At 67.3% G+C, this 48,026-nt stretch carries 59 protein-coding genes (1 of these 59 cut by a window edge); 50 read left to right on the forward strand and 9 right to left on the reverse strand.

The window, feature by feature from the left end; genetic code table 11:
• The 24 genes from ACIOU8_RS06960 to map all read left to right on the forward strand — a co-directional run.
• A protein-coding gene (locus ACIOU8_RS06960; protein ID WP_042538748.1) for a hypothetical protein crosses the window boundary here: on the forward strand, nucleotides 1–94 show its final stretch. It extends 119 nt beyond the left edge of the window; 94 of the gene's 213 nt are visible here — the last part of the coding sequence; its start codon lies off the left edge, out of view; its stop codon occupies nucleotides 92–94.
• Nucleotides 95–979: 885 nt separating this feature from the next.
• On the forward strand, nucleotides 980–1,288 hold the full coding sequence (gene rpsJ / locus ACIOU8_RS06965; RefSeq protein ID WP_005050520.1) for a 30S ribosomal protein S10: 309 nt from the start codon (nucleotides 980–982) through the stop codon (nucleotides 1,286–1,288).
• An 8-nt stretch (nucleotides 1,289–1,296) separates the two neighbouring features.
• Nucleotides 1,297–1,956, forward strand: coding sequence for a 50S ribosomal protein L3 (gene rplC, locus ACIOU8_RS06970; RefSeq protein WP_029260921.1), 660 nt, complete (start codon nucleotides 1,297–1,299; stop codon nucleotides 1,954–1,956).
• A gap of 2 nt (nucleotides 1,957–1,958) precedes the next feature.
• The gene (gene rplD, locus ACIOU8_RS06975; protein WP_400787481.1) at nucleotides 1,959–2,621 is read left to right on the forward strand and encodes a 50S ribosomal protein L4; all 663 of its coding nucleotides are present in this window, start codon (nucleotides 1,959–1,961) and stop codon (nucleotides 2,619–2,621) included.
• A complete protein-coding gene (gene rplW / locus ACIOU8_RS06980; protein WP_042538754.1) occupies nucleotides 2,618–2,941 on the forward strand; it encodes a 50S ribosomal protein L23 in 324 nt (107 codons plus the stop codon). The genes rplD and rplW overlap by 4 nt, the downstream gene beginning before the upstream one ends.
• Before the next feature lie 20 nt (nucleotides 2,942–2,961).
• A complete protein-coding gene (gene rplB, locus ACIOU8_RS06985; protein WP_042538755.1) occupies nucleotides 2,962–3,801 on the forward strand; it encodes a 50S ribosomal protein L2 in 840 nt (279 codons plus the stop codon).
• A gap of 12 nt (nucleotides 3,802–3,813) precedes the next feature.
• Complete coding sequence (gene rpsS / locus ACIOU8_RS06990) at nucleotides 3,814–4,095, forward strand: 30S ribosomal protein S19 (protein WP_017829205.1); 282 nt, start codon at nucleotides 3,814–3,816, stop codon at nucleotides 4,093–4,095.
• Between the two features lie 25 nt (nucleotides 4,096–4,120).
• A complete protein-coding gene (gene rplV / locus ACIOU8_RS06995) occupies nucleotides 4,121–4,519 on the forward strand; it encodes a 50S ribosomal protein L22 (RefSeq protein WP_290159178.1) in 399 nt (132 codons plus the stop codon).
• On the forward strand, nucleotides 4,519–5,274 hold the full coding sequence (rpsC, locus tag ACIOU8_RS07000) for a 30S ribosomal protein S3 (protein ID WP_042538759.1): 756 nt from the start codon (nucleotides 4,519–4,521) through the stop codon (nucleotides 5,272–5,274). Before rplV ends, rpsC begins: the two co-directional genes overlap by 1 nt.
• Nucleotides 5,274–5,693 (forward strand): 50S ribosomal protein L16, encoded by a 420-nt coding sequence (gene rplP / locus ACIOU8_RS07005; RefSeq protein WP_042538761.1) that lies wholly within the window; start codon nucleotides 5,274–5,276, stop codon nucleotides 5,691–5,693. The genes rpsC and rplP overlap by 1 nt, the downstream gene beginning before the upstream one ends.
• A complete protein-coding gene (gene rpmC / locus ACIOU8_RS07010) occupies nucleotides 5,693–6,037 on the forward strand; it encodes a 50S ribosomal protein L29 (RefSeq protein ID WP_400787488.1) in 345 nt (114 codons plus the stop codon). The genes rplP and rpmC overlap by 1 nt, the downstream gene beginning before the upstream one ends.
• A complete protein-coding gene (gene rpsQ / locus ACIOU8_RS07015; protein WP_042538763.1) occupies nucleotides 6,037–6,354 on the forward strand; it encodes a 30S ribosomal protein S17 in 318 nt (105 codons plus the stop codon). The genes rpmC and rpsQ overlap by 1 nt, the downstream gene beginning before the upstream one ends.
• On the forward strand, nucleotides 6,351–6,719 hold the full coding sequence (gene rplN / locus ACIOU8_RS07020) for a 50S ribosomal protein L14 (protein ID WP_042538766.1): 369 nt from the start codon (nucleotides 6,351–6,353) through the stop codon (nucleotides 6,717–6,719). The genes rpsQ and rplN overlap by 4 nt, the downstream gene beginning before the upstream one ends.
• Before the next feature lie 3 nt (nucleotides 6,720–6,722).
• Nucleotides 6,723–7,082, forward strand: coding sequence for a 50S ribosomal protein L24 (rplX, locus tag ACIOU8_RS07025; RefSeq protein WP_056514171.1), 360 nt, complete (start codon nucleotides 6,723–6,725; stop codon nucleotides 7,080–7,082).
• Nucleotides 7,082–7,672 carry a 50S ribosomal protein L5 gene (rplE, locus tag ACIOU8_RS07030; RefSeq protein ID WP_042538772.1) on the forward strand — a complete coding sequence of 197 codons (591 nt, stop codon included), beginning with the start codon at nucleotides 7,082–7,084 and terminating at the stop codon, nucleotides 7,670–7,672. Before rplX ends, rplE begins: the two co-directional genes overlap by 1 nt.
• Nucleotides 7,673–7,828: 156 nt before the next feature.
• Nucleotides 7,829–8,227 (forward strand): 30S ribosomal protein S8, encoded by a 399-nt coding sequence (gene rpsH / locus ACIOU8_RS07035; RefSeq protein WP_140037891.1) that lies wholly within the window; start codon nucleotides 7,829–7,831, stop codon nucleotides 8,225–8,227.
• A gap of 6 nt (nucleotides 8,228–8,233) precedes the next feature.
• Nucleotides 8,234–8,770 (forward strand): 50S ribosomal protein L6, encoded by a 537-nt coding sequence (gene rplF, locus ACIOU8_RS07040; protein WP_042538776.1) that lies wholly within the window; start codon nucleotides 8,234–8,236, stop codon nucleotides 8,768–8,770.
• A gap of 2 nt (nucleotides 8,771–8,772) precedes the next feature.
• Nucleotides 8,773–9,132, forward strand: coding sequence for a 50S ribosomal protein L18 (gene rplR / locus ACIOU8_RS07045; protein ID WP_042538778.1), 360 nt, complete (start codon nucleotides 8,773–8,775; stop codon nucleotides 9,130–9,132).
• 20 nt (nucleotides 9,133–9,152) lie between these two features.
• Nucleotides 9,153–9,827, forward strand: a complete 675-nt coding sequence (rpsE, locus tag ACIOU8_RS07050; RefSeq protein WP_258184276.1) for a 30S ribosomal protein S5 — start codon at nucleotides 9,153–9,155, stop codon at nucleotides 9,825–9,827.
• Entirely contained in the window at nucleotides 9,827–10,012 is a 186-nt protein-coding gene (rpmD, locus tag ACIOU8_RS07055; RefSeq protein ID WP_140037889.1) for a 50S ribosomal protein L30, read from the forward strand. Before rpsE ends, rpmD begins: the two co-directional genes overlap by 1 nt.
• Nucleotides 10,012–10,638, forward strand: a complete 627-nt coding sequence (rplO, locus tag ACIOU8_RS07060) for a 50S ribosomal protein L15 (RefSeq protein WP_140037888.1) — start codon at nucleotides 10,012–10,014, stop codon at nucleotides 10,636–10,638. Before rpmD ends, rplO begins: the two co-directional genes overlap by 1 nt.
• A gap of 101 nt (nucleotides 10,639–10,739) precedes the next feature.
• Nucleotides 10,740–12,062: a preprotein translocase subunit SecY gene (secY, locus tag ACIOU8_RS07065; RefSeq protein WP_400787497.1), complete on the forward strand. Its 1,323-nt coding sequence runs from the start codon at nucleotides 10,740–10,742 to the stop codon at nucleotides 12,060–12,062.
• The gene (locus ACIOU8_RS07070) at nucleotides 12,059–12,673 is read left to right on the forward strand and encodes an adenylate kinase (protein ID WP_400787500.1); all 615 of its coding nucleotides are present in this window, start codon (nucleotides 12,059–12,061) and stop codon (nucleotides 12,671–12,673) included. The genes secY and ACIOU8_RS07070 overlap by 4 nt, the downstream gene beginning before the upstream one ends.
• Before the next feature lie 11 nt (nucleotides 12,674–12,684).
• A complete protein-coding gene (map, locus tag ACIOU8_RS07075) occupies nucleotides 12,685–13,533 on the forward strand; it encodes a type I methionyl aminopeptidase (protein ID WP_400787503.1) in 849 nt (282 codons plus the stop codon).
• 622 nt (nucleotides 13,534–14,155) lie between these two features.
• On the opposite strand, the gene ACIOU8_RS07080 is transcribed toward map, so the two are convergent.
• Complete coding sequence (locus ACIOU8_RS07080; protein WP_400787506.1) at nucleotides 14,156–15,151, reverse strand: hypothetical protein; 996 nt, start codon at nucleotides 15,149–15,151, stop codon at nucleotides 14,156–14,158.
• A gap of 483 nt (nucleotides 15,152–15,634) precedes the next feature.
• On the opposite strand from ACIOU8_RS07080, the gene ACIOU8_RS07085 reads away from it, so the two are divergent.
• From ACIOU8_RS07085 to rplQ, 7 genes are all read left to right on the forward strand, one after another.
• Nucleotides 15,635–16,294 carry a DsbA family protein gene (locus ACIOU8_RS07085; RefSeq protein WP_400787508.1) on the forward strand — a complete coding sequence of 220 codons (660 nt, stop codon included), beginning with the start codon at nucleotides 15,635–15,637 and terminating at the stop codon, nucleotides 16,292–16,294.
• Nucleotides 16,295–16,487: 193 nt separating this feature from the next.
• Nucleotides 16,488–16,709: a translation initiation factor IF-1 gene (infA, locus tag ACIOU8_RS07090; protein ID WP_017201569.1), complete on the forward strand. Its 222-nt coding sequence runs from the start codon at nucleotides 16,488–16,490 to the stop codon at nucleotides 16,707–16,709.
• Nucleotides 16,710–16,773: 64 nt separating this feature from the next.
• Nucleotides 16,774–16,890, forward strand: coding sequence for a 50S ribosomal protein L36 (gene rpmJ, locus ACIOU8_RS07095; RefSeq protein WP_033106073.1), 117 nt, complete (start codon nucleotides 16,774–16,776; stop codon nucleotides 16,888–16,890).
• Nucleotides 16,891–17,061: 171 nt separating this feature from the next.
• Nucleotides 17,062–17,436: a 30S ribosomal protein S13 gene (gene rpsM / locus ACIOU8_RS07100; protein ID WP_400787512.1), complete on the forward strand. Its 375-nt coding sequence runs from the start codon at nucleotides 17,062–17,064 to the stop codon at nucleotides 17,434–17,436.
• A gap of 32 nt (nucleotides 17,437–17,468) precedes the next feature.
• Entirely contained in the window at nucleotides 17,469–17,867 is a 399-nt protein-coding gene (rpsK, locus tag ACIOU8_RS07105; RefSeq protein WP_042538796.1) for a 30S ribosomal protein S11, read from the forward strand.
• Between the two features lie 151 nt (nucleotides 17,868–18,018).
• The gene (locus tag ACIOU8_RS07110; RefSeq protein WP_290159197.1) at nucleotides 18,019–19,008 is read left to right on the forward strand and encodes a DNA-directed RNA polymerase subunit alpha; all 990 of its coding nucleotides are present in this window, start codon (nucleotides 18,019–18,021) and stop codon (nucleotides 19,006–19,008) included.
• A gap of 33 nt (nucleotides 19,009–19,041) precedes the next feature.
• Nucleotides 19,042–19,572 carry a 50S ribosomal protein L17 gene (gene rplQ, locus ACIOU8_RS07115; protein WP_400787517.1) on the forward strand — a complete coding sequence of 177 codons (531 nt, stop codon included), beginning with the start codon at nucleotides 19,042–19,044 and terminating at the stop codon, nucleotides 19,570–19,572.
• Between the two features lie 207 nt (nucleotides 19,573–19,779).
• On the opposite strand, the gene ACIOU8_RS07120 is transcribed toward rplQ, so the two are convergent.
• Complete coding sequence (locus tag ACIOU8_RS07120) at nucleotides 19,780–21,000, reverse strand: hypothetical protein (protein WP_400787519.1); 1,221 nt, start codon at nucleotides 20,998–21,000, stop codon at nucleotides 19,780–19,782.
• Between the two features lie 162 nt (nucleotides 21,001–21,162).
• Here ACIOU8_RS07120 and ACIOU8_RS07125 point away from each other — a divergent pair, with 162 nt between their 5' ends.
• From ACIOU8_RS07125 to ACIOU8_RS07160, 8 genes are all read left to right on the forward strand, one after another.
• Nucleotides 21,163–22,179, forward strand: coding sequence for a Bug family tripartite tricarboxylate transporter substrate binding protein (locus ACIOU8_RS07125; protein WP_400787521.1), 1,017 nt, complete (start codon nucleotides 21,163–21,165; stop codon nucleotides 22,177–22,179).
• A 1-nt stretch (nucleotide 22,180) separates the two neighbouring features.
• Entirely contained in the window at nucleotides 22,181–22,738 is a 558-nt protein-coding gene (locus ACIOU8_RS07130; protein WP_400787524.1) for a tripartite tricarboxylate transporter TctB family protein, read from the forward strand.
• Entirely contained in the window at nucleotides 22,738–24,285 is a 1,548-nt protein-coding gene (locus ACIOU8_RS07135) for a tripartite tricarboxylate transporter permease (protein ID WP_400787527.1), read from the forward strand. The genes ACIOU8_RS07130 and ACIOU8_RS07135 overlap by 1 nt, the downstream gene beginning before the upstream one ends.
• Before the next feature lie 38 nt (nucleotides 24,286–24,323).
• A complete protein-coding gene (locus ACIOU8_RS07140) occupies nucleotides 24,324–25,124 on the forward strand; it encodes a sulfite exporter TauE/SafE family protein (RefSeq protein WP_290159209.1) in 801 nt (266 codons plus the stop codon).
• A gap of 37 nt (nucleotides 25,125–25,161) precedes the next feature.
• Nucleotides 25,162–25,617: a MaoC family dehydratase N-terminal domain-containing protein gene (locus ACIOU8_RS07145; protein WP_400787530.1), complete on the forward strand. Its 456-nt coding sequence runs from the start codon at nucleotides 25,162–25,164 to the stop codon at nucleotides 25,615–25,617.
• On the forward strand, nucleotides 25,617–26,015 hold the full coding sequence (locus ACIOU8_RS07150) for a MaoC/PaaZ C-terminal domain-containing protein (protein ID WP_363574731.1): 399 nt from the start codon (nucleotides 25,617–25,619) through the stop codon (nucleotides 26,013–26,015). The genes ACIOU8_RS07145 and ACIOU8_RS07150 overlap by 1 nt, the downstream gene beginning before the upstream one ends.
• Complete coding sequence (locus ACIOU8_RS07155; RefSeq protein WP_400787533.1) at nucleotides 26,015–27,160, forward strand: UDP-N-acetylmuramate dehydrogenase; 1,146 nt, start codon at nucleotides 26,015–26,017, stop codon at nucleotides 27,158–27,160. Before ACIOU8_RS07150 ends, ACIOU8_RS07155 begins: the two co-directional genes overlap by 1 nt.
• A gap of 66 nt (nucleotides 27,161–27,226) precedes the next feature.
• On the forward strand, nucleotides 27,227–27,628 hold the full coding sequence (locus ACIOU8_RS07160) for a VOC family protein (protein WP_400787535.1): 402 nt from the start codon (nucleotides 27,227–27,229) through the stop codon (nucleotides 27,626–27,628).
• Between the two features lie 84 nt (nucleotides 27,629–27,712).
• Here ACIOU8_RS07160 and ACIOU8_RS07165 read toward each other — a convergent pair whose 3' ends face one another.
• Nucleotides 27,713–28,912, reverse strand: coding sequence for a pyridoxal phosphate-dependent aminotransferase (locus ACIOU8_RS07165; RefSeq protein ID WP_400787538.1), 1,200 nt, complete (start codon nucleotides 28,910–28,912; stop codon nucleotides 27,713–27,715).
• 86 nt (nucleotides 28,913–28,998) lie between these two features.
• Nucleotides 28,999–30,093, reverse strand: a complete 1,095-nt coding sequence (gene ald, locus ACIOU8_RS07170; protein WP_400787541.1) for an alanine dehydrogenase — start codon at nucleotides 30,091–30,093, stop codon at nucleotides 28,999–29,001.
• A gap of 115 nt (nucleotides 30,094–30,208) precedes the next feature.
• Here ald and ACIOU8_RS07175 point away from each other — a divergent pair, with 115 nt between their 5' ends.
• Entirely contained in the window at nucleotides 30,209–30,718 is a 510-nt protein-coding gene (locus ACIOU8_RS07175) for an Lrp/AsnC family transcriptional regulator (RefSeq protein ID WP_311259507.1), read from the forward strand.
• Nucleotides 30,719–30,917: 199 nt separating this feature from the next.
• On the forward strand, nucleotides 30,918–31,979 hold the full coding sequence (locus ACIOU8_RS07180; protein ID WP_400787545.1) for a helix-turn-helix domain-containing protein: 1,062 nt from the start codon (nucleotides 30,918–30,920) through the stop codon (nucleotides 31,977–31,979).
• Nucleotides 31,980–32,444: 465 nt separating this feature from the next.
• On the opposite strand, the gene ACIOU8_RS07185 is transcribed toward ACIOU8_RS07180, so the two are convergent.
• The 3 genes from ACIOU8_RS07185 to aceA all read right to left on the reverse strand — a co-directional run bounded on the left by ACIOU8_RS07185 (nucleotide 32,445) and on the right by aceA (nucleotide 36,040).
• Entirely contained in the window at nucleotides 32,445–32,879 is a 435-nt protein-coding gene (locus tag ACIOU8_RS07185; protein WP_400787547.1) for a hypothetical protein, read from the reverse strand.
• Nucleotides 32,880–33,000: 121 nt separating this feature from the next.
• Nucleotides 33,001–34,692 carry a malate synthase A gene (gene aceB / locus ACIOU8_RS07190; RefSeq protein ID WP_400787550.1) on the reverse strand — a complete coding sequence of 564 codons (1,692 nt, stop codon included), beginning with the start codon at nucleotides 34,690–34,692 and terminating at the stop codon, nucleotides 33,001–33,003.
• A gap of 22 nt (nucleotides 34,693–34,714) precedes the next feature.
• Nucleotides 34,715–36,040 carry an isocitrate lyase gene (gene aceA, locus ACIOU8_RS07195; RefSeq protein WP_400787552.1) on the reverse strand — a complete coding sequence of 442 codons (1,326 nt, stop codon included), beginning with the start codon at nucleotides 36,038–36,040 and terminating at the stop codon, nucleotides 34,715–34,717.
• A 136-nt stretch (nucleotides 36,041–36,176) separates the two neighbouring features.
• On the opposite strand from aceA, the gene ACIOU8_RS07200 reads away from it, so the two are divergent.
• A complete protein-coding gene (locus ACIOU8_RS07200) occupies nucleotides 36,177–37,649 on the forward strand; it encodes a helix-turn-helix domain-containing protein (RefSeq protein WP_400787554.1) in 1,473 nt (490 codons plus the stop codon).
• A 23-nt stretch (nucleotides 37,650–37,672) separates the two neighbouring features.
• Here the strand turns inward: ACIOU8_RS07200 and ACIOU8_RS07205 are convergent, their stop codons facing one another.
• On the reverse strand, nucleotides 37,673–38,326 hold the full coding sequence (locus tag ACIOU8_RS07205) for an amino acid deaminase (RefSeq protein ID WP_400787557.1): 654 nt from the start codon (nucleotides 38,324–38,326) through the stop codon (nucleotides 37,673–37,675).
• Between the two features lie 118 nt (nucleotides 38,327–38,444).
• Here ACIOU8_RS07205 and ACIOU8_RS07210 point away from each other — a divergent pair, with 118 nt between their 5' ends.
• From ACIOU8_RS07210 to ACIOU8_RS07235, 6 genes are read left to right on the forward strand one after another with little or no spacing between them, the layout of a single operon-like run.
• The gene (locus tag ACIOU8_RS07210; RefSeq protein WP_400787560.1) at nucleotides 38,445–39,089 is read left to right on the forward strand and encodes an HAD family hydrolase; all 645 of its coding nucleotides are present in this window, start codon (nucleotides 38,445–38,447) and stop codon (nucleotides 39,087–39,089) included.
• 51 nt (nucleotides 39,090–39,140) lie between these two features.
• Entirely contained in the window at nucleotides 39,141–40,130 is a 990-nt protein-coding gene (phnD, locus tag ACIOU8_RS07215) for a phosphate/phosphite/phosphonate ABC transporter substrate-binding protein (RefSeq protein ID WP_400787563.1), read from the forward strand.
• Nucleotides 40,131–40,152: 22 nt separating this feature from the next.
• The gene (gene phnC, locus ACIOU8_RS07220) at nucleotides 40,153–40,956 is read left to right on the forward strand and encodes a phosphonate ABC transporter ATP-binding protein (RefSeq protein WP_400787566.1); all 804 of its coding nucleotides are present in this window, start codon (nucleotides 40,153–40,155) and stop codon (nucleotides 40,954–40,956) included.
• The gene (gene phnE, locus ACIOU8_RS07225) at nucleotides 40,953–41,762 is read left to right on the forward strand and encodes a phosphonate ABC transporter, permease protein PhnE (protein ID WP_400787568.1); all 810 of its coding nucleotides are present in this window, start codon (nucleotides 40,953–40,955) and stop codon (nucleotides 41,760–41,762) included. Before phnC ends, phnE (ACIOU8_RS07225) begins: the two co-directional genes overlap by 4 nt.
• Nucleotides 41,759–42,592, forward strand: coding sequence for a phosphonate ABC transporter, permease protein PhnE (gene phnE, locus ACIOU8_RS07230; RefSeq protein WP_400787570.1), 834 nt, complete (start codon nucleotides 41,759–41,761; stop codon nucleotides 42,590–42,592). Before phnE (ACIOU8_RS07225) ends, phnE (ACIOU8_RS07230) begins: the two co-directional genes overlap by 4 nt.
• Nucleotides 42,579–43,439: a MurR/RpiR family transcriptional regulator gene (locus ACIOU8_RS07235; RefSeq protein WP_400787572.1), complete on the forward strand. Its 861-nt coding sequence runs from the start codon at nucleotides 42,579–42,581 to the stop codon at nucleotides 43,437–43,439. Before phnE (ACIOU8_RS07230) ends, ACIOU8_RS07235 begins: the two co-directional genes overlap by 14 nt.
• 590 nt (nucleotides 43,440–44,029) lie before the next feature.
• On the opposite strand, the gene ACIOU8_RS07240 is transcribed toward ACIOU8_RS07235, so the two are convergent.
• On the reverse strand, nucleotides 44,030–45,538 hold the full coding sequence (locus ACIOU8_RS07240) for a PucR family transcriptional regulator (RefSeq protein ID WP_400787575.1): 1,509 nt from the start codon (nucleotides 45,536–45,538) through the stop codon (nucleotides 44,030–44,032).
• A 114-nt stretch (nucleotides 45,539–45,652) separates the two neighbouring features.
• Between ACIOU8_RS07240 and gabT the strand changes: the two genes are divergently transcribed.
• Both gabT and ACIOU8_RS07250 read left to right on the forward strand, forming a co-directional pair.
• Nucleotides 45,653–47,020, forward strand: coding sequence for a 4-aminobutyrate--2-oxoglutarate transaminase (gene gabT / locus ACIOU8_RS07245; RefSeq protein ID WP_400787577.1), 1,368 nt, complete (start codon nucleotides 45,653–45,655; stop codon nucleotides 47,018–47,020).
• A gap of 111 nt (nucleotides 47,021–47,131) precedes the next feature.
• The coding region (locus ACIOU8_RS07250) for a flavin monoamine oxidase family protein (protein WP_400787580.1) at nucleotides 47,132–48,026 on the forward strand (895 nt) is incomplete at its 3' end.

Genomic DNA, 48,026 nt, shown 5'->3' on the forward strand with positions numbered 1-48,026 from the left:
CGTCGCCGACTTCGCCAAGAAGATCGCGCCCGGGGCTGCCGACAAGATCGACGAGATCCGCGACACCGCCGACAAGGCCGTCGGCAACGAGTAAGACTCTCTACTGGCACCGAGCGGCGGCTCCTCCATCCGGGGGAGTCGCCGCTCTTCTGTATCCGGCACCAAGTATTCCGCCCGGCGGTATCGCGTTTCACGACCCGATTCGCATAGACTGGTCAATGATCGCCTGGGGAACTTGCGATCAGGGATGTCGAAGGGGTTCGACATCCCGAATTCACGCGGCTCGCCGCGTCAAACTGGGGATAACGATTTTGGGGATCATCGTGCGACGCGCGCACTCTGTGCGCTCCGACGTCATCCCGCCCGCGCGGCGGTCGCTTCGCCGCGCCCTCGGTCGAGGATCCCGGCGTCCCTTCACGCCGGGCTTCTCGCGTTCGGTGTGCCCCCTCGCACTGAACGCCCTCCCCAAGCGGGGCGAGGCATGGGGATGCCTCGCCCCGCTCTCCTCAGCACGCTGAGGGGTCGTCGGCGACGTCGGTCAGAGGCGTCGATCCGACGGCGGGAGTGTGCGCTCAGCGGATGCGCAGCGAATGCGACACGCCCGGGTTTGCGCAAGTGAAATCGGCCGTGGCAGAATAGACAGGTTCGACATTCCGGCGCGCTCAGCGTGGCTGGATCACCATCACGACAGTGCATAGGCGGCGCAGACGCGCAGGGACCTAGGCCGCGGGTGGCAGAACGATCCCGACATCTTCATCACGAGGGCTTCGCCGTGCGCGGCGGAGGTCGGACACCCGTTCGCTGCGAAGCGTGCGGGATGACAGCAGAACAGTGGTGCAGCGCTTCGACAGGCTCAGCGACCGAGAGGTGGCGGGCCCGAGAAGTCGAGTGCCGAGGCGCGAACAGCGCCGACGTGCGTCCAATGCCCCTGGGTCACCCGGCCCAGGTCGGTAAGACGCTTAAAGAGAGAGAGCAGACAATGGCGGGACAGAAGATCCGCATTCGCCTGAAGTCGTATGACCATGAGGTCATCGACACGTCCGCACGCAAGATCGTCGACACGGTGACCCGCGCGGGCGCAACGGTCGTCGGACCCGTGCCCCTGCCGACCGAGAAGAACGTCGTGTGCGTCATCCGGTCGCCCCACAAGTACAAGGACAGCCGCGAGCACTTCGAGATGCGCACCCACAAGCGTCTGATCGACATCATCGACCCGACGCCCAAGGCTGTCGACTCGCTGATGCGTCTCGACCTGCCTGCCGATGTCAACATCGAGATCAAGCTCTGAGGTCGGACATGGTTGATATCAATTCCAAGATTTCCAAGGGCATGCTGGGCACCAAGCTCGGTATGACCCAGGTCTGGAACGAGAGCGGCAAGCTCGTTCCCGTCACCGTCATCGAGCTCGCCTCGAACGTGGTCACGCAGATCCGTACCCCCGAGAAGGACGGCTACAACGCCGTGCAGATCGCCTACGGTCAGATCGACCCGCGCAAGGTGAACAAGCCGCTGACCGCTCACTTCGAGGCCGCTGGCGTCACGCCGCGTCGTCACGTCACCGAGATCCGCACCGCGGATGCCGGCGACTACTCGCTGGGCCAGGAGCTCACGGTCGACGGCACCTTCGAAGCCGGCCAGCTCGTCGACGTCGTCGGCACGAGCAAGGGCAAGGGCTTCGCCGGTGTCATGAAGCGTCACAACTTCAAGGGCGTCTCGGCTTCGCACGGTTCGCACCGCAACCACCGCAAGCCCGGCTCCATCGGCGCATCGTCGACCCCGAGCCGCGTCTTCAAGGGCATGCGCATGGCCGGCCGTATGGGTGGCGAGCGCGTGACCGTCCTCAACCTCACGGTGCACGCCATCGACATCGAGAAGGGTCTGCTGCTCGTCAAGGGCGCCGTCCCCGGTGCTCGTGGCCGTATCGTCTACGTCCGCAACGCAGTGAAGGGTGCCTGATCATGGCTGACTCCACTCTCGCGCTTGACGTCCTCAACGCAGACGGCAAGAAGGCTGGCTCGATCGAGCTTCCCGCCGCGCTGTTCGACGCCAAGACGAACATCCCGCTCATCCACCAGGTCGTCGTCGCGCAGCTCGCGGCGGCTCGCCAGGGAACCCACTCGACCAAGCGTCGCGGTGAGGTCTCGGGTGCCGGCCGCAAGCCCTTCAAGCAGAAGGGCACGGGTAACGCCCGTCAGGGCTCGATCCGCGCGCCGCACATGACCGGCGGTGGAATCGTGCACGGCCCCAAGCCGCGCGACTACTCGCAGCGCACCCCCAAGAAGATGATCGCCGCCGCCCTCCTGGGCTCGCTCAGCGACCGCTTCCGCGGTGACCGCATCCACGCCATCGCGTCGTTCGGCATCAACGGCACGCCTTCGACCAAGACCGCGGTGAACTTCCTCACCAACGTCGTCTCGTCGAAGAACGTGCTCGTCGTCATCGAGCGCAACGACGACGTGACGCTGAAGAGCATCCGCAACCTGTCGAACCTGCACGTGCTGACGTTCGACCAGCTCAACGCCTACGACGTGCTCGTCTCCGACGACATCGTCTTCACCCAGGCCGCGCTCGAGGGCTTCATCGCCTCCAAGTCCGGCGCCAACCAGGAGGTCTCCGCATGAGCGAGCAGGCAGCTGTTCTCCAGACGGCCCTGAACAAGGACCCGCGCGACATCATCCTGAAGCCGGTCGTGTCCGAGAAGAGCTACGGTCTCATCGACGAAGGCAAGTACACCTTCCTCGTCGACCCGCGCGCTTCGAAGACCGAGATCAAGCTCGCCATCGAGAAGATCTTCGGCGTCAAGGTCGCTGGGGTCAACACCCTCAACCGCGTCGGCAAGGCTCGTCGCACCCGCTTCGGCGCAGGCAAGCGCAAGGACACCAAGCGTGCCATCGTGACCCTGAAGTCGGGCACCATCGACATCTTCACGGCAATCGGCTGATCCGGGGGATAAGGACAATAATGGCTATTCGCAAGTACAAGCCCACGACCCCGGGCCGTCGCGGCTCGTCGGTGGCTGACTTCGCCGAGATCACCCGATCGACGCCGGAGAAGTCGCTGCTGCGCCCGCTCTCGAAGACCGGTGGTCGCAACAACCAGGGCCGCATCACGACCCGTCACATCGGTGGTGGCCACAAGCGCCAGTACCGCGTCATCGACTTCCGTCGCAATGACAAGGACGGCGTCGACGCCCGTGTCGCTCACATCGAGTACGACCCCAACCGCACGGCTCGCATCGCGCTGCTGCACTACTTCGACGGCGAGAAGCGCTACATCCTCGCGCCGGCGAAGCTGAAGCAGGGCGACGTCATCGAGTCGGGTGCTGGTGCCGACATCAAGCCGGGCAACAACCTCCCGCTGAAGAACATCCCGACGGGTACCGTCATCCACGCGATCGAGCTCCGTCCCGGTGGCGGCGCGAAGATGGCGCGTTCGGCCGGTGCATCCGTCCGTCTCGTCGCCAAGGATGGCAACTTCGCCCAGCTGCGTCTCCCCTCGGGCGAGATCCGCAACGTCGACTCGCGCTGCCGCGCGACCATCGGCGAGGTCGGCAACGCCGAGCAGTCGAACATCAACTGGGGCAAGGCCGGCCGCATGCGCTGGAAGGGCGTCCGCCCGACCGTCCGTGGTGTCGCGATGAACCCGGTCGACCACCCGCACGGTGGTGGTGAGGGCAAGACGTCCGGTGGACGTCACCCCGTCTCCCCGTGGGGCCAGGCTGAGGGTCGCACCCGTCACGCCAACAAGGAAAGCGACAAGTACATCGTGCGTCGTCGTAACGCCGGCAAGAAGCGTAAGTAGGAGTAAGAGAAGATGCCTCGCAGTCTTAAGAAGGGCCCCTTCGTCGACGATCACCTGCTTCGCAAGGTGGTCGTGCAGAACGAAGCCGGCACCAAGAACGTCATCAAGACCTGGTCTCGCCGGTCCATGATCATCCCGGCCATGCTGGGTCACACGATCGCGGTCCACGACGGTCGCAAGCACATCCCCGTGTTTGTCTCCGAGACCATGGTCGGCCACAAACTGGGCGAGTTCGCGCCCACCCGCACCTTCCGCGGCCACGAGAAGGACGACAAGAAGGGCCGCCGCCGCTGACGCGGTGGCGATAGAGGAGAGAGAAATGGTGGAGTCCATCGCACGCGTGCGACACATCCGCGTGACCCCTCAGAAGGCTCGTCGTGTCGTCGCGCTCATCAAGGGCAAGCAGGCCCAGGAGGCTCTGGCGATCCTGAAGTTCGCGCAGCAGAGCGCCAGTGAGCCGATCTACAAGCTTGTCGCGTCGGCCATGGCCAACGCGCAGGTCAAGGCGGATCGTGACGGCGAATACCTCGACGAGCAGGACCTGTACGTGGCTAACGCCTACGTAGACGAGGGATCGACGCTCAAGCGTTTCCGTCCCCGTGCACAGGGTCGCGCTTTCCAGATCAAGAAGCGCACGAGCCACATCACGGTCGTGCTCTCGACGCCTGAGGCGGCCCCGGCCGCTGCAAGCGACAGCAACAAGAAGGCGAGCAAGTAATGGGACAGAAAGTAAACCCGTACGGCTTCCGCCTCGGCATCACCACGGACCACGTGTCGCGTTGGTTCTCGGACTCGACGAAGCCGGGTCAGCGTTACGCCGACTACGTCGCCGAGGACATCAAGATCCGCAACCTGCTGAAGACGCAGCTCGACCGCGCCGGTGTCTCGAACATCGAGATCGAGCGCACCCGTGACCGCGTCCGCGTCGACATCCACACCGCCCGTCCGGGCATCGTGATCGGTCGTCGTGGAGCCGAGGCCGAGCGCATCCGCGGCGACCTCGAGAAGCTCTCGGGCAAGCAGATCCAGCTGAACATCCTCGAGGTCAAGAACCCCGAGGCTGACGCTCAGCTCGTCGCACAGGGCATCGCCGAGCAGCTTTCTGCTCGCGTGGCGTTCCGTCGTGCGATGCGCAAGGGTCTCCAGGGCGCGCAGCGCGCTGGCGCCAAGGGTATCCGCATCCAGGTCTCCGGCCGCCTCGGCGGCGCCGAGATGAGCCGCTCGGAGTTCTACCGCGAGGGTCGTGTGCCGCTGCACACGCTGCGCGCGAACATCGACTACGGCTTCTACGAGGCGAAGACCACCTTCGGCCGCATCGGCGTGAAGGTCTGGATCTACAAGGGTGACCTGACCAACAAGGAGCTTGCCCGCGAGCAGGCCAACGCACCGAAGTCCCGTCGTGACGACCGTGGTGGCGACCGCCGCCGCGCGCCGCGCAACGAGGCCCCTGTCGCAGAAGGAGCGTCTGCCTGATGCTTATTCCCCGCAAGGTCAAGTTCCGTAAGCAGCACCACCCCGGTCGCAGCGGCCAGGCGACTGGTGGCACGAAGGTCTCCTTCGGCGACTACGGGATCCAGGCTCTTACGCCTGCCTACGTGACGAACCGTCAGATCGAGTCCGCTCGTATCGCGGTCACGCGTCACATCAAGCGTGGCGGCAAGGTGTGGATCAACATCTACCCCGACCGTCCCCTCACCAAGAAGCCTGCCGAGACCCGCATGGGTTCCGGTAAGGGTTCCCCCGAGTGGTGGGTCGCCAACGTCAAGCCGGGTCGCGTCCTCTTCGAGGTCTCAGGCGTGAGCGAGGAACTCGCTCGCGAGGCACTGACCCGTGCCATTCACAAGCTGCCTCTCAAGGCACGCATCATCAAGCGCGAGGAGGGCGACGCGTAATGGCGATCGGCACCAAGGAGCTCGCTCCGGCAGAGCTCGACACGTTCGAAGACCAGCGCCTCGTTGAGGAGCTGCGTAAGGCCAAGGAGGAGCTGTTCAACCTCCGTTTCCAGTCGGCCACCGGCCAGCTGGAGAGCCACGGCCGCATCCGCGCCGTCAAGCGCGACATCGCGCGTCTCTACACCGTGATCCGCGAACGTGAGCTGGGCATCCGCGCGACGCCCGCTCCCGTCGAGGCTCCGGCCAAGAAGGCGACCAAGTCGAAGGCGAAGAAGGCGGACTCCGCTGGCGATAAGGCCGTGGACTCTGCTGAGCCCGCCGAAGCAAAGGAAGAGGCTGAGTGATGGCCACCAAGAAGGAAGCTGCCGTCGAGGCTGAGCACGCAGCACACGATGTTCGCGATGCGGATGCCCGTGGGTACCGCAAGTCGCGTCGTGGCTACGTCATCAGCGACAAGATGGACAAGACCATCGTGGTCGAGGTCGAAGACCGCGTGAAGCACCCGCTTTACGGCAAGGTCATCCGCCGCACCTCGAAGGTCAAGGCGCACGATGAGGCGAACTCCGCCGGCATCGGCGACCTCGTCCTGATCAACGAGACCCGCCCGCTCAGCGCCACGAAGCGCTGGCGTCTGGTTGAGATTCTGGAGAAGGCCAAGTGATCCAGCAGGAATCCCGCCTCAAGGTCGCCGACAACACCGGCGCGAAGGAACTGCTCACCATCCGTGTGCTCGGTGGCTCGCGCCGCCGTTACGCCGGTCTCGGTGACACCATCATCGCGACCGTCAAGGACGCGATCCCGGGCGGAAACGTCAAGAAGGGCGATGTGGTCAAGGCCGTCATCGTCCGTACGGTCAAGTCCACGCGTCGTCCCGACGGCTCGTACATCAAGTTCGACGAGAACGCCGCCGTGATCCTGAAGAACGACGGGGAGCCCCGCGGCACCCGTATCTTCGGACCGGTCGGTCGCGAGCTTCGTGACAAGAAGTTCATGAAGATCGTCTCGCTGGCGCCGGAGGTTATTTAAGTCATGGCGAAGATCAAGAAGGGTGACCTGGTTCAGGTCATCACCGGAGCGACGCAGGAGCGTGGCGGAGATCGCGGCAAGCAGGGCAAGGTCCTCGAGATCCTGGCCGACAAGAACCGCATCATCGTCGAAGGCGTGAACTACGTCACCAAGCACACGCGCGTCGGACAGACGCAGCGTGGCACCAAGACGGGCGGCCTCGAGACTGTCGAGGCCTCCATCCACATCTCGAACGTCGCAGTCGTCGACCCCTCGACCAAGAAGCCGACCAAGGTCGGCCACCGGGTCGAGGAGCAGACCAAGGACGGCGTCAAGCGCACCGTCCGTGTGCGGTACGCGAAGAAGTCAGGTAAGGACCTCTGATGGCAACCACCGACGCTGCGGTGGCTGGCAAGATCCAGCCCCGCCTGAAGGCGAAGTACAAGGCCGAGATCCAGCAGAAGCTGCAGGATGAGTTCGGCTACACCAACGTGATGCAGATCCCCGGTCTGGTCAAGGTCGTCGTGAACACCGGTGTCGGTGAAGCGGCCCGCGACAGTAAGGTGATCGACGGCGCGATCGACGATCTCACCAAGATCACCGGTCAGAAGCCGCTCGTCACGAAGGCTCGCAAGTCGATCGCGCAGTTCAAGCTGCGCGAGGGCCAGGCCATCGGCGCACACGTCACCCTCCGTGGTGACCGTGCGTGGGAGTTCCTGGACCGTCTCGTCTCGCTCGCTCTGCCCCGCATCCGCGACTTCCGCGGTCTGTCGGGCAAGCAGTTCGACGGGAACGGCAACTACACCTTCGGTCTCCAGGAGCAGAGCGTGTTCCACGAGATCGATCAGGACAAGATCGACCGGGTTCGCGGTTTCGACATCACTGTCGTCACCACCGCGAAGACGGACGATGAAGGTCGCGCGCTTCTGCGTCACCTCGGCTTCCCCTTCCGTACGGAAGACGCCAAGGCGTAACCCTTCGACAGGCTCAGGGACCGATTCGGTCACTGAGCCTGTCGAGATTCGGTCACTGAGCCTGTCGAAGTGCCCGTACAATTGAAGATTGCGTGTCATCGCAGGCCGTCTGTCGTGTAACGGCAGCCGGAACCTCATGAACAAAGGAAAACAACAATGACAATGACAGACCCGGTCGCAGATCTGCTGACCCGTCTGCGCAACGCGAACTCGGCGCATCACGATTCCGTGACCCTGCCGTCGAGCAAGCTCAAGACGCACATCGCCGAGATCCTCCAGCAGGAGGGCTACATCGCCGGGTGGGAGACGTCTGACGCTCGCGTCGGCACGAACCTCACCCTGCAGCTCAAGTACGGTCCCAACCGTGAGCGTTCGATCGCGGGCATCAAGCGCGTGTCGAAGCCCGGCCTCCGCGTCTACGCGAAGTCCACCGAGCTGCCCAGGGTCCTCGGCGGACTCGGCGTGGCCATCCTGTCCACCTCCTCCGGTCTTCTCACCGACCGTCAGGCAGAGCAGAAGGGCGTGGGCGGAGAAGTTCTCGCCTACGTGTGGTAATCGAAAATGTCGCGTATTGGACGACTTCCCATCGACGTTCCCGCGGGCGTGACCATCTCGGTCGACGGCCGTGAGGTCGCGGTGAAGGGCCCCAAGGGTGAACTCACCCTGACGGTCGCCAAGCCCATCGAGGTCGCGGTCGAGGAGAACCAGGTTCTCGTCACCCGTCCCGACGACGAGCGCGAGTCCCGGTCGCTTCACGGCCTGACCCGCACGCTCATCAACAACAACATCATCGGCGTGACCCAGGGCTACACCAAGGGTCTCGAGGTCGTCGGTACCGGTTACCGAGTGGCACAGAAGGGCAGCTCGGTCGAGTTCGCCCTCGGCTTCTCGCACCCGGTCCTCATCGACCCGCCCGCCGGTATCACGCTCACGGTCGAGGGCACCAACAAGCTCACGGTCAGTGGTATCGACAAGCAGGCTGTCGGCGAGGCAGCTGCGAACATCCGCAAGATCCGCAAGCCCGAGCCGTACAAGGGCAAGGGCGTGCGCTACGCCGGCGAGATCGTGCGTCGCAAGGCCGGAAAGAGTGGTAAGTAACCATGGCTCTCAAGTCAAAGTCTGACGCCCGCGCGCGTCGTCATGCCCGCCTTCGCAAGAAGGTCGTCGGCACCGAGTCGCGTCCGCGTCTCGTCGTCAACCGCTCGGCTCGCCACGTCTTCGTGCAGCTTGTCGACGACAGCAAGGGTCACACCGTGGCGTCGGCATCGACGCTCGAGACCGACCTGCGCTCGCTCGAGGGTGACAAGACCGCCAAGGCCCGCAAGGTCGGCGAGCTTCTCGCCGAGCGTGCGAAGTCTGCCGGCGTTTCCGAGGCAGTGTTCGACCGTGGCGGCAACCGCTACGCCGGTCGTGTCGCCGCCATCGCCGACGGCGCCCGCGAAGGGGGTCTGGCACTGTGAGTGACAACAAGGAGAACGAAGTGACCGAAGCGGCAGCTGCCACTTCCGAGACTGCCACCGGCACCACGCAGGCAGAGCCGTCTCAGCGCGACAACCGCCGCGGCGGCGGTCGTGGAGACCGCAACCAGGGTGGCCGTGACCGCAACTCCCGCGACCGTGGGGACAACCAGTTCCTCGAGCGCGTGGTCACCATCAACCGCGTCTCGAAGGTCGTGAAGGGTGGTCGTCGCTTCAGCTTCACCGCTCTCGTGGTCGTCGGTGACGGCAACGGTCTGGTGGGCGTCGGCTACGGCAAGGCCCGTGAGGTCCCTCTGGCGATCTCGAAGGGTGTTGAAGAGGCCAAGCGCAACTTCTTCCGCGTTCCGCGCGTCGGAAGCACGATCCCGCACCCCGTCCAGGGTGAGGCCGCAGCAGGCGTCGTCCTGCTTCGTCCGGCCGCTGCCGGTACCGGTGTCATCGCCGGTGGTCCGGTCCGCGCCGTGCTCGAGTGCGCCGGTATCCACGACGTGCTGTCGAAGTCGCTCGGCTCGTCGAATACGATCAACATCGTGCACGCGACGGTGACGGCCCTGAAGATGCTCGAGGAGCCCCGTGCGGTCGCCGCACGCCGTGGCCTCGAGTTCGATCAGGTCGCACCCGCGCGTCTCGTCCGTGCGGAGGCAGACGCCATCGCCGCACAGAAGGTAGGTGCCTGATGGCTGCGCGCCTGAAGGTCACGCAGGTCAAGTCCAAGGTGAGCGAGAAGCAGAACCAGCGTGACACGCTGCGCAGCCTCGGTCTGAAGCGCATCGGTGACACCACCGTTCGCCCCGACGACGCGCAGACGCGCGGTTACGTCAAGACCGTCGCCCACCTCGTAAAGGTTGAGGAGATCGACTAATGGCTGAGAAGAACGAAGCCGTCGAGGCCGAGAAGGCCACGAAGAAGGCTGCCGCTCCCAAGGCCGCAGCCGAGAAGAAGCCCGCCGCCAAGAAGGCACCTGCAAAGGCGTCTTCGGCCAAGGCCGACGCCGTCAAGAAGCCTGCTGCGAAGAAGGCTGCGCCGAAGAAGGATGCTCCGGCATCCCGCCCCGGCGTGCTGAAGGTGCACCACCTGCGTCCGGTCCCCGGATCCAACACCGCGAAGACCCGTGTCGGTCGCGGTGAGGGCTCCAAGGGTAAGACCGCGGGTCGCGGTACCAAGGGCACGAGGGCTCGCAACACTGTTCGCGTCGGCTTCGAGGGTGGGCAGATGCCGCTGCACATGCGCACCCCGAAGCTGCGCGGGTTCAAGAACCCGTTCCGCGTCGAGTACCAGGTCGTCAACCTGGAGAAGCTCGCGGAGCTGTACCCCAAGGGTGGCGATGTCACCATCGGCGACCTGGTCGCCAAGGGTGCCGTTCGCAAGAACGAGAAGGTCAAGGTTCTCGGAAACGGCGACATCGCCGTGAAGCTCACCGTAGCGGTCGACAAGGTCTCGGGTTCTGCCGAGCAGAAGATCGTGGCGGCCGGCGGATCCGTCAAGTAACCACTTCATGAGAGGGGTCGGAGATTCTCCGGCCCCTCTTATGGGTTAGCCTGTTCTTTCAGCCGTCCTTCAGGGATCGGCAACCTTTCAGGAGGACGTCCTTGTTTAGCGCCATCGCGCGGATCTTCCGCACGCCCGACCTGCGTCGGAAGATCGGTTTCACCCTCGCCATCATCGCCATCTACCGGCTCGGCTCGAATGTGCCTGCTCCGTTCGTGAACTTCCCGAACGTCGAAGAGTGTCTCGCGCTGAACTCCGGGACAGAGGGACTCCTCGGGCTCGTCAACCTGTTCTCGGGTGGCGCCCTCCTCCAACTCTCGATCTTCGCGCTCGGCGTCATGCCGTACATCACCGCGACGATCATCACGCAGCTCCTCCGCGTGGTCATCCCTCACTTCGAGGCACTGCACAAAGAGGGTCAGGCCGGCCAGGCCCGCCTGACGCAGTACACGCGCTACCTCACGATCGCACTGGCGCTGCTGCAGTCGACCACGCTCGTGACGGTGGCCCGCAGCGGCCAGCTCTTCGGCACGACCGACATCGCCGCCTGCCAGAACCTCCTCACCAACGATGTGTGGTGGGCGCAGCTGCTCATGATCATGACCATGACGGCGGGCACCGGCCTGATCATGTGGTTCGCCGAGCTCGTCACCGAGCGCGGCATCGGCAACGGAATGTCGCTGCTGATCTTCACCTCGATCGCCGCCACGTTCCCCGGCGCCATGTGGCTCATCTGGGAGAGCAGGGGCTTCGAGGTGTTCCTCCTGGTGCTCCTGGTCGGAATCATCGTGATGGGGCTCGTCGTGTTCGTCGAGCAGTCCCAGCGGCGCATCCCGGTGCAGTACGCCAAGCGCATGGTCGGTCGTCGCACTTACGGCGGCACCAACACCTACATCCCGATCAAGGTCAACATGGCCGGCGTGATCCCCGTGATCTTCGCTTCTTCGCTGCTCTACATCCCTGCGCTCATCGCGCAGTTCAACACTCCGCAGGACGGCTCGGAGCCGGCCGCGTGGGTCACCTGGATCAGCGCGAACTTCACGACCGGCAACAGCCCCATCTACATGGCTGTGTACTTCCTGCTGATCATCGGGTTCACGTACTTCTACGTCGCGATCACCTTCAACCCGGTCGAGGTCGCGGACAACATGAAGAAGTACGGCGGATTCATCCCCGGCATCCGGGCCGGTCGTCCCACCGCCGAGTACCTCGATTACGTGCTCACCCGCATCACGCTGCCCGGGTCGATCTACCTCGGCCTGATCGCGCTCATCCCGCTGATCGCTCTCGCCACGGTGGGTGCCAACCAGAACTTCCCGTTCGGCGGCGCGTCGATCCTCATCATCGTGGGTGTCGGTCTCGAGACGGTCAAGCAGATCGATGCTCAGCTCCAGCAGCGTCACTACGAAGGGCTCCTCCGATGATGGTTCGACAGGCTCACCAACCCACGGCCAGGTTGCTCATCGTCGGTCCGCAGGGCTCGGGCAAGGGCACCCAGGGTGTCCGAATCGCCGAGTCCTACGGCATCCCGGTCGTCTCGACCGGAGACATCTTCCGCGCGAACATCAAAGAGGGCACGCCGCTCGGACAGCAGGTCACGGCCATCCTCGACAAGGGTGACCTTGTTCCCGACGAGCTCACCAGCGAGATCGTTCGCGACCGCCTGGCGCAGGACGACGCGGCGAACGGCTTCCTGCTCGACGGGTATCCCCGCAACTCTGCTCAGGTGGAGCACCTCGACACGTTCCTCGCCGGTCGCGGCGAGTCTCTCGACGCGGTCATCCTTCTCGACGTTCCGCGTGAGGAGAGCATCGAGCGGTTGAAGCTGCGTGCGGCCGAGCAGGGTCGTTCGGACGACACCGACGAGGCCATCGCGCACCGCCTGGACATCTACGAGCACGAGACGGCCCCGATCCTCGAGGTTTACGGGCCCCGTGGCATCGTCGACCGCATCGATGGCGTGGGTTCGCTCGACGAGATCACCGAGCGCGTGTTCGCAGCTCTGGTCGCTCGCGGCCTGCGTCTCGCGGCCTGAACACCCGCACGATGTTCCGCAAGTCGATCTACAAGAACGCAGCTCAACTGCGCGCGATGGTCGAACCCGGCCTCATCACGGCCGCGGCACTGGATGCCGTCCGGCCACTGATCCGGCCGGGGGTCACGACCCTCGAGCTCGATGCCGAGGCCAACCGCGTGATCCTGGCCCGTGGCGCAGAGTCGAACTTCCAGCTGGTCCGCGGCTACCGGCACACCACCTGCATCTCGGTCAACGAAGAGGTCGTGCACGGCATCCCCGGCGAGCGGATCCTGCAGGCAGGCGACATCGTGTCGATCGACTGCGGCGCTCAGTTCCAGGGGTGGAACGGCGACAGTGCCATCACCGTGGTCGTGCCCGACGACACCCGACCTGAGCTCGTCGCACAGCGGCAGGAGCTCTCGCGCGTGACAGAGGGCTCCATGTGGGCCGGTATCGCCGCCATGGCGTCCGCTTCTCACCTGGGTGACCTCGGCGCCGCCATCCAGGGTTACATCGAGGCTCAGGGCCCGTCAGCGGTCTCGGGCCAGACCTACGGCATCCTTCGCGAGTACGTCGGACACGGCATCGGTCGCAAGATGCACGAGGCACCGAGTGTCTTCAACTACCGCACCCCTGATCCGGGCGCGGAGGTCAAGCCGGGACTCGTGCTGGCGATCGAGCCGATGGTGACCGCCGGCAGCGACGAGACCTTCGTCGAGGACGATGACTGGACCGTCTCGACGGTCGACGGCACCGACGGATCGCACTGGGAGCACAGCGTCGCCCTGCACGAAGACGGCATCTGGGTGCTCACCTCACCCGATGGGGGAGCGGCAGGCCTCGCACCCTTCGGCGTAACACCGACGCCGATCGCCTGACCGGCAGCGCGCTGGGCCGCGGCCGAGCGGTTTCGTTGCGGCTTTGTCGCTCTGCCGGCTGTTCCGCTTGCCGCTTGTCCTTGTGCCGCTTGTCGTTGTGTCGTTGTGCCGCGCGAGACCGCTGATTGTGCACGAGACCCGTGATTGTGCGTGAGCCCCGTGTGCGTGACGTCGGTTTCGTCGACGGATGCCGGTCTCGTGGCGTGTGGCCGCGTGCGAGGTGAGGTCGGTGCGCGAGACCGGTGATTGTGTGTGAGACCCGTGCGCATGACGTGGGTTTCGTCGACGGATGCCGGTCTCGTGGCGTGTGGGCGCGTGCAACGTGAGGCGGGTGCGCGAGACCGGTGATTGTGCGTGAGACCCGTGCGCACGACGTGGGTTTCGTCGACGGATGCCGGTCTCGTGGCGTGTGGGCGCGTGCGGTGTGTGGTCGGTGCGCGTGAGCGTGGATTGTGCGTGAGACCCGTGCGCAGGACGTGGGTTTCGTCGACGGATGCCGGTCTCGTGGCGTGTGGGCGCGTGCAACGTGAGGCGGGTGCGCGAGACCGGTGATCGTGCGTGAGACCCGTGCGCATGGCGTGGGTTTCGTCGACGGATGCCGGTCTCACCGGCGGGCGTCAGGTCAGCTCTGCGCGGCGAGGCGCGACACCGCGACCTCGCGCGGGCTGAGCTTCATCGAGGCGAGCATCCCCTCCTGCGGAGGTCGCACGAGGGGCACGTCGGCGGCGACCAAGGCGACGCGAAGCGGGTCGACCCTCCACACGTCGGAGAGGTCCCAGCGGGCGATCGGATGTCCGTTGCGACGAAGCCTGTCCTCGCGGCGCTTCTCATCCGCGAGGCGCTGAGCGGCCGCATCCGGATCATCGAGGTCGTACTTGCCCCATCCATCAGCTTCGCCGATGACCCGGGATGACGGGAAGAAGAAGTCGGCCCGGTCCCTCGCTCCTTCGTACGCGAACTCGGCCTGCAGCTGAGGTGTCTCGAAGCCGCACCACGCGATCACTGCGCGGCTGATGCTCTCGCCGGGTGATTCCGAACGCTCGTCTGCATTTGTCCAGGCCCATCGCGCTCGGGCTCGGCCCCGGCTGTTCATCTGGCCGCCGAGAGTCTCGTCAGCGATCGACCGCCGCACGTTGCCGCCCTGGAACGGCGATAACGCCGCGTCAGCGACCGCCAGTCCCTTCGCCGGTGACAGAACCCTCGTCAGATCGACGGCCGTATCGAGAAGGTCGGTGCAATGGATGCCTGCGATCGAGGTGACTCCGCGGGAATCTGCGGACGAGTGGACTGCGACGTCGCCGAATCGCCGTGATTTCTCGCCTGCATCCGCCAGCACATGGATCTGGGCGGTCTCGCCGAAGTGCGGCAGGCCATGCAGCACGGCTGCGGACTCGAGACACAGGACCGCGCCCGGATGCGTGCGCGCGAAGGCGTGCACCCGCGCCGCGTACCGCTGCCAGGGACGGAGCGCGTCGTACAGATCGCGACGTGCGTGAACACCGTGGCGCACACGACGAAGTCGCGGACTCGCTGCGCGCAGCCCCAACATCCGCATCTCTGCACTCACGATCAGCGGCACCGGCGATGTGACGAAAGCGCGATCGGAGAGGGTCTGCACAGTTGCATCCTCTCCGCACAGGCGCGGCGCCACCGGGCTGGAGCGTTGATTCACCGAATGCTGTGAGGGAGCGCTCCTGGATGCTGGTCGGTGCAGGAACAGTTCGGTGTCGTCGGTGGCCCATGGAGCGCGTCCGCAGCGCGCGCAGCACGCCCAATGTGAGACCGACTTCGCGGGGCGAGACCCACGGTGGGAACGTGGGTCTCATGCACGGAGGCCGGTCTCGGGCTGGGTGGGTGGTGGGGCGCAGCGCGCTCGACTTGAGACTGACTTCGCGGGGCGAGACCCACGGTGGGAACGTGGGTCTCGTGCACGGAGGCCGGTCTCGCGAATCGGCGAGGGCCGGGCGGCCGCGAGCGAGACAGGACAAGGTCACAACGCGCACATAGGTTTCTCCGGGCACAATGGGTGTATGGGTGCGCATGCACCCGAAGACTTCAGGTCTGGCCCGCCGCGGGCCGGCCTCGACAGAAACGGAAAGCAATGGCAGCCGCGAAGAGCAACACCAACTGGTTCGTGATCGGCGTCTCGGCGGCAGTGGTGGTCGTGCTGGCCGTGCTGGCGTTCGTCGTCGTGTTCCTGAACAACCAGGCCACCGCCCCGGGCACGGCCCCGCAGAGCTCCATCGTCAACGAGGAGACCGGCGCCATCTCGTTCGGAACGGGCGAGGACGAGATCGACACGTACGTCGACTTCATGTGCCCCGTGTGCGGGCAGTTCGAGGATGCCTACGGCGAGCAGCTGCAGGCCGCGGCGGCTGACGACCAGATCACGCTGAACATCCACCCGGTGTCGATCCTCAACCGTCTCTCGACGACGGGGGAGTTCTCCTCGCTGTCGGCCGGCTCGATGTACTGCGTCGCCGAAGAGGCTCCCGACTCGACCCTCGACTACTTCAACCTGCTCTTCGCGAACCAGCCGGAGGAGAACTCCGCCGGACTCAGTGCCGACGAGCTCAGCGCTCTCGCCGAGCAGGCGGGCGCCGGCGCGGCAGCGGACTGCATCGCCGACGGCACCTACAACAAGTTCGCCGATTCGCAGACCAAGGTGCACGAGATCTCGGGAACTCCGACCGTCGAGATCAACGGGACCCGCATCGACAACAGCGAGATCGCGACGGAGTTCGCCAAGATCCTCGGCTGACCAGCTCGGCTGATCAGCCTCACATCGACACGGGAGTTCCGGCATTCTGCTCGGGTTGCCGGAACTCTCGATGTCGGATAACATAGATCCTTGGTGCCTTGCGCCTTGATTCGGCGTGTCTGAATCGGCAGAAAGCACCGCAATCCAATCACCCACCGCAGATCGACCGGTCTGCAGAAGCGTCAGCGAGGCTATGGCTAAGAAAGACGGTGTCATCGAGATCGAGGGCGTGATCTCCGAGGCTCTGCCCAACGCGATGTTCCGCGTTGAGCTCTCCAACGGACACAAGGTCCTTGCAACGATCTCAGGCAAGATGCGGCAGAACTACATCCGCATCATCCCCGAAGACCGTGTGGTCGTGGAGCTCAGCCCCTACGACCTGACCCGTGGACGAATCGTCTACCGCTACCGCTGATCGGTCGAGAAGTAACACCCCAGGCGCCCAGCCTGCCCGGTGAAGACAGCGAATAGGAAACATCATGAAGGTCAACCCCAGCGTCAAGCCCATGTGCGATCACTGCAAGGTGATCCGCCGTCACGGCCGCGTCATGGTCATCTGCAAGAGCAACCCGCGCCACAAGCAGCGCCAGGGCTGAGTGCCCGTCGGCCTTGCCGGCGGACTCTTCGGAGCTGACTCACAACTCAATACACACAACGGCAGGATCAGACGTTTCGACAGGCTCAACGGCCTACCGGGACTGACACCTCGGGGCGGAGGCCCGAGCACCGATCCTGCTCCACACCTCTACCAATCTCAGGAGAACCGCATGGCACGTCTTGCCGGCGTTGACATCCCGCGCGATAAGCGCGTGGTGATCGCCCTTACCTACATCTACGGCGTCGGCCGTACCCGCTCGGTCGAGATCCTCAAGGCTACAGAGATCGACGAGAGCATCCGCGTGAAGGACCTCAGCGATGAGCAGCTGATCACCCTCCGCGACCACATCGAAGGCAACTACAAGGTGGAGGGTGACCTGCGCCGCGAGGTCGCCGCAGACATCCGCCGCAAGGTCGAGATCGGCTCCTACGAGGGCGTCCGCCACCGTCGTGGCCTCCCGGTCCGTGGTCAGCGCACCAAGACCAACGCCCGTACCCGCAAGGGCCCGAAGCGCACCGTCGCAGGCAAGAAGAAGGCCCGCTAAGCGCGGCCCCCAGGGACTAGGAGAACACTTTCATGGCTGCACCCAAGGCCGCCGCGCGCAAGCCGCGCCGCAAGGAAAAGAAGAACATCGCGCTGGGCCATGCCCACATCAAGTCGACGTTCAACAACACCATCGTTTCGATCACCGACCCGTCCGGCGCTGTCATCAGCTGGGCATCGTCGGGTGGCGTGGGCTTCAAGGGCTCGCGCAAGTCGACCCCGTATGCCGCTGGTCTGGCCGCCGAGTCGGCTGCCCGTCAGGCGCAGGAGCACGGCGTCAAGAAGGTCGACGTCTTCGTCAAGGGACCGGGCTCGGGTCGCGAGACCGCGATCCGTTCGCTGACGGCCGCCGGCCTCGAGGTCGGCTCGATCCAGGACGTCACCCCGCAGGCGCACAACGGTTGCCGCCCGCCGAAGCGCCGCCGCGTCTGATCCGGCTTGTCGAGCCGCTCGGTCCTTCGGGGCCGAGCGGCTCGACGCCCGCCCCTTCGACATGCTCAGGGACCGGGCATCGACTCCCAAAACTCAAAACCTCACCCCACCACATGTCATATAGCGGGCATGTGATCGAAAGGAACACAGAGTGCTTATTGCACAGCGTCCCACACTGACCGAGGAAAAGATCGTCGAGAACCGTAGCCGGTTCATCATCGAGCCTCTGGAGCCCGGCTTCGGATACACGATCGGCAATGCGCTTCGTCGCAGCCTGCTGTCGTCGATCCCCGGCGCCGCGGTCACCAGCGTTCGCATCGACGGCGTGCTGCACGAGTTCAGCACCATCCCCGGCGTGAAGGAGGATGTCACCGAGATCATCCTCAACATCAAGCAGCTCGTCGTCTCGTCGGAGCGCGACGAGCCCATCACGGCGTACCTGCGCAAGACCGGTTCGGGCGAAGTGACCGCCGCTGACATCTCGGCTCCGGCCGGTGTCGAGGTCCAGAACCCCGAGCTCGTCATCGCGACGCTCAACGAGACCGCGAAGTTCGAGCTCGAGCTCACGATCGAGCGTGGCCGTGGCTACGTCTCGGCGACGCAGAACCGCAACGAGTACGCCGAGGCCGGTCAGATCCCGATCGACTCGATCTACTCGCCGGTGCTCAAGGTCAGCTACCGCGTCGACGCCACCCGTGCGGGTGAGCGCACCGACTTCGACAAGCTCGTCCTCGACGTCGAGACCAAGTCCGCCATCAGCCCCCGCGACGCAGTGGCTTCGGCTGCGAAGACGCTCACCGAGCTGTTCGGTCTCGCTCGCGAGCTGAACGTCGAGGCTGAGGGCATCGAGATCGGCCCGGCACCGGTGGAGGCAGTCAACTCCAGCGAGCTGTCGATGCCGATCGAGGACCTCGACCTCTCGGTCCGCTCGTACAACTGCCTGAAGCGTGAGGGCATCAACACTGTTTCCGAGCTCGTCGCCCTGTCGGAGACGCAGCTCATGAACATCCGCAATTTCGGCCAGAAGTCGGTCGACGAGGTGCGCGACAAGCTCATCTCGCTCGGTCTGTCGCTCAAGGATTCGGTGCCCGGTTTCGACGGCGCCCATTTCTACAGCGGCAGCGAAGACGAGTCCTTCTGAAACCCGACCTTTCTGACCAGGAGTTAGACGATTATGCCCAAGCCCACTAAGGGTCCCCGCCTCGGAGGCGGCCCCGCACACGAGCGCCTGCTGCTTGCCAACATGGCGGCACAGCTCTTCATCCACAAGTCGATCAAGACGACCGAGACCAAGGCCAAGCGCCTGCGTCCGCTCGCGGAGCGTCTCATCACGCTCGGCAAGCGCGGCGACCTGCACGCTCGTCGTCGTGCGATGACCGTGCTGCGTTCCAACAAGGACGCCGGACACGTGCTCTTCACCGAGATCGCTCCGCTCGTCGCAGACCGTGAGGGTGGCTACACCCGCATCACGAAGGTCGGCAACCGCAAGGGTGACAACGCCCCCATGGCCGTGATCGAGCTCGTTCTCGAGCCCGTCACCCCCAAGGCGAAGTCCACCAAGAAGGCTGCTAAGGCTGAGAAGCCCGCCGAGGTCGTCGAGGAGGCTCCCGCAGAGGAGACCACCGACGCCGGCGCCGAGTCGCAGGCCGAGGGAGAGGCAGCCGAGGCTGCCGCCGAGGACGCTGTCGAGACGAAGTCCGAGTAAGCACCTCGCTCGTTCGAAGAAGCCCGCCGCCCCGAAAGGGACGGCGGGCTTCTTCGTTGCTGCGACGCCGCCGTCAGCGCGTGCGCAGATCCTTGCGCAGGATCTTCCCGGATGCCGACCTCGGCATCCCGTCGATGAACTCGACCTGGCACACCTTCTCTCAAGGTGCGACGTGTGGCGTCCCGGATCTGAGCCTGCGCGCAGCGATCACACCGGTCCGGTTGCGCGATACCGTGTGCCGGGTCGACCCTTCGTCGTGTAGTCGAGGGTGCGGACCGCGCGCCCCGTGCTCGCGAGGTGTTCGAGGTAGCGTCTGGCGCTGACGCGTGAGATGGTCAGGTCGTCGCCGATGTCGGTGGCGGAGGCGTCGGGTCGAGCTGCGAGGGCCGACGAGATCCGGTCGAGGGTCTCCGGGCTCAGCCCCTTGGGGAGTCCGAATCGCTGACGGAAGGCGATGATCGCGTCGGCGGCCTCGACGCGCTGCACGACATCGTGCAACTCGGTGTGATCGCGCAGCAGCAGAGTGGCCTCTACATCGGTCCCGTCGACGCGGCTCCCGGTGCTGCGTGCCACCAGGACGTGCGATCCGACGATCACCGGTCGGCCCTCGTTCTCGCCGACCCTGAGCACATCGAGCAGCTCGTCGTCGAGGACGTCGGCCGCGACCGCGTCGTCGAGATCACCGGCGTCCTTCTCGAGCAGGCGCGCGGCGGCGTCATTCGCAAGAGTGATCCTGCCGGCGCCGTTGACGGTGATGACCCCCTCACTGAGGCGATGCAGGGTCGTCTCCTGGTTCTTCACCAAGGCCGCGATCTGATGCGGCTCCAGCCGGTAGATCCGTCGCCTGATCACCGAGGTCACCCACGCCGAACCGAAGACGCCGAGCACGGCGGCCGCGAGCATCGCCGAGATCAGCCAGGTGAGGTTGGCGGTGAACTCCTCGTTGAGCTCCGACTCGAGGATGCCGACGGATGCCGTGCCGATGACCTCTCCCTCGTCCTCGCGGATCGGCACCTTGACGCGCCAGGACGTGCCCAGTGTGCCGGTCTGGGTGCCGACGTAGATCTCGCCCGAGAGGGGCACCGACGGATCCGTCGACACCCGCTCGCCGATGCGGTCGGGGTTCGGGTGGGAGTACCGGATGCCGTCGGCGTTCGCCACGACGACGTATGCGAGATCGGATGCTTCGCGGATGACCTCGGCGATCGGCTGGATCGCAGTGGCCGGATCGACGTCGTCGAAGGCGTCGAGGACGGGAGGAAGAGCTGCGATCGATTGGGCAACAGCCTGCATCCGATCCTTGTAGGCCTCGCGCAGCGCCTGCTCCTGCAGCGCACCGGCGACGATCCCGGTGGCAAGGGTCACCAAGAACACGATCAGCGCCTGCAGAGCCAGCAGCTGCACCCGGAGCGTCATCTTCGAGGCCACCCGCCCATTCTCCTCGCTGTGCGCGTGCGCCGCGACGCGGCGTAAGAGGCGATCGTGACCAATAGTTTCGGAACGCGACCAATGGTTTCCGAAGCTTGAGCAGCGGCGGGCGCCCTCCCAGTGTGGACGGACAGCAACACGAACGCTCAAGGAGGAGCGCACATGAAGAAGTCACGCATCGGCACGGCGGTGGCACTCGCCGCAGCAGCCGCACTCGCACTGACGTCGTGCTCGGGCAGCACCGAAGCCGCAGGCGACGGCGCCGCGGACGAGGCCGTCACGATCAGCGACGTGAACATCGTCGTTCCAGCAGACCCCGGCGGAGGCTGGGACCAGACCGGCCGCGCACTGTCGCAGCTTCTCACCGAGGAGGGGATCGTCGGCTCGGCGCCGGTCACCAACGTCGGAGGTGCCGGCGGCACTGTCGGTCTCGCCCAGCTCGCGAACGAGCAGGATCCGGCGACCCTCATGGTGATGGGGCTCGTGATGGTCGGCGCGGTCGAGACCAACGCCTCGGCCGTGCGCATCGAGGACATGACGGCCATCGCCCGTCTCACCGACGAACCGCTGGTCGTGGTCGTGCCGGCGGACTCGGAGTACGACACGCTCGAGGATCTCGTCGACGACGTGGTCGACAGGGGGCAGGAGGTGACCATCACCGGAGGCTCTGCCGGCGGCGCCGACCACATCCTCGCCGGGCTCATGCTCGAGGAGGCCGGACTCGACGGCGCCGAGATCGCCGAGAAGCTGAACTACACGCCGAACTCCGGCGGCGGCGAAGCGACGTCGCTGATACTGGGCGGCAAGGTCGACGCGGGCATCTCTGGTGTCGGCGAGTTCCTGCAGCACATCGACGCGGGCACGATGAAGGCTCTTGCAGTGTCATCGGACGAGCCGGTCGAGCAGCTTGCCGACGTGCCCACGATCACGGATTCGGGCTACGACGTCGTGCTGACGAACTGGCGCGGCGTGATCGCACCGGGAGGTATCGACGACGCGAACCGCGAGGAGCTGACGCGAATCGTCACGGAGCTGCATGAGTCGGAGGCTTGGACGGCCGAACTCGAGACGCGCGGTTGGGCGGATGCGTTTCTCACGGGCGACGAGTTCGACGAGTTCCTCGATGGGAACATCGAAGAGGTCACGGCGACCCTGCAGAACATCGGTCTGGTCGGCTGACATGAGTATCGGGTCCTCCGGGCCCGACGGTGTGCGGATCGGCGAACGCCGGTCCGCACGCATCGTCGGCCCCATGCCGGTGGGCGAACTCGTCTTCGCCCTGCTGATGGTCGCGCTGGGCGTCTTCGCCCTGATCGGAGTCTTCTCCATCCATGTCCCGGTCGGCGCCCAGGTCGGGCCGACCGTGTTCCCGGTCTTCGTCGCGATCCTGCTCCTCGGCTCAGCGGTAGCCGTACTCGTCGGCATCCTCCGCGGCCAGAGGGGTGTTCCCGAGGACGGGGAGGACGTCGATCAGTCCCTCCCCACCGACTGGATCACACTCGTGAAGATCGCCGCGTTCCTCGTGGCGCACCTCTTCCTCATCGAGCCCGTCGGCTGGGCGCCGGCCGCAGCGATCCTGTTCGGCGGTGTCGCCTGGTCGCTGGGAGCGAAGCGGTGGTGGGTCGCCTTCGGCGTCGGGATCGCCCTCGCGCTCGTCGTCCAGGTCGTCTTCGGCGGGCTGCTCGGACTGTCGTTGCCCTGGGGTCCCGCTCTGGGCTGGCTCGGGAGGATGTTCTGATGGACAGCTGGTCTCTGCTCCTCGAGGGATTCGCGACTGCGCTGCAGCCGCAGTACCTCGTCTTCGCCTTCCTCGGCGTGCTCATCGGCACAGCGGTGGGCGTGCTCCCGGGGATCGGCCCGGCCATGACGGTGGCACTGCTGCTGCCGCTCACCTACACGCTCGAACCGGCGGCCGCCCTGATCACCTTCGCGGGGATCTACTACGGCGGGATGTACGGCGGGTCGACCACGAGCATCCTGCTGAACACCCCGGGGGAGTCGGCCTCGATCGTCACGGCCATCGAGGGCAACAAGATGGCCAAGATGGGACGCGGCGCGGCGGCGCTCGCGACTGCCGCACTCGGGTCATTCGTCGCCGGAACGCTCGCGACCATCGGGCTCACGCTGCTGGCCCCCGTGCTCGCACAGTTCGCCGTCAATCTCGGCCCGGCGGACTACGTCGCACTCATCGTCGTCGCCTTCATCACCGTCGGAGCGCTGATGGGGTCGTCCGTTCCGCGCGGCCTCCTCTCGCTCGGCGTGGGGCTGTTCCTCGGCCTCGTCGGAACCGATCGGCTCTCAGGGCAGCAGCGGTACACGCTCGGACTGCTCCCGCTCGCCGACGGCATCGACATCGTGCTGGTCGCGGTCGGGCTGTTCGCGGTGGGAGAGACGCTGTACATCGCCGCGAGACTGCGGCACGGCGCGATCGACGTGATCCCCGTAACGCGCGGGTGGCGCAGTTGGATGAAAAAGGACGACTGGCGTCGTTCGTGGAAGCCCTGGCTGCGCGGCACCGCGATCGGCTTCCCGATCGGCACGATCCCCGCGGGTGGAGCCGATGTGGCGACCTTCCTCTCGTATGCGACGGAGCGCAAGCTCTCGAAGCACAAGTCCGAGTTCGGACGCGGCGCGATCGAAGGCGTCGCCGGACCTGAATCCGCGAACAACGCTGCGGCCGCCGGGGTGCTCGTTCCGCTGCTGACACTCGGATTGCCGACCACGGCGACCGCCGCGATCATCCTCACGGCCTTCCAGTCGTACGGCCTGCAACCCGGACCGATGCTGTTCACGAGCCAGTCGAACCTCGTCTGGGCGCTCGTGGCGAGCCTCTACATCGGCAATGTCATCCTGCTCGTGCTGAACCTGCCGCTCGTGGGCATGTGGGTGAAGCTCCTGCAGATCCCGCGTCCGTACCTCTATGCGGGGATCCTGGTCTTCGCCGCCTTCGGCGCCTACGCGTTGAACTACTCGGTGGTCGACATCCTCATCCTGACGATCGTCGGGGTGCTCGGGTTCTTCATGCGGAGGTACGGGTTCCCGGTCGCTCCGCTCGTGGTCGGCATGATCCTCGGGCCGATGGGCGAGGCCCAGCTGCGGCGCGCACTCCAGCTCAGCCAGGGAGACCTGACGACGCTCGTCGCGCAGCCGTTCGCCGCGACCGCCTACGTCCTGCTGGCGCTCCTGATCGTCGGCGGCCTGTGGTTGCGTCGACGCCAGCGCCGCTACGAGCAGGCGCTGACAGAGTCGATCTCGGTGCCCGTCAGGGCCGACTCGGAGGTCTGACGGCAGAACGAGGAGGGGCCTGCGAGTAGGCTGATCCGGTGACTGATGCAGAGACCCTGAGCAGAGGGCCTCGCGCCTACACGGCATTCATCGGCATCGGCCTGATCGCGGGCCTCCTCTCCGGCCTCTTCGGCGTCGGCGGAGGCACGGTGATCGTCCCGCTGCTCGTGCTCTTCCTGCATTTCAACCAGCGGCTCGGCGCCGGCACGTCGCTCGCCGCGATCGTCCCGACGGCGACGGTCGGCGTCATCTCATACGCGATCAATGACTCCGTCGCCTGGATCCCCGCGCTGATCCTCGCAGCGGGCTCCGTCGTCGGCGCCCAGATCGGCACCCGGATGCTGCCGAAGATCTCGCAGACGGTGCTGCGCTGGTTCTTCGTCGGCTTCCTCGTGGTCGTGATCGTGAGCCTGTTCCTGGTCGTGCCGTCGCGGGACGCGGAGTTCGAGCTGCAGCTGCTCAACGGGCTCGCCCTCGTGGTGGTCGGCGTCGCAACCGGCATCCTCGCAGGGCTCATCGGGGTCGGTGGCGGTGTGATCGTCGTGCCGATCCTGATGCTCGCGTTCGGCACGAGCGATCTCGTCGCCAAGGGCACGTCACTGCTCATGATGATCCCGACCGCCATCTCGGGCACGATCGGCAACCTGCGCAACCGCAACGTCGACCTGCTCGCCGCGGCGATCGTCGGAGTGTCGGCGTGCACGACCACCGCGCTCGGTGCGTGGCTGGCGACGCTGATCGACCCGATGGTGGGAAACATGCTGTTCGCGGCATACCTCGTGGTCATCGCAGTGCAGATGGCGATGAAGGCCATCAAGGGGCGCAAGAAGAAGGACTGAGGGCGGCTCTGTCGCAGGCGCTCGGTAGGATCGAGGGGTGGCAGTGAACCAAGATCTTCTCGGCCGGGAATTCCCGCCGACCTCTCCCTACCTCGTCGGCCGCGAGAAGGTGCGCGAGTTCGCGCGCGCTGTCTTCGCCGACGCTCCGCAGCACACCGACGTCGAGGCCGCGCGTGCGGCCGGTTTCACCGATGTCGTGGCGCCGCCGACCTTCGCGATGGTCATCCAAGACCTCACGCTGCAGCAGCTGCTCGCCGAACCCGACTCGGGCATCGTGCTGGCCCGCACGATCCACGCCGAGCAGAAGTTCGCCTACTCGCGCCCGATCGTCGCGGGCGACGAGCTCACCGGCACACTGCGCGTGACCGCCATCCGCATGATGGGCGGCAACGCCATGATCACCAGCGCGGCCGAGATCACGGATGCCGCCGGCGAGCATGTCGTCACCGCCACCAGCGTGCTGCTGGTCGGCGCCGAAGAAGGAGCAGAGTGATGCCGTTCGCTGTCGGAGACATCGTCGCAGAGCGCACGGTGCACATCACCCGAGAGTCGCTCGTGCGCTACGCAGGGGCTTCAGGCGACTTCAACCCGATCCATTATCGTGACGACATCGCCGCCGAGGTGGGCCTGCCGGGCGTCCTCGCGCACGGCATGCTCACGATGGGCATCGCCTCGTCGGTGGTCGTCGCGGCTCTCGAGCCGGGCGCGCGGATCATCGACTACGGCGTGCGATTCACCAAACCGGTCGTGGTCGACCCCGCAGACGGAGCCGACCTCCACGTCGCCGCCACCGTCGGCGCCGTCGACGAGGAATCGACGCGCATCGACCTCAAGGTCACGTTCGGTGAGACGACGGTGCTCGTCAAGGCGCAGCTGCGCGTCGCCGCCTGATGGGCGACGGCGTGGTGCACGAGGTCGAGCCGCTCGCGCTGGCGACTCTGACGACCCTCCGCACAGGTGGGGCTCCCGAGCGGATGCTCGAGGCGTCGACCTCTGCTGAGCTGGTCGATGCGCTCACCGACGTGTGGGCGCGCGGCGATGAGTGGTTCGTCCTCGGTGGCGGATCCAATCTGTTCATCGGTGACGACTCGTTCGAGGGCACCGTCATCCGCATCCTCACCCGCGGCATCGAGGAGCTCCCGTCTCCGCATGCCGGACGCATCCGGCTCCGCGTGCAGGCCGGTCACGGCTGGGACGATCTCGTCGCCTACGCCGTGGAGCACGGGTATGCCGGACTCGAGGCGATGAGCGGCATCCCGGGCACCGTCGGCGCCTCACCGGTGCAGAACATCGGCGCGTACGGTCAGGAGATCCAAGAGACCCTCGTCGAGGTCGAGCTGATCGACGAGGCGACGGGCGACGTGTCGGTCGTCCCGGCGTCCGAGCTCGGGCTCGGGTTCAGAACCTCTGTGCTCAAGCACCACTACGGCGGCGTGCCGCAGCGCCGCGCCGTCATCCTGTCGGTCACAGTCGACCTTCTCGTCGCCGAAGAGCGCGTCGTCCGCGGTGAGCAGCTGCGCAGGGCGCTGGGTCTCGACTCGGACGCGCCTGTGCCGCTCGCCTGGGTGCGCGAACGGATCCTCGCCACTCGCGCGTCGAAGGGGATGCTGCTCGACAAGAACGACCCCGACACGCACGGCGTCGGATCCTTCTTCCAGAACGCGATCGTGCCCGAGGTCGTCGCCCGCGCCCTGCCGCCCGAGTGCCCGCGATGGCCGGTGACTCCCGACCTCGACACGGTCACGGTGATCCCGCTCTCCTCGTACGAAGGCTTCGTGCCGGCCGCGAAGCCGGAGGCGCCCGACGTGAAGGTGAGTGCCGCCTGGCTGATCGAGCAGGCCGGAATCCGCAAGGGATTCAAGCTGCCGAGGTCACGGGCATCCGTCTCGACCAAGCACGCTCTCGCCCTCACCAACCGGGGCGGTGCCACGGCGGCCGAGGTGTCTGAGCTCGCCCGCTTCATCCAGAGCCGCGTCCATTCGGAGTTCGGGCTCGTGCTGCAGCCGGAGCCCGTGCTGCTCGGCGTCGAACTGTAGTTCATCAGGCCGGCCGCATCGCCGTGCCGGACTGACAACGTCGTCGCTTCGCCGTACACTCGCGGCATGAGCGGACTGATCCCCTACCTCCTGTTTCCCGGAAACGCGGCCGAAGCGCTGGAGCACTACCGTTCGGTCTTCGGAGGGGAGCTTCAGCTTCTCGACTACGCCCAGGCGGGGCGCCACGACGGTCCGGGCGATGCCGTTGCACACGGGCAGCTGGCGGGTGCGGTCGAGCTCGCTGGAGCGGATGCGGGTGCAGACGATGACGCCGTGCAGATGAGCGGCATGTTCCTCTCACTGCTCGGTACCGCTGATGCGTCGACGCTGACCAGCTGGTTCGATCAGCTCTCGAAAGAGGGTCGGGTCATCGACGCGCTGCAGAAGCGTCCCTGGGGCGACTACGACGGCACGGTCATCGATCGCTACGGCATCCGCTGGCTGATCGGGTTCCACGACGAGGCGTGAGCGCGACGTCTCATCTCGTCGCTGCGCTCCTCGTTCGACGACCGGGGCGCCTTCCGGCCCTGGTCGTCGAGCGAGCGAAGCGCGTCAGGCGAACAGGCGCTGCAGGCGCTGGACGCCCTCGAGAAGCTGGTCGTCACCGAGCGCGTACGACATGCGGATGTAGCCGGACGGGCCGAAGGCCTCGCCGGGAACCACCGCGACCTCTGCCTTCTCGAGGATGAAGTCCGCGAGCTCGAGCGAGGTGGTCGGCGTGACGCCGCCCCAGGTGCGGCCGAGCAGACCCTGCACGTCGGGGTAGACGTAGAAGGCGCCGAGCGGATTGGGCACCACGAGTCCGTCGATCTTCGACAGCTCCGAGACGATCAGACGGCGACGGCGGTCGAAGGCCTCGCGGAACTGCTCCGCCTCGGTCTGCGGGCCGTTGAGGGCGGCGACAGCGGCCTTCTGGGCGACGTTGTTCACGTTGCTCGAGAGGTGAGACTGCAGGTTGGCGGCGACCTTGATGGCATCCGACGGTCCGACCATCCAGCCCACGCGCCAGCCCGTCATCGCGTAGGTCTTCGCGACGCCGTTCACGAGGATCGTCTGGCCCGCCACCTCGGGCACGGCCTCGACGATCGAGGTCGCCTTGACGCCTTCGTAGGTGAGGTTCTGGTAGATCTCATCGGAGATGACCCAGATGCCGTGCTCGAGCGCCCATTCGCCGATGGCCTTGGTCTCTTCGGCCGTGTACACCGAGCCGGTGGGGTTCGAGGGGGAGACGAACACGAGGGCGGTCGTGCGTTCGGTGCGGGCCGCCTCGAGCTGCTCGACCGTGACCTTGTAGTCCTGGTCGGCACCCGCGAACACCTCGACGGGAGTGCCGTCGGCGAGGCGGATCGTCTCGGGGTAGGTGGTCCAGTACGGAGCGGGCAGCAGCACCTCGTCGCCCGGGTTCACAACGGCCTGGAACGCCTGGTACACCGACTGCTTGCCGCCGTTGGTCACGATGACCTGGCTCGGCGAGACCTCGAGTCCCGAGTCGCGCAGCGTCTTCGCGGCGATGGCCTCCCGCAGTGCGGGAAGACCCGGAGCCGGGGTATACCGGTAGCTCGCGGGGTCGGCGAGGGCGTCGGCGGCTGCATCCACGATGAACTGCGGCGTCGCGAAGTCGGGTTCGCCCGCGGCATACGAGATGACGGGCTTGCCTTCGGCCTTGAGGGCCTTCGCCTTGGCGTCGACCTTGAGGGTCGCGGATTCGGCGATGGCGGAGAGCTTGCGAGAGAGAGGAGCGCGTTCGGTCACGACTACGAGCGTACTCGGGTGGGACGGATCGATGACGGGTCGGATGCCGTCAAGAATCGCGGTTCTTGATCGGACGACGCGATGCGTCAGGTGGTCGTCAGGCCGTGGGCCTTCGCCACCGCATCCAGGGTGATGCGTCCGCCCTGCACGTTGAGGCCCTTGGCGAGTGCGGCGTCGTCTGCTGCTGCACGCTCCCAGCCCTTGCCGGCGATGGCAGACACGTAGGGGAGGGTGGCGTTGGTCAGTGCCCGGGTGGCCGTCTCGGGCACGGCGCCTGGCATGTTCGCGACGCAGTAGTAGATCGAGTCGTGCACGGCGAAGGTGGGGTCGTCGTGCGTCGTGGGACGCGAGCCCTCGAAGCATCCGCCCTGGTCGATCGCGATGTCGACGAGCACCGAGCCTGGCTTCATGCCGGCGACCATGTCGTCGGTGACGAGCTTCGGCGCAGCGGCACCGGGGATCAGCACCGATCCGATGACGAGATCTGCCGTCGCGAGCTCCTCTGCGATGTCGTATCGGCTCGATGCCCGAGTCTGGAGAGCGCCTCCGTAACGGTGCTCGAGCTCCCGGAGTCGCGGCAGCGAGATGTCGATCACCGTCACCTGGGATCCGAGTCCGAGCGCATTCGCGGCCGCATGCTCACCCGCGACGCCGCCGCCGATCACGACGGTCTTGGCACGAGGAGCCCCGGCGATGCCGCCCATCAGCACTCCGCGTCCACCCGCCGATCGCATGAGGGAGTATGAGCCCATGGTCACGGAAAGGCGACCCGCGATCTCGCTCATCGGCACGAGCAGAGGCAGGCTGCGGTCGGGCAGCTGCACCGTCTCGTAGGCGACGGCCGTGGTACCGGCGTCGACGAGTGCGGTGGTCAGCGCCCGGTCGGCGGCGAGGTGCAGATACGTGAAGAGGGTCAGGTCGGGGCGCAGGAAGCCGTACTCCTGGGCGATCGGCTCCTTCACCTTGATGAGAAGGTCTGCCTCGCCCCAGGTCTCCGCGGCCGTCTCGACGATCTCGGCGCCCGCGATCCGGTAGGCCTCGTCGGAGATGCCGGAGCCGACTCCCGCTCCCGACTGCACGAGCACGCGGTGGCCCTCGTGAACCAGCCGGTCGGCGCCCGCGGGGGTGAGTGCGGTGCGGTTCTCGTTGTTCTTGACCTCGGTCGGCACGCCGATCTTCATCGATCCTCCAAGTGACGGTTGCGTGAGTGCATCTCAGAATCGCAGAAACGTCGATGATTCGACAGAATGCCTGAAGAACATTCGCTTTGCCCGCCAATCCTGCATAATCATTCGCATGGAGACGTCATCCGAAGCCCCTCAGACGAACACCCTTCGGGCGCCGGCACTCGATGCGGTCGATGCCAGGATCGTACAGCTGCTGAGCGCGGATGGGCGGATGACGAACGCAGAGCTCGCCGGCCAGCTCGGAGTGGCGCCGTCGACCGCGCACGCCCGTCTGCGCGCACTCGTCGAGCGGGGCGTGATCAGTGGCTTCCACGCGAGCGTCGACGAGCGGATGCTGGGCGCCGGACTGCAGGCCATCATCGGCGTGAGTCTGCGGCCGAGCGCCCGCCGCGAGAGCATCGTCGAGTTCGCCGACCGGGTGCGTGCGCTGCCGCAGGTGATCCAGGTCTTCTTCCTCGGCGGGGACGACGACTTCCTGCTGCACATCGCCGTCGCGGACTCGTCCGAGATGCGCGAGTTCGTGCTCGAGCACCTGTCGGCGCAGAGCAGCGTCGCCTCGACACGCACCAGCATCGTGTTCGACTACCACCGCAACTCGGTCGCCGCATCGTTCCGCTGAGCCACTGACGCAGAGCGCGCGGGCGGATCGAGCCCTCGCTGCTCTGCCGTGCTGAGCCGGCCAGACCTGGCCGGCCGAACGTATATATTGCTGTGCCTCACCGGGCGCACTTATCGTGAGGGCGGGGATTGGGGCGGGCGCAGAAGGCGGCTCGCACCCGCTGGGGGATGAGATGGCACGAGTACTCGATGATGCGCAGATGGCTGCGTGGCTGGGCCGGCTCTCGGGCGGACTGTGGGTGCCGCCGGCCGCCGGTGACGGCGCGCGCGATGGCGCGACGGTGCCGGCGTGGTTCTCCACTGAGGTGATGCGACTCGACGGCCCGCTCGGCATGCTGCAGCTCTCGAACTTCGGCACGATGAGCGCCGCTGATCCCGATGCGTTCGAGGCGGCCCTGCTGCGCAGATCCATCGGTGCCACGATGCTCTACAGCACGCTCGAGACCTCGCACACGGTCAGCTATGACGTCGGCGCTCCGGAGGGCATGGACATCATCGTCCTCGGCACGTCGAACCAGGGAGGGCAGCGGCTTCGCACCGCTGCGGGCGTGCAGCTGATGAGCGTCGGGCGGATGGGCTTCATGTCGAGTCTCGGGGCATCGTCGATCGAGCACCTCGGGGTGAGCGAGACGACCGGTGTGGTCGTGCCGGTCTCCGCCGTGCCGGGATACCAGCACGCGCTCGCCGCAGGAGCCGGCACGTTCCCCGATACTCCGCTGACCAGGGCTGCGGGAGCCGCGCTGGGGCGGATGCTGTTCGAGTGGGCGAAGGATCCCGATCAGGGTGAAGGAGCTCTGGCGGGCACCGAAACGGCGCTCGTCGCGCTCGTGCGCAGTCTGTTCCGTCAGTTCCCCGGAGACGGCGAGACGGATCGCGCCAGCCTGGTGCGTGCTGAGGCGGATCGGATCATCGAACGACGCCACCGGGATGCGGCATTCGGGATCGCGGAGCTCGCAGCGGAACTGCACGTCAGCCGTCGCCAGCTCTTCCGGCTGTACGCCGGGATGGACGAGAGCCTCGCCGCGCGGTTGCTTCGCCGGCGATTGGTCACGGCACGGGAGCAGCTGGTGTCCACTCCGCCCCAGGATCTCGCGACAGTCGCGGTGCAATCCGGTTTCGCAGATGCGGCAGCGCTTCGTGCCCAGTTCACCCGTCACGTCGGGGTGAGCCCCAGTGCGTTCCGGATGGCCGCACGCACGCAGCCCCCGCGCCTCGCCGAGGCGATGCTTCTGAGCGACGAGCAGCCGCGACCCTCCGCCTGACTCGGCGGCGCCGTGTGCCGCCACCGAACGTGGGCCCTCCTGCACGATCAGGGCCTCGGGCGGAGAGCAGGTGCTGGCTGAGCGCGGTGCGCAGAGCGACAGCCGATCGCGATTCCAGTGCCATCTGTTGCACAGCGTGCCGAGGTCCGCACATCCGGTGACGGGACGATCCGCGGTGCTTCCGGCGGCCTGCATGCGTGCATAACCTGGACCTGCCCGTGTCCCCAGGCGGGCCATGACGGCAGGTGATGCGGGAGCCGCGACTTCCCATACGCCGGTCGTCACGGCTTCCGGACGAGGCGGGATCGCCCGTCCGGAAGCTCGGGGAAAGGCGCGTGAGCGTCGGGCACTACGGATCGTCGGCGCACAGCGCCGGCGGACGTGCGGGTGCCTCGGTCGGGGGGACCGAGGCACCCGCGAAACCCTGAGCGACCTCCGTACACGACCGAGGTTCGGATACCGCCCTCAGGCGCCGAACGACGAGGGCAGTGCGCAGTAGTCTGCGAACCGCCGGGTCGGCTTCGACGGATCTGAGACATCGACGATCGCAGAGGCGATCGAGTGAGGTGCCTCGTCGCCGGCGAGCTGCCACACGACGAAGTTCCATAGTCCGCGCGCTGTCGTGCTGAGCAGCTCGGGCGGCCCCGAGACGATGAGAACGGTGCCGCTGTCGGGGGCGGCTCGGAACGGCGCGACGACGGCGGCGCGCAGAGTCGGCTCGTCGCCGTCTCTGCTGTCGGCCCGCTCGACCTGCTGACCTGCCGAAGTCAGCGAGGAGGCGAAGTCGTCCGCTGCATGGCGTGAGCGCTCGGCATCCGCTCCGGCGACGACGACCAGCCGGCGGCCGCGCGGGTACAGGTGCAGGAACTCGGAGGAGATGTCGGACCAGACGTCGCTCATTGTCTCAGGCTACGCCCGTTATCGAGGGGTGGATCGACGCGGGTTCGGGCGTCCGCGTGCGCGCCACAGGGCCCTTCGGATGCCGAACCGCGGCATCCGAAGGGCCCTTGTGCAGAGAGGGTCAGGCCTCCTCGACGAGGAAGCGGCTGTAGGCGCCGAGCGTCAGGAACGCCGGGAACTCCTCGTGCAGCGCGACGTCGCGGAACACCGATGCGGCATCGTCGAAACGGTCGTCGTCGCGTCGCTCGACCTCGTCGAGCACCTCGCCGATCAGGCCCTCGACGTACTCGGCCGTGATCGGTGTGCCGTCCTCAGTGGTGCGGTCCTGGTGGATCCACTGCCACACCTGGGAGCGGCTGATCTCCGCGGTCGCGGCATCCTCCATCAGGTTGTCGATGGCCACCGCGCCGAGCCCCCGCAGCCACGCCTCGAGGTACCGGATCGCCACAGAGACGTTGTCGCGCACGCCCTGAGCCGTGATCGGGCGGCCGATGTGCAGGTCGAGCAGCTGCGACGCGGTCACCAGGACCTCGGGGCGCTGCCGATCGACCTGGTTCGGGCGGTCGCCGAGCACGGCGTCGAACTCGGCCTGTGCCGTCGGGATCAGATCGGGGTGGGCCACCCACGTGCCGTCGAAGCCGTCGCCGGCCTCGCGCTTCTTGTCGGCCGAGACCTTCTCGATCGCCCGCTCCGTCACCTCGGGATCGCGGCGGTTCGGGATGAAGGCACTCATGCCGCCGATCGCGTAGGCACCCCGCTTGTGGCAGGTCTGCACGAGCAGCTCGGTGTACGCCCGCATGAAGGGCACCGTCATGGTCACCTCGCTGCGGTCGGGAAGCACGAAGCGAGCGCCCCGGCCGCGGTAGTTCTTGATGATCGAGAAGATGTAGTCCCAGCGTCCCGCGTTGAGGCCCGCGCAGTGGTCGCGCAGCTCGTAGAGGATCTCGTCCATCTCGAACGCCGCCGGCAGAGTCTCGATGAGCACGGTGGCTCGGATCGTGCCGTGCGGGATGCCGATGTACTCCTCGCTGAACGAGAACACGTCGTCCCACAGCTTCGCCTCTTCACTCGACTCGAGCTTGGCGATGTAGAAGTACGGTCCGCGGCCGTTCGCGATCAGTTCCTGCGCGTTGTGGAAGAAGTACAGCCCGAAGTCGACGAGCGAACCGGATGCCGCAGTGCGGCGCCCTGCGCGATCGGTGAACTGCAGGTGCTTCTCAGGCAGGTGCCAGCCGCGAGGGCGCATCACGATCGTCGGGGTGCGCTCGGCGGTGACACGGTACTCCTTGCCCGGCCCTGATTCGCTCGCGGGGCCGGTGAAGGAGAGTTCGCCGCGGATCGCGTCGCGGAGCGAGAGCTGACCCTCGATGACGTTCTTCCACGTGGGGCTCGTGGCGTCCTCCTGATCGGCGAGCCACACCCGTGCTCCGGAGTTCAACGCGTTGATCGTCATCTTCGGGTCGGTGGGCCCGGTGATCTCGACCCGACGGTCTTCGAGTCCGGGGCCGGGGCCGGCGACACGCCAGTCGGAATCCGCACGGATGTGCGCGGTGTCGTCGCGGAAGCGCGGGTCATGCCCGTTGCCGATCTCGAACCGGCGGCGCATGCGGTCGGCGAGTCGATCGTGACGACGAGCGGCGAAGCGGTGGTGCAGCTCGGTGAGGAATGCGATCGCCTCGGGGGTGAGGATCTCGTCGTAGCGCTCACGCAGCGGGCCGGTGACGGCGATCGCCGGGCCCTGCTGCGTCGTCTGGATCGGCGCAGTGGTCGGGGCAGCGGTGGGAGTGGTCGGGGGAGCGGTGGGAGTGGTCATGATCTGAGTCCTTTGGAGTGGCTTAGTGGAACTGCGCGGCTTCGGTGGAGCCGGCGAGGGCGAGGGTCGCGCTGTCGGGGTTGAGCGCGGTGGAGATGACGTCGAAGTAGCCGGTGCCCGCCTCGCGCTGGTGCTTGGTGGCGGTGTAGCCGTTCGCCTCTGCGGCGAACTCGGCCTCCTGCAGATCGACGTACGCGCTCATGGCGCGCTCGGCGTAGCCGCGGGCGAGGTCGAACATCGAGTGGTTCAGGGCGTGGAAGCCGGCGAGCGTGATGAACTGGAACTTGTAGCCCAGGTCGGCGAGCTCCTGCTGGAACGTCGCGATCTCGGCGTCCGACAGGTGGCGCTTCCAGTTGAAGCTCGGGGAGCAGTTGTACGCGAGCATCTTGCCGGGGAACTGCGCGTGGATCGCCGCGGCGAAGGAGCGGGCCAGCTCGATGTCGGGCTCGCCCGTCTCGACCCACAGCAGGTCGGCGTACGGCGCGAACGCGAGTCCGCGGCTGATGACCGACTCGATGCCGGGGCGGATGCGGTAGAAGCCCTCGGGCGTGCGCTCACCGGTGGTGAACTGCTGGTCGCGCTCGTCGACGTCGCTGGTGAGCAGATCGGCGGCGAGAGCATCCGTCCTGGCGATGATGACCGTCGGGACGCCGGAGACGTCGGCCGCGAGGCGAGCCGCGTTCAGGGTGCGGATGTGCTGCTGCGTGGGCACGAGCACCTTGCCGCCCAGGTGACCGCACTTCTTCTCGCTCGCCAGCTGGTCCTCCCAGTGGATGGCGGCTGCTCCGGCCTGGATCAGCGACTGCGCGAGCTCGTAGGCGTTGAGGGGTCCGCCGAAACCGGCCTCCGCATCGGCGACGATCGGTGCGAGCCAATCCTGAGTGACCTCGCCCTCGGCGTGCTCGAGCTGGTCCTGGCGGATCAACGCGTTGTTGATGCGACGCACGACTGACGGCACTGAGTTGGCGGGGTAGAGCGACTGGTCGGGGTAGGTCTGCCCGGCGAGGTTGCCATCGGCCGCGACCTGCCATCCCGAGAGGTAGATGGCCTTGAGTCCCGCACGCACCTGCTGCACGGCCTGGCCGCCCGTGTAGGCACCGAGCGCCCGCACGTAGTCTTCGGTGTGCAGCAGGTTCCAGAGGTTCTCGGCGCCGCGGTGGGCGAGGGTGGCGTCCTCGCGGACCGATCCCCGGATACGGATGACGTCCTCAGCCGAGTACGTGCGCTCGACGCCGTCCCACCGAGGATCCGTCTCCCAGATCTCGCGGAGCTCGGCTGCCGTCTGAACCTGGTCGCCGGCGCGCAGGCCTGCGGGGCGAGGGGTGTGGTTCTCAGCGGTGTTCGTCATGGTGTCTCCTCCGTTGGATGCCCGGACCGTGAAGCCGGGTGGCGTGTTTCCACTGTGGGTGAAGATCAGGCCCAGGACTGGCGAATATCGTTGTGAAGATCATTAGAAATTCTGTTTCTGTGACAGAATCGGCCGCATGAGCCCTTCGACACGCTCCGGGACCCAGATCTCTGAGGCGGAAGACGCCGACGCCCTCACCATCGGGCGACGCATCCGTCAGCTGCGCACCGCGCGCGGGATGACCCTCGACGACCTCGCGGCGGCGGTCGATCGGGCCCCGAGCCAGATGTCGATGATCGAGACCGGCAAGCGTGAGCCGAAACTCACTCAGTTGCAGGCGATCGCGCGGGCGCTCGGTGTCACGATCGATGCGCTGCTCGAGGGCGAGCCGCTCGACGAGCGCAGTGCGATCGAGATCGCTCTCGAGCGCGCCATGAAGGGACAGACGTTCCAGGCGCTCGGGATCGAGCCGTTCCGCATCGCCAAGAGCATGCCGACCGATGCGCTGAAGGCGCTGCTCGCCCTGCACGGTGAGATCGACCGACTCAGGGACGAGCGGGCGGCCACGCCGGAGGAGGCCCGGCGTGCCAACGTCGAGCTGCGTCACCTGATGCGCAGGCAGGACAACCACTTCGCCGACCTCGAGAGCAAAGCCGCCGAGATCCTCGCCGCGGTCGGGCACCCGGGCGGACCGCTCACGCAGCGCACCGCATCCGAGATCGCCGCCTACCTGGGCTTCACCCTGCACTACGCACCCGACCTGCCGCAGACCACGCGCAGCGTGGCCGATCTCGCGAACGGGCGGCTCTACCTGTCCAGCAGCGTGCCGGCCAAGGGCGATGCGAGAACGGCCGTGCTGCAGGCGCTGTCGAGCCGCATCCTGGGGCATGCCGAACCCCGCAGCTATGCCGAGTTCCTGCGTCAGCGCGTCGAGACGAATTACCTCACGGGGGCGCTGCTGGTTCCGGAGGCCCATGTGGTGCCCGCGCTGAAGGATGCGAAATCACGCCGGGCGATCTCGATCGAAGACCTCCGGGATGCGTATTCGGTCTCGTACGAGACGGCGGCGCACCGCTTCACGAACCTTGCGACCCGCCACCTCGACATCCCCGTGCACTTCCTCAAGGTGCACGAGTCGGGGACGATCACGAAGGCGTACGAGAACGACGACGTGAACTTCCCGACAGACAGGCTCGGTTCGATCGAGGGCCAGATGTGCTGTCGCCGGTGGACGAGCCGCGTCGTGTTCGACGAGGACGACCGATTCAACCCGTACTACCAGTACACCGACACGGGCAACGGCACCTACTGGTGCACCGCCCGGGTCGAGGCGTCGAGCGAGGGGCTGCACTCGGTGAGCGTGGGCGTGCGCTTCGATGACACGAAGTGGTTCGTCGGGCGCGACACCCCGCACCGAGGAGTCTCGAAGCACTCGGTCGAGGTCTGCTGCCGCCGAGCGCCGGCCGACCTCGAGGGGCGATGGCGCGAGAACTCCTGGCCGAACGTCAGGACTCCTCGCACCCTGCTCGCCACGCTGCCCACCGGTGCGTTCCCCGGTGTCGACACCACCGATGTGTACGAGTTCCTCGAGGCGCACGCACCGCGGTGATGCGCGGGCGAGCGCATGGAGCGCTAGCCCGCATTCCACCTGAGAATCCGCGCGGCGCGGAACTCGCCGAGCACCGATGAGGCGTCGACGACCGGGAAAAGGGTGACGAGGAGCGGAGCGCTCTCGCGCGCAGGGGCGACCTCGTAAGCGAGAGCGGACGGGCCGCGGTCAGCGCTGAAGGCGACTCGGGTCGCGCGTCCGTCAATCGCTTGAACGGCGGACGCAGCGGGGGACTGCAGGATCGCGGCGGCCGCGGATGTCGCGCGAGCGAGCAGCGTCGTGTCGCCGACCCAGGGCCGGAGAGCGTCCGGCTGCAGCCCGCACGCCAGCGCGAGCTCGTCGCGCACCCATCGATCCCGCTTGAGCCCGTAGGGGGTCGATTCGAGCGAGAGCAGGTAGCCATAGCAGTGCAGGAGTCCGGCGTTGCCGACTGGCCACGACGCAGGCAGGTCGGCTCGTTCGTGCAGCTCCTCGAACAGCGCGCGGGGAATGACCGCGGTGCGGGTGTTCTCATCGATGGCGGTCGACCGCCCCCACCTGTCGAAGCGCGCTGCGGCGCGGTCGCCCTCGATCGAGTCGCGGAGCCACGGCAGTGCATCGATGGCGGCCCGTGCGGCGGTGGCGGTGCCGGTCTGGGCGAGGGTCGCGGCGGCGGTGAGCTGATCGAGTTCGGACACGGCGCTCACCATACGTGATTGCGGTGGACGGAATGTTCACACGGTGTTTACGCAAGGTGGCCGTTCTGTCCACGTGCATTGCTCACACTGGACGAAGCGTCCCCACAGAAAGAACCCCGTGAACTCCATTCTCCTCTTCGACTTCGACGGCACGATCGCGCTCGGCGACGGTCCCGTTCTCGCCTACGCCGCACAGGTGGCGACCGCACTCGGCGACGACGCCGGCTTCGTCGATGCGATCCGCAGTGCGCTCGCCGCATCCGATGGCGAGGCGCTCGACGGCTACGACGCCGTGCGCCGCGCGGGCGCGCAGCGAGGAGCCGACTCGCGACTGCTCAGCGCCGCATACCGCGCCAGCCGTCAGCAGCTCGCCACCGCAGCGGCGCCGATCACCGCGCCCGACGGGCTTGCCGACTTCCTGACCGAGGCGGCCGCGGATGCCGAACGGATGCTCGTCACCAACGCGCCCGCGACTCGTATCGAGGAGGCGCTGGATGCGCTGGGACTCTCCGGGCTCTTCGACCGCGTCGTCACCGGCGCCGGGAAGCCTGCCGGCCTCGAGGCATTGCTCGCCGGGCTCCCCGCGGACGCACGAGTGCTGAGCATCGGTGACATCTGGCACAACGACCTCGCCCCCGCTCACGCACGTGGCCACGCGACTGCGCTGATCGGCGGTTTCGCCGACACGGACGCGACCCCCACCTACCGCGCTGCCGACTTCGCGACGCTGACCCCTCAGCTCACCGCCTGGCTGCGCCCCTGAACCCGCACTTCTCCGCCCTCCCTCACCCCACCACCCCATCGAAGGATGACCATGCGTACCTCCCCCTTCCGCCGGACCGCCGCCGGCCTCGTCGCCGCGGGCGCCCTGCTCGCCGTCGTGCTCACCGGCTGCTCGACCGGCACGGCTGCACCCGATGAGTCCGCCGCACCCGCGGCCGACCCCGAGTCGCTCGTGCTCGCACTCGTCCCCTCGCAGGATCAGGACGGCCTCGTCGACACCGCGGCTCCGCTCACCGACTACCTCACCGAGGAGCTCGGCATCGAGGTCACCGGTGTGGTCTCGAAGGACTACCAGGCCGCGGTGGAGGCGATGGGCGCCGGTCAGGCGCAGATCGGATTCCTGCCGTCGCTGCAGCTGTGGCAGGCGAACGACATGTACGACGCGTCGGTCGTGCTGCAGACCGAGCGCAACGGCAACATCACCTACCCCGCGCAGTTCATGACGAACAACCCCGACAAGTACTGCGACGACGAGCCCGTCGAGCGCGACGGGATGCTGTTCTGCAACGGCGCTGACGCCATGTCGGGTCCGGCGGGTCTCGACAGCATCGACAAGGTCGAGGGAGCGAAGGTCGCGCTGCTCGGACCAGGCTCGCCCGCCGGCTACATCTACCCGGTCCTCGCGCTGCAGGAGGCGGGACTCGACACCGACGCCGACATCCAGCAGATCCCCGTGACTGCGAACGACGCCTCTGTGCTGGCGGTCTACAACGGCGACGCCGAGGTCGGCTTCAGCTTCTGGGATGCCCGCACGATCGTGCAGAAGGACACCCCCGACGTCGGCCAGAAGGTCGTCGTCTTCGCCCTGACCGAGGAGATCCCGAACGACGGAGTCGCGCTGTCGTCCGACCTCTCGCCCGAGCTCCAGGACCGCATCTCCACGGCTCTCGAAGAGTTCTCGAACACCGAGGAGGGCTCCGAGATCCTCACGAGCATCTACTCGATCACGAAGCTCGCGCCCGCCGACCCCGACTCGCTCGATGTCGTCGCTCGCGCCGCCCAGGCCCTGGGGCTCCAGTAAATTGTCCGATCAGATCCAGCACGTGGACGCCGCAGCCCAGGCTGCGGCGTCCACGCCGTGGTCCATCCGTCTCGATGGCGTCACGGTGCGGTACCCCAACGGAACGGTCGGCCTCGACCGCATCTCCCTCGACATCGATGCCGGCGAGATGGTCGCCGTCGTCGGCCTCTCCGGTTCGGGCAAGTCCACCCTCATCCGCACGATCAACGGCCTCGTGCCGGTGACGAGTGGAACGCTGGACGTCGGCGAGCACCGCGTCAGCGGGGCCTCGCCGCGCACACTGCGGCGTCTGCGTGGCGACATCGGAATGGTGTTCCAGGGGTTCAACCTCGCCGGCCGGGCGAGCGTCCTGCAGAACGTGCTCGTCGGACGTCTCGCCCATACGCCCCTCTGGCGCACCCTGCTCGGCGCCTACCCCGAGCCCGACCGGCAGCTGGCCTATCAGGCGCTCGACCGCGTCGGCATCCTGCCGAAGCTCCACTCGCGCGCATCCGAGCTCTCGGGTGGGCAGCAGCAGCGTGTCGCGATCGCCCGGGCTCTGGCGCAGGAGCCACGAATCGTGCTCGCCGATGAGCCGGTGGCGAGCCTCGACCCGCCGACCGCGCACGGTGTCATGAACGACCTCCGTCGCATCAACCGGGACCTCGGCATCACCGTGCTCGTCAACCTGCACCTGCTCGACCTCGCCCGCGAATACGGGGCGCGGATGATCGGCATGCGCGCAGGGCAGATCGTCTACGACGGTCCGGCCGCGAGCGCGACGGACGCCGACTTCGAGAGCATCTACGGTCGATCCCTCACCGCCGACGATCGGCTCGACACATGAACGAGGCGACACCGGCACCGCTCGAGATACCTCGGCGGCCGCCGGGCGCGTGGCGTGGACCCGTGATCCTGCTTGCGGTCGTGGCCGTCACCGTGGTCATGTGCCTGCCCGGCATCGGTATCGGCGTCGACCTCTCGGCGATCGCGCGCAACTGGCAGAACGGCGCCGACAAGGTCGTCAAGCTGCTGATGCCCGACTGGAGCTTCTTCCCGCGCACGCTCCCGCCACTCATCGAGACGCTGCAGATGGCCGTCATCGCGACGGCGATCGGCGCGGTGATCTCGCTGCCGCTGAGCTTCTGGGCGGCGCGCGCCACCAACCCGAACGCTCCGGCGCGCATCGCCGTGCGCGGCATCCTCAATGTCATCCGCAGCGTCCCCGACCTGCTCTACGCGGCGATCCTCGTCGCGATGGTCGGTGTCGGCGCGCTCCCCGGCATCCTCGCCCTGCTGCTGTTCAACGTCGGCATCATCGTCAAACTCGTCTCGGAGGCGATCGACACCAACGACCGGGGGCCGATCGAGGCCGGGCGTGCGGTCGGCGCCACTCAGACGAAGATCAACCGCACGCTGGCCCTGCCAGACGCCTGGCCGGCGTTCGCGAACCAGACTCTCTACGTCTTCGAGCTCAACGTCCGCGCCTCCACCGTGCTCGGTCTGGTCGGAGCCGGTGGCATGGGGCTGCTCATCGACGCCGTGCGCACGTTCTACCGCTACGACCAGCTCTCGCTCATCATCCTGGAGATCCTCATCGTCGTCGTCGTGATCGACCTCGTCTCCGACGCCATCCGACGGAGACTCGTATGACCGCGGCGCTCACCTCGACCGGCACCCGCACCGCGATCCCCGACAAGCCGCGCCGACCCTGGCTCGTCGCATCGTGGATCATCGTCACCGCGGTCGTCGTGCTGGCCTTCTGGTCGATCGACATCAACTGGGCACGTCTCGCCGACCTGCCTTCGGAGATCGTCCGCTACACGTTCCTGATGTTCGGAGACCCTAACTGGGAGAAGCTGCCAGAGGCGCTCTGGCAGACCTGGCGCAGCATCGAGATGGCGTGGGTCGGCACGATCCTCGGCATCCTGCTCGCGACCCCCGTCAGCCTGCTCGCCGCGCGCGGATTCGGCCCCGCCTGGCTGCGCGCGCTGCTGCGCGGGCTGTTCTCGCTCATCCGGGCCGTTCCCGAGATCATCATCGCGATCGTGATCCTGTCCGTCACAGGGCTCACCCCGTTCACGGGCGCGCTCGCGCTGGCGATCAACGGCATCGGCACACTCGGCAAGTGGGGCTACGAAGCAGTCGAGGCCGTGCCGCGCGGGCCCATCGAGGCCGCACGCGCGGCGGGTGGTGGCACCCTGCAGGTGCTGCGTTGGGGTGTCTGGCCCCAGGTGGAGCCCGCGTTCTGGTCGTTCTGGCTGTATCGCTTCGAGATCAACGTGCGCTCCTCGGCCGTGCTGGGGCTGATCGGCGTCGGCGGAATCGGTGACATGCTCACGTCGTATACCCAGTACCGTGAGTGGTCGACGGTGGGTGTCCTGCTCATCGTGGTCGTCGCTGTCACGATGCTGATCGATGCCGTCTCCGGCGCGATCCGCCGCCGGATCATGGAGGGAGCCCGCACCCGTGTTCTCGTCTAGCGCCCCACCCACCGCTCGCATCGCCGCGGTGCTCAACACCCTGCAGCCCGCCGAGCGCCGCGTCGCCGAGCTGATCGTCGAGTCGGCGGAGGCGGTGGTCGAGTGGACTGCCCAGGAACTCGCCGACCGAGCGGGTGTCGGCCGCGCGACGGTCGTGCGCGCGTGTCAGAGTTTCGGCTACCGCGGCTACCCGCAGCTGCGCGTCGCGCTCGCCGCCGAACTCGGCAGCGGGCCGACGGAGGCGGGCATCGACCACGGACCGGGCGCGCTCGGGCGGATGCGAGGCGAGATCGATCGCGTCGCGGCATCCCTGCCGGCGCTCGCGAGCCTGCTCGACGCGCAGACCGTCGCCGAAGCAGTGCGGCTCGCAGCATCCGCTCGCCGTCTGCTCGTGCTCGCGAACGGTCTGTCCTCGCCCATCGCGAGCGACCTGGCGATGCGGCTGACCGCGTCGGGTCGCGCGGCGGAGTTCATCGCGGATGCGATCGCGCAGCAGATCGCGGCACGCCATCTCACGCCAGACGACGTCTGCCTCATCGTCAGCGGATCGGGCGCGAACGAGGCGAGCCTGCGCGTCGCGACCGCGGCAGCCCGGGGCGGTGCGACGGTCATCGCCCTCACGTCCTTCGCTTCGTCTGCGCTGACCGAGGCGGCCACGCTGTCGCTCGTGATCGCGCCGACCGGGGTGAGCTTCCGCGACGAGCTCGAGCACACTTCCCGCGTCGCGTATCTGGTGTTCGCGGAGGTTTTCGCCGCAGCGGTCACGACGGAGCGGGGCGCGGATGCCGTGCAGGCGCGTGCGCACGCGCTCGAGGTCGTCTCCGACAACCTCGGAGAGGGCGCTTAGCTCCGTCGCTGCGTCGCTGCGCCGCTGCGTCGCTGCGTCGCTGCTGCGCGCCGCGGGCTCCGTGAGCCTCCGTGAGCCTCCGCGAGACCGGGGTTTCGGGGTGAGACGCCTGTGCGTGCGGTGGGTTTCGCGTCGGAAAGTGGGTTTCGTGTGGGCGGGCGGGGGTGTCGGCTGCGAGACCGGGGTTTCGGGGTGAGACCCGGGTGCGTGCGGTGGGTTTCGTGCCGGAAGGTGGGTTTCGTGTGGGCGGGCGCGACGCCGGTCGGCGAGACCGGGGTTTCGGGGTGAGACCCGGGTGCGTGTGGTGGGTTTCGTGCGGGAGCGTGGGTTTCGTGCCGGAAGGTGGGTTTCGTGTGGGCGGGCGACGGTGTCCGCTGCGAGACCGGGGTTTTGGGGTGAGACCGGTGTGCAGGCGGTGGGTTTCGCGTCGGAAGGTGGGTTTCGTGTAGGCGGGCGCGACGCCGGTCGGCGAGACCCGGGTTTCGGGGTGAGACCCGTGTGCAGGCGGTGGGTTTCGTGCCGGAAGAGGGGTTCCGTGCTGGGAGGGGAGTAGGAAGGAAGAGTCGACGGGGAGTAGTAGGGCAAGGCAGCTAGTCGCGGGCCGTCTGCAGCAGCGCCCACAGCTCTGCGCGGGCGGGGAATGACGACAGATCGCTGCCGAGCAGGGCACCCGCCTGAGTGATCCGCGACCGCAGAGTGTGACGGTGCACGCCGAGGGCGGCCGCTGCCGGGTCGGCCTTCGCATCGTGCTCGAGCCAGGTGCGCAGCGAGCGTTCCAGGTCGCCGCCTGATCGCGCATCGTGGTCGCGGAGAGGAGCGAGCCGCGACTCGGCGACGAGGCGCGCCTCGTCGGTCGCGAGCGCGCTGAGGATGCTGGACCCCGCGGCGTCGGCGAAGTGGAAGACCCCTGCGCCGGACTGCTGACGCAGGGCCGCGAGAGCCTGAGCGTGGGCGCGCGAGAACGCGTCGTACGACTCCGAGCCCGATGCCCCGATGCGGATGCCGAAACGTGCGGCGACCTCGTCGAGCAGTGCGTCGTCGTCTATCGACAGGCAGAGCACGACGCCCTCCGGCGACTCGGCGAGGAAGCTGGCCGTGCCGTGCTCGGCGCGGCGTCGGTCCCACCAGTCGGCGAACGGGCCGGTCGGTGCGTCCGCGGCGATCGCCACCACGACGGGCGCCGACGGCATGCCGCCGAGCACCTTGCGGGCGAGTGCCGGGTCGTCGTCGAGCAGCGAGCTCAGCAGTTGCGAGTTCAACCGGCGCTTGCTGCGGGCGAGCTGGTCGCTCTGTTCGAGTGCGAGCCCGGCCATCGCGATCACCGACGTCACGACCGTGCGGGCCTCGGCGTCGAGCACATCGACGGCCAGCGCGATCACTCCACGCAGGTGTCCGCCGCGTCCGACCGTGAAGAGCGTGAACGTCTGATCGTCGATCGTGAGCGACTGCCCGGCCTCGAGTCCGCGGGTGAGGACCTCGGTGGCGCGTTCTCCCAGCTCGGCCAGCAGCTCAGAAGACACGGCTGACCGGGGGTGTGACAGCTGCAGAGCGCCGACCGCGTCATACATCCCGACCCAGACGCCCAGGCGCCGGCCGAGCTCGGCCACGGTCGCATCGAGCCCGCGGGGGCGCAGCGCCGCCAGCGCCAGCGCGCGCTGGGTGTCGAGCGCCCAGGATCTGCGGGCGTACGCCTGAGCGGCGATGGCCTCGGAGTGCGCGCGGGCGACGGCGATGAACGGCGTGCGGTAGGGCACCTCGAACAGCGGGGTTCCGTGGCGTGCGCACTCGAAGATCAGCTCCTCGGGGATCCCGGCGCGGTGCACGTCCGTGCCGAAGCCGAGGCCGAGCACCCCGCGATCTGCGAGCCGCCCCACGTACACGTCGAAGTCGGTGCCGGCGTCGAACTGGGTGCCGGTGGTCAGCAGAGCGAGGTCCTCGGCGAGGAACGGAGTCGGGTCGGCGAGGTCGGAGCTGTGCACCCATCGGAGGGGGCGATCGAGCGCGCCCGCCGGGAGGTCGGATTCGTCCGAGATCAGGCCGAGTCCGAGGTCGCGGCGTCGGAACAGGGCGCGCAGGGTGGGCTGCTCGGCGTCGTCCATGCCTGCCTTCCTCTCTCGTCGGGACCAGGGTGTGTACGGTCGGGCGATGATCTTTACGAGATTGTACAGCTGGGCGAATGCGCCTCTATCGGATCCGGCCGTACGCTCACGAACATGGCTCTCCTCGACACCGCAGCTGTTGCAATCCCCCTCGGTGGACCCGACCTCCCCCAGGAGCGTCGCCTCGTGACCGACCTCCCCGGCCCCCGCTCGGCCGAGATCCTCGCCCGCAAGGCGGATGCCGTCGCCGCGGGCGTCGGGCACACCGTTCCGGTCGCGGCCGTCGCCGCCGGCGGCGGAGTGATCGTCGACGCCGACGGCAACTCGCTGATCGACCTCGGCTCGGGCATCGCCGTGACGACAGTCGGCAACGCGCACCCCAAGATCGCCGCAGCAGTGGCCGCCCAGGCCGCCCAGTTCACCCACACCTGCTTCATGGTCTCGCCGTACGAGTCGTACATCGAGGTGGCAGAGGCGCTGAACCGTCTCACCCCCGGCGACTTCGCCAAGAAGAGCGCCCTGTTCAACTCCGGAGCAGAGGCCGTCGAGAACGCGATCAAGATCGCCCGCAAGCACACCGGCCGCCAGGCGGTCGTCGCCTTCGATCACGGCTATCACGGCCGCACCAACCTGACCATGGCGCTGACCGCCAAGTCGATGCCCTACAAGAGCGGCTTCGGACCGTTCGCCCCCGAGGTCTACCGCGCACCGATGTCATACCCGTTCCGCGACGGACTCGAGGGCGGCGAGGCCGCGGCCCGCGTCATCCTGCAGCTCGAGAAGCAGATCGGCGCCGACAACCTCGCCGCGGTCATCATCGAGCCCATCCAGGGTGAGGGCGGCTTCATCGTCCCGGCCGAGGGCTTCCTGCCGGCGATCGCCGACTGGTGCCGCGCCAACGGCGTCGTCTTCATCGCCGACGAGGTGCAGACCGGCTTCGCCCGCACCGGCCACATGTTCGCCAGCGAGATCTTCGGCATCGAGCCCGACCTCATCACGACCGCCAAGGGCATCGCGGGTGGTCTGCCTCTCGCCGCCGTCACCGGCCGCTCCGAGATCATGGACGCCTCGCACACGGGCGGTCTCGGCGGCACCTACGGCGGCAACCCGATCGCCTGTGCAGCGGCGCTCGCGGCGATCGACGTCTTCGAGAACGACGGTGTGATCGAGCGTGCCCGCGAGATCGGCGAGATCCTCATGACGCGCCTCGGAGCCATGCAGCAGAAGGATGCCCGCATCGGCGACATCCGCGGTCACGGCGCGATGATCGCCGCCGAGTTCGTGGACCCCGAGACCAACGCGCCGGATGCCGCGCTCACCGCTGCCGTGGCCAAGGCCTGCGTCGCGCAGGGCGTCATCGTGCTCACCTGCGGCACCTACGGCAACGTCATCCGCTTCCTGCCGCCGCTCTCGATCGGCGACGATCTGCTGAACGAGGGCCTCGACGTCGTCGCGGACGCGCTCGCGGTGAACGCGGGCTGACACACCAGCGGTCGCGGCTCGCCGCGTCCGCCACCACACGTCCGGCCGCGACGAGGATCGGGGGATTTCGAGTCGCGGCCGGCACACACATTTCCAACGAAGGAGAAGCAGATGGCTGAGATCACTCGCGACGTGCTGATCGTCGGAGCCGGAGCCGCAGGGCTCACGGCCGCGAACGACCTGCGCAAGGCCGGACTGTCGGTCGCCGTCCTCGAAGCACGTGACCGCGTCGGCGGCCGCCTGTGGACCGACGTCATCGACGGCGCCATGCTCGAGATCGGCGGCCAGTGGGTCTCGCCGGATCAGGATGCGCTGAAGGACACGATCGAGGAGCTGGGGCTCGAGACCTACAGCCGCTATCGCGAAGGCGACAGCGTGTACGTCGGGCCCGACGGACAGACGCACCGCTTCACGGGCGAGATGTTCCCGGTGTCTGCCGAGACCGAGGCCGTCATCGCCGAGATCACCGAGCGCCTCGACGCCATGGTCGCCGAGATCGACCCCGATCGCCCCTGGGCGCACGCCAAGGCAGAAGAGTGGGACTCGGTCACGTGGGACGCCTGGCTGCGCGCGCAGACCGATGACGACGAGGCCGTGCGCAACCTCGCCTTCGCCACCGGGTCGGCGATGCTCACCAAGCCCACGCACTCGTTCTCACTGCTGCAGTCGCTGCTGATGGCGGCATCCGCCGGTTCGTACTCGAACCTCGTCGACGCCGACTTCATCCTCGACGAGCGCGTCGTCGGCGGCCTGCAGAAGGTGCCGCTGCTGCTCGCCGAGCGCCTCGGAGACGACGTGCTGCTGAACCAGCCGGTGCGCTCGCTCGAGTGGAGCCCCTCGGAAGGCGCGGGGGTCCCGTCGGGGGGGGGGGCGCCCCCCCCCCGCCCCCCCCCCCCCCCCCCCCCCCCCCCCCCCCCCCCCCCCCCCCCCCCCCGCCGCGGCCCCCCCGGCCGCCCCCCCCCCCCGCCCCCCCCCCCCCCCCCCCCCCACCCCCCCCCCCACCACA

Source organism: Microbacterium sp. NPDC087589 (assembly GCF_044743635.1).
Classification (GTDB): Bacteria; Actinomycetota; Actinomycetes; order Actinomycetales; family Microbacteriaceae; genus Microbacterium.

What these genes read in the sequence shown, in the direction of transcription:
- ACIOU8_RS07085 (WP_400787508.1), top strand. Translation starts at nt 15,635, where the DNA reads ATGGCAGCCGCGAAGAGCAACACCAACTGGTTCGTGATCGGCGTCTCG.
- ACIOU8_RS07180 (WP_400787545.1), top strand. Translation starts at nt 30,918, where the DNA reads ATGGCTGCGTGGCTGGGCCGGCTCTCGGGCGGACTGTGGGTGCCGCCG.
- ACIOU8_RS07175 (WP_311259507.1), top strand. Translation starts at nt 30,209, where the DNA reads ATGGAGACGTCATCCGAAGCCCCTCAGACGAACACCCTTCGGGCGCCG.
- rplC (WP_029260921.1), top strand. Translation starts at nt 1,297, where the DNA reads ATGGTTGATATCAATTCCAAGATTTCCAAGGGCATGCTGGGCACCAAG.
- rpsM (WP_400787512.1), top strand. Translation starts at nt 17,062, where the DNA reads ATGGCACGTCTTGCCGGCGTTGACATCCCGCGCGATAAGCGCGTGGTG.
- aceA (WP_400787552.1), bottom strand. Translation starts at nt 36,040, where the DNA reads ATGACGAACACCGCTGAGAACCACACCCCTCGCCCCGCAGGCCTGCGC.
- phnD (WP_400787563.1), top strand. Translation starts at nt 39,141, where the DNA reads ATGCGTACCTCCCCCTTCCGCCGGACCGCCGCCGGCCTCGTCGCCGCG.
- ACIOU8_RS07155 (WP_400787533.1), top strand. Translation starts at nt 26,015, where the DNA reads ATGGGCGACGGCGTGGTGCACGAGGTCGAGCCGCTCGCGCTGGCGACT.
- rpsK (WP_042538796.1), top strand. Translation starts at nt 17,469, where the DNA reads ATGGCTGCACCCAAGGCCGCCGCGCGCAAGCCGCGCCGCAAGGAAAAG.
- ACIOU8_RS07150 (WP_363574731.1), top strand. Translation starts at nt 25,617, where the DNA reads ATGCCGTTCGCTGTCGGAGACATCGTCGCAGAGCGCACGGTGCACATC.
- phnE (WP_400787570.1), top strand. Translation starts at nt 41,759, where the DNA reads ATGACCGCGGCGCTCACCTCGACCGGCACCCGCACCGCGATCCCCGAC.
- rplW (WP_042538754.1), top strand. Translation starts at nt 2,618, where the DNA reads ATGAGCGAGCAGGCAGCTGTTCTCCAGACGGCCCTGAACAAGGACCCG.
- rplR (WP_042538778.1), top strand. Translation starts at nt 8,773, where the DNA reads ATGGCTCTCAAGTCAAAGTCTGACGCCCGCGCGCGTCGTCATGCCCGC.
- ACIOU8_RS07185 (WP_400787547.1), bottom strand. Translation starts at nt 32,879, where the DNA reads ATGAGCGACGTCTGGTCCGACATCTCCTCCGAGTTCCTGCACCTGTAC.
- ald (WP_400787541.1), bottom strand. Translation starts at nt 30,093, where the DNA reads ATGAAGATCGGCGTGCCGACCGAGGTCAAGAACAACGAGAACCGCACC.
- rplV (WP_290159178.1), top strand. Translation starts at nt 4,121, where the DNA reads ATGGTGGAGTCCATCGCACGCGTGCGACACATCCGCGTGACCCCTCAG.
- aceB (WP_400787550.1), bottom strand. Translation starts at nt 34,692, where the DNA reads ATGACCACTCCCACCGCTCCCCCGACCACTCCCACCGCTGCCCCGACC.
- rpsH (WP_140037891.1), top strand. Translation starts at nt 7,829, where the DNA reads ATGACAATGACAGACCCGGTCGCAGATCTGCTGACCCGTCTGCGCAAC.
- rplE (WP_042538772.1), top strand. Translation starts at nt 7,082, where the DNA reads ATGGCAACCACCGACGCTGCGGTGGCTGGCAAGATCCAGCCCCGCCTG.
- rplD (WP_400787481.1), top strand. Translation starts at nt 1,959, where the DNA reads ATGGCTGACTCCACTCTCGCGCTTGACGTCCTCAACGCAGACGGCAAG.
- rpmJ (WP_033106073.1), top strand. Translation starts at nt 16,774, where the DNA reads ATGAAGGTCAACCCCAGCGTCAAGCCCATGTGCGATCACTGCAAGGTG.
- rpmD (WP_140037889.1), top strand. Translation starts at nt 9,827, where the DNA reads ATGGCTGCGCGCCTGAAGGTCACGCAGGTCAAGTCCAAGGTGAGCGAG.
- rpsQ (WP_042538763.1), top strand. Translation starts at nt 6,037, where the DNA reads ATGGCCACCAAGAAGGAAGCTGCCGTCGAGGCTGAGCACGCAGCACAC.
- rplX (WP_056514171.1), top strand. Translation starts at nt 6,723, where the DNA reads ATGGCGAAGATCAAGAAGGGTGACCTGGTTCAGGTCATCACCGGAGCG.
- ACIOU8_RS07240 (WP_400787575.1), bottom strand. Translation starts at nt 45,538, where the DNA reads ATGGACGACGCCGAGCAGCCCACCCTGCGCGCCCTGTTCCGACGCCGC.
- rplO (WP_140037888.1), top strand. Translation starts at nt 10,012, where the DNA reads ATGGCTGAGAAGAACGAAGCCGTCGAGGCCGAGAAGGCCACGAAGAAG.
- ACIOU8_RS07125 (WP_400787521.1), top strand. Translation starts at nt 21,163, where the DNA reads ATGAAGAAGTCACGCATCGGCACGGCGGTGGCACTCGCCGCAGCAGCC.
- phnE (WP_400787568.1), top strand. Translation starts at nt 40,953, where the DNA reads ATGAACGAGGCGACACCGGCACCGCTCGAGATACCTCGGCGGCCGCCG.
- rplP (WP_042538761.1), top strand. Translation starts at nt 5,274, where the DNA reads ATGCTTATTCCCCGCAAGGTCAAGTTCCGTAAGCAGCACCACCCCGGT.
- map (WP_400787503.1), top strand. Translation starts at nt 12,685, where the DNA reads ATGTTCCGCAAGTCGATCTACAAGAACGCAGCTCAACTGCGCGCGATG.
- ACIOU8_RS07135 (WP_400787527.1), top strand. Translation starts at nt 22,738, where the DNA reads ATGGACAGCTGGTCTCTGCTCCTCGAGGGATTCGCGACTGCGCTGCAG.
- rpsC (WP_042538759.1), top strand. Translation starts at nt 4,519, where the DNA reads ATGGGACAGAAAGTAAACCCGTACGGCTTCCGCCTCGGCATCACCACG.
- gabT (WP_400787577.1), top strand. Translation starts at nt 45,653, where the DNA reads ATGGCTCTCCTCGACACCGCAGCTGTTGCAATCCCCCTCGGTGGACCC.
- rpmC (WP_400787488.1), top strand. Translation starts at nt 5,693, where the DNA reads ATGGCGATCGGCACCAAGGAGCTCGCTCCGGCAGAGCTCGACACGTTC.
- rplB (WP_042538755.1), top strand. Translation starts at nt 2,962, where the DNA reads ATGGCTATTCGCAAGTACAAGCCCACGACCCCGGGCCGTCGCGGCTCG.
- ACIOU8_RS07130 (WP_400787524.1), top strand. Translation starts at nt 22,181, where the DNA reads ATGAGTATCGGGTCCTCCGGGCCCGACGGTGTGCGGATCGGCGAACGC.
- rplQ (WP_400787517.1), top strand. Translation starts at nt 19,042, where the DNA reads ATGCCCAAGCCCACTAAGGGTCCCCGCCTCGGAGGCGGCCCCGCACAC.
- infA (WP_017201569.1), top strand. Translation starts at nt 16,488, where the DNA reads ATGGCTAAGAAAGACGGTGTCATCGAGATCGAGGGCGTGATCTCCGAG.
- ACIOU8_RS07070 (WP_400787500.1), top strand. Translation starts at nt 12,059, where the DNA reads ATGATGGTTCGACAGGCTCACCAACCCACGGCCAGGTTGCTCATCGTC.
- rpsJ (WP_005050520.1), top strand. Translation starts at nt 980, where the DNA reads ATGGCGGGACAGAAGATCCGCATTCGCCTGAAGTCGTATGACCATGAG.
- rplF (WP_042538776.1), top strand. Translation starts at nt 8,234, where the DNA reads ATGTCGCGTATTGGACGACTTCCCATCGACGTTCCCGCGGGCGTGACC.
- rpsS (WP_017829205.1), top strand. Translation starts at nt 3,814, where the DNA reads ATGCCTCGCAGTCTTAAGAAGGGCCCCTTCGTCGACGATCACCTGCTT.
- ACIOU8_RS07200 (WP_400787554.1), top strand. Translation starts at nt 36,177, where the DNA reads ATGAGCCCTTCGACACGCTCCGGGACCCAGATCTCTGAGGCGGAAGAC.
- ACIOU8_RS07160 (WP_400787535.1), top strand. Translation starts at nt 27,227, where the DNA reads ATGAGCGGACTGATCCCCTACCTCCTGTTTCCCGGAAACGCGGCCGAA.